The following is a 57086-nucleotide window of genomic DNA, read 5'->3' as shown; positions in this document are numbered from 1 at the left end:
GTGGATAAATTTTTAGATTTGATTATTAAAGACTATGAAACCTTTCACCAGGAGATAGAAGACTTACAGCAGGAAAACCTGCGACTGAAAAAGCAGGCAGAGGGTGCTCTGAAGCAACAGCGTTCAGCTGCTCCGCCTCAACAGACCGGAACCACGAATTTCGATATTTTAAAGCGTTTATCGAATTTAGAGAAACACGTATTTGGTAACAAATTATACGACTGATATTTCCAGTTGAATTATTGGGGGAAATACCGTATAATTAGGTATTGCTGATCCTTAATGGTGTTTGGGTAATCGCTGCAACGATTCGTTGTAGAGGAAAGTCCATGCTCGCACGGTGCTGAGATGCACGTAGTGTTCGTGCCTAGCCAATTCATAAGCTAGGGCAGTCCTACCCGGGCTGACGGCAGGGAAAACACCTACGTCCCTTACGGATATGGTGTGACTACTTTGAAAGTGCCACAGTGACGAAGTCCTGTTAGAAATGGCAGGAGTGGAACGAGGTAAACCCCACGAGCGAGAAACCCAAATTTGGTAGGGGAATCCTCTCAAAGGAATTGAACGAAGAGAGGGACAAAGGAATTTCCTTTGTAGATAGATGATTACCACCCGAGTACGAGACGAACAGTCGCCTGCAGTACAACGGAACAAAACATGGCTTACAGAACACTATTACGGGATAAGAGCAATATGGATTAAATAATGCAAGTGACTGATACATGCAGGTAATACACTGCTCTTTTGTATCAGTCCTTTTTATTTTACGGAAAACAGGACCATACTATTGATATAGGCATATTTATGAACGGGGTGACAAAGATGAGTACATATACATTGATCGCAACGGCAGCGATGGGCTTAGAATCCATTGTTGCCAAAGAAGTGAAGGATCTGGGGTATGAATGTCAGGTCGAAAATGGAAAGGTCATCTTCAAGGGAGATGAAACGGCCATTGCACGGGCCAATATGTGGCTTAGGACCGCTGACAGGATCAAAATCCTTGTTGGTGATTTCAAGGCTTATTCCTTCGATGAACTATTTGAAAATACAAAGAAGCTCCCTTGGGAGGACTTTCTCCCTGTAGACGCAGAGTTCCCTGTGCAGGGGAAATCCGTTAAATCAAAACTTTACAGTGTTCCAGACTGTCAGGCCATTGTGAAAAAAGCGATTGTAGAACGGCTCCGTACCGCTTACAAGCGAACGTCATGGCTGGACGAAACCGGTCCTCTATTCAAGATCGAGGTGGCCATCCACAAAGATGTGGCGAGCATCACCCTTGATACAAGTGGTCAAGGTCTCCATAAACGCGGGTATAGAATCGGACAAGGTGAAGCGCCTTTAAAGGAAACACTGGCAGCTGCCCTGATTCAATTAACGACCTGGAATCCTGACCGTCCCTTTGTGGATCCTTTCTGCGGGTCCGGGACGATTGCCATTGAAGCTGCATTGATCGGACAAAATATCGCTCCTGGCTTCAATCGTGAATTTCTGTCAGAGGAGTGGCCGTTGATGCCCGCCGGTGTGTGGGATAAAACGCGTCTGGAAGCCGAAGATTTGGCGAACTATGATCAGCCCCTTGAAATACTTGGTACGGACATCGATCATCGAATGATTGAAATATCCAAAGAGAATTCCCTTGAAGCCGGACTTGGCGACCTGGTGAAATTCAAGCAAATGCAAGTACGGGATTTCACTTCGGAATTAGAGTATGGCATCATCGTCGGAAATCCTCCATACGGAGAACGTTTGGGTGAACGTAAAGAAGTAGAGAAGATGTATCAAGAAATGGGAAGGGCCTTTGAAAATCTGGATACATGGTCTGTATACATGCTGACTTCCCATGAAAATTTTGAACAATGCTACGGAAAACAAGCTACAAAAAAACGTAAATTGTTCAATGGCTTCATCCGGACAGATTTTTATCAATTCTTCGGGCCACGCCCGCCAAGAAAGTGATATTCACCGGATTAATGGAAAAAGATGTTGAAGTTCAGAATAACCCTTTCACTTCCTGCGTATAATAGTTCTATCATTTTTAGAGGAGTGAAAGAGGATGGACCATTCTTTCATCGATTTCCACAAAATCTATCAGGCCTTACAAAGTTCTATTTCTTCCATTTCAGGTGAAGAAGCGGAGGACGTACATCTTAACCTTCATGAAGCCTCAAAAAACCTGGATCAGGCATTTCAATATGAATTATTGAAAAAAAAGAGAATATACGACTGAGTGCACTCTCAAAAAAGCTAGGGACATCCATACAACTGGTAGACTCACCCTTTGTATGGAGAGTCTCTTTTCTTTTGGTTGTAGATGCATGTAGAGCTCGTGAAAAAAATATCGAGTATCCCTTTTCAATCAGAAAGAATTCTAGTAAATTAGAAATATTGCGTTACGCAGGAGGTCCATATGAGAAGGAAATTACCATTTGAATTAACAAAGGAGCAATCCTTTTATGAAGCATTATCGGATTGGGTCGGGGATGTTTTTTATGATGTACTGCCAGATAAGGGCTTTGATCTGCGGGATGAACAGGTCTTCATGGCCTTTCAGCTCAATCAGGCATATAAGAATAAACAGGTCATGCTTGCAGAAGCGGGTGTTGGTACCGGGAAAACCCTTGTGTATCTTTTATATGCCCTTTCTTATGCAAGGTATACGGGAAAGCCTGCCATCATCGCTTGTGCGGATGAAACCCTCATCGAGCAGATCGTCAAAAAAGAAGGGGATATAGAGAAGCTTGAGAATGCCCTGGATTTAGACATAGATGTTCGTCTGGCAAAATCAAGGGAGCAATATCTGTGTATCAAGAAATTGGAAGAAAATGCGTCTCAAAATGAGATCTTCCAGGATATGTGGGAAGAATTGCCGGGCTTCGTCCATGATAATTCCTCCATGAGAAGCTTCAGTCATTACGGAGATCGTAAAGAATATGCCGGGTTGTCAGATGAAGAGTGGAATTCTGTAGGCTGGGACTCCCTTCAGGACTGCATGTCTTGCGCCTATCGTCATCGCTGCGGACTTACACTTCATCGCGAGCACTACCGGAATGCGGCTGACTTGATCATCTGTTCCCATGATTTTTATATGGAACATATCTGGACGAAAGACAGCAGAAAACGGGAAGGTCAGCTGCCGCTTCTTCCGGAAGCAAGCTCAGTCGTCTTTGACGAAGGCCACCTGTTGGAATTTGCCTCACAGAAAGCGATGACCTACCGGATGAGGATGGAGACACTTGAAGGACTGTTGGAAAAGCTGTCATCTTCTGATATGAGGGAGGAGACCCTTTATATCATTGAAGATATCATGCTCGACAATGAAAAGTGGTTCGAGCTTCTTGAGAAAGAATCCAAAGGGGAATCTGGATCCGATAGGCAGTACATCCTGCGTTCAGAAGCGATTTTGCAGCGGGCAAGGTCTCTTACGGAAAAAGTCGAGAACCTCCTGAATGAACTCGTTTTTGAAAGCGAAATGTATGTGATGGATGATTACCTGTTAAAAGTAGTCGAAGAATATCTGGAGCAGATTCAGTATTCATTGAAGCTGTTTTTAGATGATGAAAAAGGAATCTACTGGCTGGAAACATCAGAAGAAGAACACACCTTTGTGGTAATGCCGAGATTAGTGGAGGAAATTCTGAAAGAACATGTGTTCAGTCAAAATATTCCATTCATCTTCTCTTCTGCAACCCTTTCCTACAATGGCGACTTTTCTTATGTGTCACGATCGCTGGGGATTGAGAAATATGAAAAATTTTCAGTGGAATCTCCTTATGAATATGAAGAGATGATGAAAGCACATATTCACTCTTTGGATTCAGGTATCCATTCGAAAAATCAATATGCGTGGGATAAATTACAGAGTAATCAAGGGAAATCGTTGATTCTTTTCACATCCAAGGATGAGATGAACGCCTTTAGGTCGTATCAGGTTCAACAGGCGGATCAAAACTGGAATGTCATTTATGAAGGTGACCGTGAGATCAGTGATACGGTAGAACAGTTCCAGCAGGAAACATCTACGGTCCTTTGTTCCTATCACCTGTGGGAAGGATTGGACGTGCCAGGGGAGTCCCTTTCACAAGTGATCATTTACTCACTTCCATTCCCGCCAAAAGACCCCGTCTTTGATGCGAAGCGAAAGCATGCCACCAATTCCGGGGAAGAAGTGGATCTTCCTTACATGATCCTTCGCTTGAGGCAGGGAATCGGACGTCTGATTCGCACAAGTGAAGACAAGGGGAGCATCCACGTTCTATTGAACGATGTGGAGTCATCACATAGAGAATTGGTAGAGTCCGTTTTACCCGTTGGGATTGAAGTATTAAATGCATAGTCAATTGAAGTTGAAAACCGCCTTATTGGGCGGTTTTTTTGTAATATGATAAAATAGATTGAATGTTAAAAAAAAGGGGGCTTTTTATATGAAAGAATCAGTACTAGAGACAAAAGATCAATTTCATGAATATGTTAAAAAGATGTCTGCCTACAACGAAGCGCTAGGTTTGATGTTCTGGGATTTACGGACCGGCGCTCCAAAAAATGGCGCAGAACAACGGTCGGAAGTGATCGGGATGCTTTCGTCTGAACTGTTCGAGATGTCCACTTCCAATGAAATGGCCGCTTACTTAGCGAAACTATCTCCACAGATGGATCAATTGGATCCGATGACACAAAAACTAATAGAAGAGTGCCAAAAAGAGTATGATCGAAATAAAAAGATTCCCGCATCTGAATACCGGGAATATGTGGTATTACAGTCGAAAGCGGAAGGTAAATGGGAAGAAGCAAAAGAAAAAGCGGATTTCGATATGTTCCAGCCTTATTTAGAAAAGCTTGTGGCTTTCACAAAACGCTTCATTGATTATTGGGGATACGAAGGTAATAAGTACAATACATTACTGGATATGTATGAGCCGGGTGTGACAGTAGAGGTATTGGATAAGGTATTTGGGGATCTTCGTGATCAGATCGTCCCGCTCGTACATGAAATTTCCAAATCGGAAAATAAGCCAAAAACCGATTTCCTTTTTGAACATTTTCCAAAGGAACGTCAAAAGGATTTCAGTTTGAAAATCCTTGAACAAATGGGGTATGATTTCAATTCTGGAAGACTGGATGAAACAGTCCACCCGTTTGCGATTGGTTTGAACCCTGGTGATGTAAGGGTAACAACTAAATATGACGAAAAGGATTGGAGAACAGCCGTCTTCGGAACGATCCACGAGGGTGGACATGCCCTGTATGAACAGAACATTTCAAAGGATTTGATGGGCACACCCCTATGTACGGGCACATCCATGGGTATACATGAGTCTCAATCCCTTTTTTATGAAAATTTTGTGGGCAGGGACCATTCTTTCTGGAAGCAAAATTATGAGTTATTGAAGGATTATTCGACGGGACAGTTTGATTCTGTTGAATTGGACGATTTCTACAGAGCGATCAATGAATCGAAGCCTTCGTTGATCCGGATCGAAGCCGATGAATTAACATATGCCCTGCATATCATCATCCGCTATGAAATTGAAAAAGGATTGTTCAATGATGAGATTGAAGTAAAAAATCTCCCGGAAATCTGGAATCAGAAATATGAAGAATACTTGGGTATCCGCCCTTCCCATAATGGAGAAGGTGTCCTCCAGGATGTCCATTGGGCCGGTGGAAGCTTTGGTTACTTTCCGTCATACGCACTGGGTTATATGTATGCTGCACAGATAAAGCGTGCGATGTTAGAAGATATTCCTCATTATGAAGAGCTCCTGGAAAAAGGGGATCTTGCTCCCGTGAAAGAATGGTTGACTGAGCATGTTCACCAATGGGGAAAGATGAAAAAGCCGCTTGAAATCATCAGGGAAGTGACTGGAGAAGGGCTTAATGCCCAATACTTGGCCGATTACTTAACGGAGAAGTATTCAAAGGTATATTCCTTAAATTAAACAATGGAGGCAGAAATCATGGATATTAATGTAGCATCACTGGAGGACAAATTGCTTGTTGGGATAGGATGGACAGGTCCATATGGAAGAGGGTCCGAGATCCCGAGACTATTCACGAAATTTCAACAGATGATTCCCTCCATTCATCATATAAATGGAGATGAATGCATATACGCACCATTCCATGATAGGGCGACTGATTTTACGTACTATTGTACCGTTGAGGTTGATCGTGTCGAGAAGCTTCCACCGGGGTTAGTGGAACTGTCACTTCCTGCGGGGGAATACGCACACGCACTTTATGAAGGTCTGTCGACGGAAGTGGAACAAGCCTATTTTGCAATCTTTAATTGGATTAAAGAAAATGGGTATGAAAAAGACTACTCCAGACTGAGTGTCGAGAAGTACCTATCCCAGGACCGCGAAATCAACGAAACGGAAGATAGAAGGAAATTAGAGCTGTTTGTCCCAATTAAACAGCAATAGAAAGGAGGCTGCTTCATTTGAAGCAGCCTCTTCTTCTATTTTTGATCCAGCTCCAGGGGCTTGGGGCTCGGGGTCATAAGCCAAGTAACCCAAAAAGGCAAAGAACACCTTTCCGGGTTACTCGACTTATGCTTGTCGCCCCAGGGCGAGCCCCTTCCGCTTTTCTTGATCCAGCTCCGGCGGCTAGACCCTCGGGGTCATAAGTCAAACCAACCAAAAAGGCAAAGGGCGCCTTTTCCGGTTGGTTCGTCTTATGCTTGCCAGGCCTGAGCGAGCCGCCTCCGCTTTTCTTGATCCAGCTCCGGCGGCTAGGCCCTCGAGGTCATAAGTCAAACCAACCAAAAAGGCAAAGGGCGCCTTTTCCGGTTGGTTCGTCTTATGCTTGTCGGGCCTGAGCGAGCCGCCTCCGCTTTTCTTGATCCAGCTCCGGCGGCTAGGCCCTCGAGGTCATAAGTCAAACCAACCAAAAAGGCAAAGGGCGCCTTTTCCGGTTGGTTCGTCTTATGCTTGTCGGGCCTGAGCGAGCCGCCTCCGCTTTTCTTGTTGTTCAGCTCCAGGGGCTTGGGGCTCGGGGTCATAAGTCAAGTAACCCAAAAAGGCAAAGAACGCCTTTCCGGGTTACTCGTCTTATGCTTGTCGCCCCAGTGCTAGCCCCTTCCGCTTTTCTTGTTGTCCAGCTCCAGGGGCTTGGGGCTCGAGGTCATAAGCCAAGTAACCCAAAAAGGCAAAGAACGCCTTTCCGGGTTACTCGACTTATGCTTGTCGCCCCAGGGCGAGCCCCTTCCGCTTTTCTATTCACCACATTTTATATCCCTTGGATGCGGGTGGGGCGTTTTGGATCATGTCGATGAATGGGACGGTGTAGGCAACGAGAATGAGAGCGGCCAGGATGGTTAACCATATTCGCCAGTTCTCGAGAGCCATTGGGGTTCTCTCGGCTGTCTCAGCTGTTTCACCGACAGGAAATTCCTCATCTCCCTTGGGAGCGAAAAATGCCAGGTTGATAAAGATGTATAGAACGAGAATGATACCAATGAAAAGGATCGTGCCCCCAATCGCCTGTGCGATTTGGTATGGAATCCAATCGATTGCCTGTGGTGCATCCCCATAAGTGGAGTAGGAAGATCTTCTTGGTGCACCCAGTAACCCAACTGCATGCATGGCGCCGGACATGATGCTCATTCCGACCGCCCATACGATGGCCTGCACGATGGCCAATTTGTTCATCGCTTTCGTTAGGACACGCCCCGTCAGATGAGGGACAAGCCAATAAGCAATCCCGAAGAAGGTCAAGACGACAGATGTGGCCAGTGTTAAATGAAAGTGACCGGTGACCCAAATCGTGTTATGGACAACCTGATTCATTTGATTAGATGCATTGATCAATCCACCTGCTCCTGCAGGAATGAAAGCAACCATTCCGATGAACGGTACTGTAAAGCGTGCGTCCACCCATGGCAGCTTCTTGAACCATCCGAATAATCCCGTGGCTCCCTTGGATCTCCCGTACATTTCAAAAGTGGCAAACAAAGAGAATGCTGTCATCAGGGAAGGGATGACTACCATGAACGTCAGCGTCACCTGCAGGAACTTCCAATTCGCATCAATCCCGGGCTCCACTAACTGATGGTGAAAACCGACCGGTATCGAGAATAGAAGGAAAAGGATAAAGGATAGCCGGGCCAATGAATCTGAAAATATTTTCCCACCGATGATTTTAGGAATGATCACATACCATGCCATATAAGCCGGCAGCAGCCAGAAATAGACGAGTGGGTGGCCGAAATACCAGAATAAGGTACGACTGACAAGAACGTCGACCCTGTCCACCAGGCCTAGGGACCAGGGCAGGAGCTGAAATAGAACAGTTCCTGCAACGCCGATAGTGGCAACAATCCATAAGACGGTGTTGATGATGGACATGAAAGTTAACAAAGGACTCGGTTGTCCAGGATGTTCTTTTCTCCAGCTCATATATTTCATGATCATCCCTGAGCCGCCAAGCCAGCTGCCCACTACTACGAACGTCAATCCTAAATAGAAGATCCAATGGGCTTGCAGGGGAGCATAAAATGTATAGAGGACCGTAGCTTCATTTAATAGAATCATGACTGCTGCCATGATCGTTCCCAGAAGCATGACCCAGAACCCTAACCACCCCATAAACCGGGATTTTCCAGAATAAGCCCCTGAAGTCCGGGAAATGGCAGCATGCTGGAAGCCGAGTATGAAGAATGTCGTAAGTACCAATCCGAGTATGACCCCGTGAACAGTCAATACTTGATAATAACCGATCCCTGCAGGCAAAGTGAATCTGCCTGAGCGGACCAAGACCTGTAACAGGCCGGCGAGTCCCCCTAATGCAAGAGCGGCAAATCCTACGTAAATATGGGCCATGGCCAGTGCGGCATCCTTTTTATCAATTTTCACAAATGGTTTCATCTACTCCACCACCTTTAACATAGATTTCATCGTGTGATGACCGACACCGCAGTATTCATTACAGACAATAAGGAACTCTCCAGCCTTGTCGAGTGTGGTTGTATATTCACTGACATATCCAGGTTCAATCATCATATTGATATTGGTACCTGCGACTTCAAACCCATGAACAACATCCTTGGTTGTAGCGGTGATTTTCAGTGTCGAGCCTTTAGGGATTTCGATTTCCCCGGGGGTATAAAGAAAAGCCGAGGCTATAAATACCAACTCATAATCCCAAGCCTTTCCTTCCACTTTTTTAAGTCCTGGTTCGTTAAACGGAGCTATTTTGTCCACCTGCTCCGGATTGACGTATGCCTTTGCACTTGGAGGCTGATGCCCCTGGTGAAAAGCACTGATTCCCAATATGATTAAAAATAAGATAAGAGCCCCTGTTCCTAGCGTTAACCACCATTTCTCATAGCGATGCATATGCATATAATTCACTCCTTAAATTAAAAACGATTCAGAAATAGCAAGAATACCCCGATCCATGTAAGGACTAAAAAACCTCCTAAAAATAAAACTGAAGTAAATGTACCTTTTAATGAGGTGGATTCCTTTATTTTGACTTCCGTTTTTTGATGCAATTCCGGTTTCCCCATTCCTCTCATCCCTTTCATCAAGTATTCTCTGATTTGATACTTCAATCATAAGCGGGTGCACTACTTTGAATCTGTGATAAATGTCACACCTAGAGGGGTGATTTGTGAAAAAAATGTGAAGTGATTGAAAATAGGCAATCGGGTGTGTTCATCTGTGTGAACCTGGTGCATAGAGTGTAGGAATGAGGAAGAAGGTGACGATCAAATGGAAAAATATTATTGTAAACAGTGCTGTCAAATCTTCTCTGATAAAACAATGTGTCCTTTATGCCAGGTTCCAGTGGAAGCGAAAATACACATCGAGGTCCATCATCAGCAAGGGAAAAAGGATCATCGGTGAGACTTTGGAGACACGCTGTGCTAATATAAAGAAGATTCGAATAATAGAAAAGGCGGTGGGAATTTGTTTGTTCCTTCATTTTCATTGAAAGGTAAATTGGCCGTTGTAACGGGGGCAGGCCGGGGAATAGGACGGGCCCTCAGTATCGGGTTAGCGGAATGCGGATCCGATGTAGTCCTTTTGTCAAGGACGAAGGATGATTTAGAAGAAACGGCAGGTGTAATTGAGAAGCTTGGAAGGAAGGCTCATATCCTCCCGACAGATGTGACATCACGTGACGACATAAACAAGGTGATCACTTACATAGAAAATCATGGATTGTCCATTGATATTTTAATTAACAATGCAGGGATGAATATACGTTCAGCAGCGCTTTCGGTAACGGATGAAGAATGGCAGCAAATCATGGATACGAACTTGAAATCCGCCTTTATGATGAGCCAGGAAGTAGGAAGGCATATGAAAGAAAAGGGCCGGGGGAAAATCATTAACATTGCATCCGTAGCCGGCCATGTTGCCCTCAGGACCGGGGTCGTCTATGCTTCCACGAAAGCAGCCATGATTCAAATGACGAAGGTATTGGCCATGGAATGGGGAAAGTACAATATTAATGTGAACAGTATAGGACCATGGTATTTCAAGACAACTTTAACAAAGGAACTTCTGCAAAATGAAGAGTATGTGAACGATATACTGGCAGTGACTCCATTAAAAAGGATCGGTGAGCTCGAGGAGTTGGTGGGGCCGGCGGTCTTCCTTTCCTCGGATGCTTCAAACTATATTACTGGACAAACCCTATACGTAGACGGTGGGATGACAATCAACGGCTTTTGAATTCTTCCATGATAAAAGGCTAACCTCTCTCTGAAGGTTAGCCTTTTATCAATCTGCTATTCAATCATCAGGATCACTAAAAAATCGCCGACATTTTCAATGGAAATCGGTAGTTTCAAAGCTTTGTCAAAGCCATACATTTTCGATTGCCCCACAATGACGGTCGGCGGTGTAATGTCTAGTGAATGGCCGGCTTGTGCGAGGAGAGTAGCAAGATTCCCTGCAATCATGTTCCCAAGTTCTCCCGCGAAAGATTCAAGCATCTCTCCTTCCAGGGGCATTCCAAACATGGATGCTCCCAAACCTTGAAAGCTTTCTTCTTCTCCATCAATGATCATTCTTCCTCTTACATCACCCGTGAACCCGATGAGTACACCGATTTTATGCTGACTAAACGGCTCAGTCAGCAAAGAGGGCTTTAAAACACTTACACTCAAAGGGATGACCCCTTTAATGGATTCTACTGAACTATTAAGTATATCGGTGACACTTTTAGTTAAAATCATGTCGTATCCTCCAGTATTTTGTCACTATAATCATACCATATGAAATAGGGATAAAGGATGATATTTTCGTATATGATACATACTAAAGAACTATTTTTTCGGGACGGAATTTATGAATAAAACAAAAGCAACACTCTATACATGATTTTATGTGCTTGTGGAAAAGCTATCCTTATATGGAAGTGTAAGGAGTGGTCATGCATGCCGAAAATACTCTCAGTGGATACTGAAATCCCGCCTGTGAAAATCACGCAAAATGAAGCGGCAGAATTTGCGAAGCAACTGTTTTCTTCGAGTTTTAGAGATATAGGACGTCTCATTAATGTATTTCAAAACGGTGAAATAGAAAGTCGTTATTTTGTTAAGGATCTGGAGTGGTTTTCTAAGGACCATACCTTTAAGGAGAAGAACGATGAATTCATCCAACATGCCGTAGAATTGGGGAGTAAAGTGATCCATAAGAGTCTCTCCCGTCATGGGGTCACATTGGAAGGCATCGATGCCATCATTACCATATCAACATCGGGTCTTTCAACCCCGAGTCTGGAAGCTCGAATCATGAATAAGCTCCCATTTTCACCTCATATAAAACGAATCCCTATTTGGGGATTGGGTTGTGCAGGGGGAGCCAGTGGATTGTCACGGGCGTATGAGTACTGCTTAGCCTTTCCAAAAGCAAACGTTCTTGTTCTTTCCATCGAACTATGTTCATTGACCTTTCAACACGGGGATCGATCAAAGAGCAATTTGATCGGGACGTCCCTTTTCGCTGATGGTGTGGCATGCGCCTTTGTTTGCGGGGATGAAAGTCCTTTATTGGAGGGAGCCGTGCATCCATTACCAAAGATCTTTGCCACTCAGTCGACACTGTTGGAAGACTCATTGGATGTCATGGGATGGGAAGTAAAGGAAAATGGATTATATGTTGTATTTTCAAAGGACATCCCGACACTTGTGAAAAATTGGCTCCGCCCGAATGTAGAAGGATTCATTGAAGCGAACGGAGTGGAGCTCCGGGACATTAAGCATTTCGTGGCCCATCCGGGTGGAAAGAAAGTAATTGAAGCATACAGGGATGCGTTAGGGATGGATGAAAATATGACAACCGAATCGATGAGGGTATTAAAGGAGTATGGGAACATGTCCTCCGTCACGATACTTTATGTTCTCAAAGAATTTATGGAAAAAGGTTGTGAACGGGGGGATATCGGTCTCGGTACTGCTTTGGGACCGGGGTTCAGCTCGGAGCTTTTGTTGATGAGGTGGGAATGATGCTATATTTTGTATTGTTTTTCTTGGTGTTGATGATTCAAAGACTGGTTGAGCTGTATATAGCAAGATCAAATGAAAAGTGGATGAAGGAGCGTGGGGCAAAAGAATACGGACAGTCCCATTATAAGTTGATGGTCGTCATCCATATTGCATTTTTCATTTCCCTGCTCATTGAAGGAGGGGTCTTTCACACCGGCGTCCATCACTATTGGCCGTTATTGCTTGGTGGTTTTATCCTGACTCAGGTCGGGAGGATCTGGTCGATTGCTTCTCTCGGGAAGTATTGGAACACTAAAATCATCGTCCTCCCCGAGGCTCAAGTCGTAGCCAAAGGCCCATATAAATATCTGAAGCATCCGAACTATCTGATCGTAACGCTTGAGTTTCTGATTGTTCCAATTCTTTTTCATGCCTATTGGACCCTTATCATCTTTGCATTATTAAACCAATTCATTCTTTCTATCCGAATCCCACTCGAGGAACACGCCCTTAAAGAAGAGACGGAGTATGGAAAGGTCCACCTCAACACGAAGGGATGGATTCCCCTGTTCAAAAAAGAAAAGTGATTTTCTTATTGAAAATGATTATCAATTTTGATAAAATTCTAATTGAAGATGAAAATTATTCTCAAGTACGAGTATTATTACAAAAGGGTGGGGACAAGAATGGTATGGTTTTTGATATTGTTTACTGTAGTAGCGTATGGCTTCATGATGAAGTATGTTTTATCTAATGTAATGAAGAATCCGGCACAGCGGAAGAACATATCTTCATACCAGGCGAACTCTAAATCTTTTGTTCGATCAAACTTAATTGCAACCGAATCAACACGATAAACAGAGCCTCCTTCTTCGGAAGAGGCTTTTTTTCTTTGTTAGTGAAAATGACAGCAATATATATAGAAACATTTTTCTGAAATTGACAAGTCACGGTTTAGCTGGTGATCAATTGAATCATTATTGTCAAACATCTGAATTTCCGCATGTAATAAACAAATCAATTCCAAGACCTTTTTAGTATTTGTCTAATCTTATCTTTCAAATGTAGAAGCACAGAGTGGATTGGAACGGAAGGCACTTGACTTCCTCCCCGAGGAAAGCAAGTGCCTGAAGCGGAAAGAAACGGTCCAAGTATACTATCTCCCTCATTCAATCCTTCGCATACACTGTTATGATTCTCAAATCCGCCTTTCGGATAGATTTCATAGAGAATTTGATTCAAATACGATAAAATAAAAACGTTATCATTCTTCTTAAGTGCAGAAAGGAATTAGATTAGACCATGAGCCAGATTGAACATAAAAATACACACTTACATAATACGTTAAAACAGCTTACGGCTTACTACGACATTTTCCTCCAGAACGGGGATGGGGAGAGGGCTTCCAAGGTTGAACGGTTGGCTGAAAAGTTGAACAATCATGAATTGATCCTCGCCTTTTGCGGCCATTTTTCCGCTGGCAAGTCCACGATGATCAACGGGTTGATGGGTGAAGATATCCTGCCATCCAGTCCGATTCCAACCAGTGCGAATCTTGTGAAGGTGCATCATGCACAAACGGATTTCGCGAAGATTCATTATCATCAATCCAAGCCTTTATATTTTAAGGCACCGTATGATTTTGAGACTATTAAGGAATTTTGTAAAAACGGTGAAGATGTATACTCTGTCGAAATTGGACGGAAGAGAAGTGAAGTGCCTGAAGGGGTTTCTGTTTTGGATACCCCGGGAGTCGACAGTACGGACGATGCCCACAGGCTGTCTACGGAATCTGCGATCCACCTTGCTGACGCGGTCTTCTATGTAATGGATTATAACCATGTCCAATCACAGGTGAATTTTGAGTTCACCAAGGAAATGGTGCGTCATGGAGTCAGATTGTATCTTATTGTGAATCAGATTGATAAGCATCAGGAGGAAGAATTGTCTTTCTCCCAGTTCCAGGAAAGCGTCAAGAATTCATTCGCCTCTTGGGGAGTAGTCCCCGATGGTACGTTTTTTACAAGTTTGAAAAATCTCGACCATCCCTACAATGACCTTAAAAAATTGCAATCACTGATTGATAGCCAGGTTAAAAAGAAGGATGAACTGATCGAAGAATCGGCAATCTCCGCTATATCACAATTGCGCTCTGAACATGAGAGATGGTATGAAGAAGAGCTTGAAAAACTCGAGGAAAGAGCCATGGATATCTTTACAGACGAAGAATGGGAAAATAAAGACTCCATTCTTCAAAAAGAAAGAAAGCTCGTCGACACACTGGCTAAAAATAATGTGACATCCATAAAAAATCAATTCGAAGAAGAGCGAAGGGAAATCCTTAAAAATGCCTACTTAATGCCTTTTGAAACAAGAGAATTAGCGAAGGGATTTCTGGAAAGCAGACAACAGGACTTTAAAGTCGGCTTCCTGTTCTCCAAGCAAAAGACAGAAGAAGAAAAAGCAGTGAGACTTCAAAAATTCAATGACGATATCAATTCCCGTATCGAATCTCAACTCGAATGGCACTTAAAAACACTTGGGAAAAATACAGTGAAAGAATATATCCCATCATCAGATCAACGCGTGGAGTGGGATCGATTAAACCTTGAAGTAGACGAACATTTCCTTGTGAGTTTAATTAAACAGGGGGCCGGAGTCTCAAGTGATTATGTTCTTCAGTACTGTGATGATCTTTCAGAGGAGTTAAAAAGGAAGGCCCGAAATGAAACGAACGGGTTGATTGAGACACTGATAACCGAAATTGAACACACATCACCGGAAGAGCATGCCGGCATGGAGGAAGAACTGGAGGAGCTTCAGAAAAAAACAGGCATCATTTATCAATGGAATTCACTGGATGAAGAGAAGGACGTTCAAATCCAAAAATTGAACAAAGCTGAAGTTGAACCAAAACGTGCGGAGACGATTATTTCAGAATGGACCCTGAAATGGAAAGAGAGGGAAGAAAACTATACACTTGCGTCCGACGAGGTGCGGGATCGTAAAGAGGATACGGGTCGGGAACGTGACATAAACCCATCCCCTGACATCAGGGATCAGGACACGTCAATAGAAGAAGCGATTCAACGTTTAGAAACGATGGCGAATGTGTTCAGGAAGTACAAAGGGTTTACCAATATGGCTCATCTACTGGACGGGAAGAGGGAGCGCCTCTCGAATCAATCCTTTACAATTGCATTATTCGGTGCCTTTAGTGCCGGTAAATCCTCTTTTGCCAATGCCCTGATGGGAAGAAATGTCCTACCGGTGAGCCCGAATCCCACTACTGCGTCCATCAACAGGATCAATCCGGTATCGAAGGGGTGTGAGCACGAAACGGCCCATGTACAAATCAAATCCGATGAACAGCTATTGTCAGACATCAATCATTCCCTTTCGTTTTTTAATCGTACTGCATCTTCCCTGGACGAAGCCACTGGACTGATTCCTGATTTATCGACTGATGGGAGCGGGAAAGAAAATGTCCACCTCTCTTTCCTGCAAGCCTTTTTAACAGGGTATCCTTCATTCAAGGAAACCATCGGCAGGAGAAGGAAGGTCGACCTTGAAGAATATAGAGGATATGTAGCAGATGAGGCGAAAGCTTGCTTTGTGGAGTCGATCGATCTCTATTTCGATTGTGATATTACAAGACAGGGGATCACCCTCGTCGATACGCCGGGAGCTGATTCCATCAATGCCCGACATACCGGTGTTGCATTCGAATATATCAAGAATGCCGATGCGATTCTTTTTGTGACCTATTATAATCACGCATTTGCGAAGGCTGACAGGGAATTCCTTATTCAATTGGGTCGTGTGAAAGACACCTTCGAATTGGATAAAATGTTTTTTGTCGTCAACGCCATCGACCTTGCAAGTGATGAAAAGGAAAAAAACGAAGTCATTGAATATGTGGAAGATCAATTGATTCAATATGGTATCCGTTTTCCAAGGATTTTCGGAGTATCATCCCTGCAGGCGCTTAAAGAAACAAACTCTCAACTATCGGGAATGGATGTATTCAAGAAGGAATTCCAAACCTTCATACAGAATGAATTAGTGAGCATGAGTATCGAGTCCGCACTTGGTGAGTGGGAGAGAGGGTTGAGACGTTTTCAGCAATATCTCCACTCAGCTTCAAGTGAAAAGACGTATAAACAATCAAGGAAGCAGGAACTTTTGGAGCGGAAGTCCGAGGTTGTATCCCTAATTAATAACGTATCTCAGGAACCACTTACAGTGGAGATGATGCAGGAATCAAAGGAGCTCGTCCACTATGTGAAACAAAGAGTGTTTTTCAGGGTGTCGGACTTCTATAAGGAAGCATTTCATTCCGGATTATTTCTCCACTATTCTTCCCAATCCCAGGCAATCCGGGAAGGGTTAAAGGAATTCTTATCAAGTATCGGGTTTGATCTGGCTCAGGAAATGCGGGCTACCTCCCTTCGGATTCAGCAGTTCATCCAGAAGCAGCTCCGAGATCAATGGGGTGCCTTAGAAGAAAACATCCAGCGGGTTGAACGAGATCTGGTCCTATCCCCGATGGATTATAACAATGAAACGACCATCGAATTTGAGAACGCATTTAACCAAACGGAACTGCGACCATTCGAAGAAGCTTTTTCAACATTCAAGAATCCAAAGCAATTCTTTGAAAAAGGCGGAAAGAAAGAAGTTCAGGAAAAATTGGAAGCATTGCTCCAAGAACCTGCAGACAGTTATCTGACACAAGAACTGGCAAGGTTGGACACGTGGGGCCAAACCTATTTGGAAGAACAATTCAAGAGGCTTAAAGAAGAGATGCTGAGTCAGGTGATCGATCAGATTACATCCTATCTGGAAGCCCTCGAGACCTTACAGGACCTGGATCAGCTGAAGCGGGATTTAAAACAGCTCGAGCAGGTTTAAAGAAAAGAAGGAGGACATTCACTGTGAATCCTTATCATTGCTGCGCCACCTGTATTCATATTCAAGGAGTGAAGAGAGAGCAGAAGACCTCCTATCATTGTTCAAGACTTGGCTATGAGACCAAAACCACTTATCAGTTCTCCTGTTGGGAACCGAAGGATGAAGTGGTGAAATTGATGAAAAAGAGGGGGATGAAATCATGAGTGCGCTCGTAGATGCGGATTGGCTTAGTGAACACGTAGATGATGGGAATGTAAGAATCATCGATTGTCGTTTTTCTTTAGGGAATCCAGCAGAAGGCCGGGAAAGATACAATGAAAGCCATATTCCCGGTGCCGTCTTCTTCGACCTTGAAAAGGATTTATCCGGGTATGTGAAGAAGCACGGGGGGCGACACCCCCTCCCGAATATAAAGAATTTCCTGCGCAAAGTAGAGGATGCGGGGATCGATAATCATACAACCATCGTGATCTATGATGAAAAGGAAGGGGCTTTCGCGGGCAGGTGCTGGTGGTTGTTCCATTATATCGGTCATGAAAATGTCTATATTCTGAATGGTGGATTTGCTGCGTGGAAAAAGGGTTCCGGAAAGACGGATTCCACCGTTCCCCATTATCCGCCAACAAACTATCGTCCGAGCGTTAATGACGATATTTTGGCCACTTTGGATGAAATACGATGTATAGCAGACGGAGATAGGAACGTCCCGTTGGTTGATTCAAGGAGCAGGGAAAGGTTCTCTGGTAGGGAAGAACCGATCGACCGGATACCGGGACATATTCCTGGCGCGATCAACTTTCCTTGGACGGAAGGGATGAATGATGGGTATTTCCTTGGACCTGTTGAGCAGAAGGAACGTTTCTCGATGCTTAAAAAAGATGACCCCATCATTGTCTATTGTGGATCTGGTGTAACAGCAACCCCAAACTTCATTGCACTAAAAGAAGCTGGATTTACCGATGTGAAGCTGTACGTAGGAAGCTATAGTGATTGGGTTTCATACGAAGAACACAAAGTGGAAAAAGAATAATGCCGTGTAGCTAATTGGAAGTGGTTCATCACTTTTCCAATTAGCTATTTATGCTGGTATGTTATACTTTAAAAGGTATGTACGATACAACGTGTTTAGGAGTGGATGACTTGGAAAATAAAAATGAGCATTTATTATTAATAGATGGAATGGCATTATTATTTCGATCTTTCTTTGCAACGGCGGTAACGGGCCAATTCATGATGAACTCAAAAGGCCTCCCGACCAATGGGGTCCAGGGGTTCATGAAGCATCTCCTGATGGCAGCGGATCATGTGAAGCCTACACATATCATTGTGTGCTGGGATATGGGGAGCCAGACGTTCCGTAATGAAGTGTTCAACGACTATAAATCGAATCGGAATGCACCACCTGTTGAACTGATCCCTCAGTTCGACCTTGCAAAAGAAGTGGCCGAAGGATTTAATCTTTCCAATGTAGGTGTTGTGGGCTATGAAGCAGACGATTGTATTGGGACCTTGGCAAAGCTTCATCAATCCGAGCGCAAAGTGTCCGTTCTTAGCGGAGACCAGGATCTCCTGCAGCTTCTTGATGACAACATCGACATCATGCTGCTGAAAAAAGGCTTTGGAAATTATCAGACGTATACGAAAGACCTCTTTGTAGAAGAAAAAGGCATTACTCCGGAGCAATTCATCGATGTGAAAGCACTGATGGGGGATACAAGTGACGGATATCCCGGGGTAAAAGGGATCGGGGAGAAAACGGCCATGAAACTGATCCAACAATATCACGATATATCCGGTATACTGGCCAATCTGCATCAATTGACGCCTTCTCAACGTAAGAAAATTGAGGAAGATCTGAACATGCTGCATGTTTCAAGGAAACTGGCTGAAATTCATTGTGAAGTACCACTGTCTGTTTCGGTTGAAGAAGCCAGATGGGATAATGTATCTCATGATACACTTACGCTTGTGGACGAACTGGAGCTTAAAGTTCTTAGAAGGTTTTTAATAGGTTCGAATGTGTTAGCGGCTTCGAGCTGAACGTGATAGGAGTGTCAGGAACCCGGCCCTGACACTTTTTTGTTGTGGATTATTTTTTATTCGTTTTTTTAGCTGCATTTTCTAATTCGCTTTTCGGTTCGGTCGCGAATTCAGCATCCTGTGAAATTCCTTGAGGGTTTACGCTTTTGGCGCTTTTCCCTTTGTTTTTATTGTTACCTTTAGTCATACATAAGACCCTCCTTTAGTGTGATCTTTACTATTTTGTCTTTTGTTACATACAAATATCCCATGTACAGAGAATTTTAGGACACACTACGAATAAGGGAGGTGTTAGGGTGAATAAAGGAATCATTACCGCACTGATTAGTATTGCATTTGCCCAAGGGTTGAAAATTCCACTGCACTTTTTGAAAACGAAGGAGTGGAAGCCTGAACTGTTTTTTCAGACAGGGGGAATGCCGAGCTCACATAGTGCCGGAGTGGCATCTTTGACGACATTCATTGCGTTAAAGAGAGGGGTAAGAACGATTGATTTCGCTCTTTCATTCATCTTTGGTCTCATCGTTATGTATGATGCCCAGGGAATTCGCCGCCAAACCGGTGAATTGACCCTTAAAGTAAATAGTCTCGATGAGCTTGTCAGGAAGGCGCATGAAAAGGAAACCGTTGAATTCGAAGAGAAGAAACCTAAGAGACTGAAGGAAATGCTCGGACACCAGCCTCAGGAAGTGGTGGGCGGCGCATTGCTTGGTTCCCTTCTTGGCTTCATTGCCTTCTTGTTTTCCAAAAAGGATAGGCAAAAGAAAAAATTTTCTGTAAGATAAGAGGAGACAAAGTGGCGATAAGGTGAGGAGAAACGTGAAAAAGACAACAGAAGAATTTCTTATAGAACTTGAAAACAAAGGCTTCAAATTTCAGGAAGACGCAATTGGATTCATCTATTTCGGCAAAAAATACACAGACGCCCCGGATGAACTGGTCAATAGTGCCATTGAAATTACCTTGAAAGCACAGAAACAATTTGACAGCAGTTTCTATATGTCCATATTAGAAAGACTCCATTCCCAGAAAATCCCCTCTAGAAAAGAAGCATTAAGGTGGATGGAGAAACAGGGATTGGCATAAAACAGGGACCATCAGAAGGGCATTGTATCCTTTTTGATGGTCTTTTTTAGTAGTGTTTGTGGGGATGTCTAATTATCAGCAAAGCGTGCCAAACGCATCCATCCTTTAGTTCAGATGGATGGCTTTACGAGCCAGCTCATCAGCAGCTTTATTTTCCTTGCTTGGTATCCACTTGACAAAGAAAAGGTTGATTTGCTTCGTTAAGTTCAATATATCGCCAAGTAATAATTTATATTGTGCATTACGCACAAACCCTTTCTCAATCGCATGAACGACAGCTTGAGAATCACTCTTCATCCATACGGTATCTGTCTGCTTCTCCAAACAGATTTCAAGTGCTTTTTTGCAGGCGAGGAATTCAGCTTCATGATTGTCCATGATCCCTAAAGGAATCGAATGTTTTTCCACTTCACCGTTGTATTTGATGAAAATACCTGCTCCACTTGGTCCGGGGTTCCCGGCACTTGCACCATCAATATAAACTTCTAACAATCGTATTCACCTCATACACATTCAGAATATAAATATAGTAGCATATAAAGAGGGCCGAAGGAGATAGAATACTCGTTACTATACTTTTCACTAAGTTACTATCTATATACATAGCAAAAGCCGGGTGACATGCATACACCCGGCTTCGGTCATCCGATATTATTCGGAAATCGTTTCGCGATATAGCCAAACGGGGTATCCATAAGGGAAATCACCCATTTGAGAAGATAGGTTGTAATGAAAATCTCGAACCAAACGTGCATCGGATATTCTCCAAGAAAGGCAATGCTTGTGAAGACAAGCGTATCCAATAGTTGACTCACCATCGTGCTCCCGTTATTACGGATCCAAAATTGGGCATCTGTTGGGAATTTCCTCTTCAGATACGTAAAGATATACACGTCCGTAAATTGGCTTACAAGGTAAGCGGCAAGGCTGCCAAGTGCAATCCGCGGGATGATGCCAAAGATCGTCGCAAGGGAGTCCTGTGCGAAATCGTCAGGATGTGGTTGAAATAAGAGCGCCAGTTGCATAATAATAGTCATAACGATCAACGTGAAGAATCCAAGCCAAACCGCTTTCTGTGCATCTTTTTTACCATACTTTTCGTTCAGGATATCTGTCACCAGAAAAGCGGTACCATACATCGCATTCCCAAGCGTCGCCGTCAGACCAAAGATTTCAATGGTCTTGACGACCTGAAGGTTTGCAAGTATGGTCGAGATCCCTATCCAAACAAAGAGTCCGGTTCGTCCAAACATTCGATACATGACTAGTAAGGCTGAGAATGTAATGAGTACAAAAACAAGGCCAAACCATATATTAAACATAAAAAGTCCTCCAATCGTCCATAAGTGAATGAAACAATAGTCCTCATTATACAAATAAAAATGATTTTGAACAATAAAACGGATAAAAGGGAGTGAAAGAGGAATGAAAATGAAAATAAAATTTAAATATAAAAGTAAAACTGCTTCCGATATATGGTTTGAATCCGGTTTTTTCCACCGGAAAGAAACACTGATACATGTAGATGATTTAATGAAAACAGGAAGAGTCATTGATCTTGAAATCATTGATGAAATGGGGAACTCTTGGACAAGGAAAGAATACATCCGATTGAATCAGGAGTTAGATAAGGAACCCGAAAATATTGTTGTGTTCTTTGATGGCGGATTTGATAAGGAAACGAACTATGCGGGTGCCGGAATCGTCATCTACTACGATAAAGGCGGGGAATCATTTCGAATCAGAAAAAATGCCCTTCTCGAGGCAATCGAAAATAATAATGAAGCTGAATACGCTGCCTTACATATCGCAATCGGCTTGCTTGAAGAAATCGGGGTTAAAAATGTACCTTGTACGATTAAAGGCGATTCACAGGTGGCAATGAAACAGCTTGGGGGAGAGTGGCCCTGCTATGAAGAGGGATTAAAGAGATGGCTTGACCGGATTGAAGGATTGATACAAAAGCTTGGGCTGAAACCCGATCTCATCGTTCTGAACAGGAAAGACAACAAAGAAGCCGATAAGCTTGCCAACCAGGCATTGGAAGGCACAAAGGTGCACAGTAATAAACGATTAGAATAATTCTGCTGTGTATTATATACTCTAGTAATACAATGAAGATTTGCAGTGCGTGAAAAAATCTAGGAGTGATCTCATGAATCGAAAAGAAGTGGTGGATAAAGTGGATGAGCTTATAGACACCTACTGTAACGACTGCTTACTGAAAGCACACTTCCGCAAGGAGTATGGCAAAACATATGCTCACCGCTTTTGTATAGAACAATGCACCATCGGGGAACAAATCCGGCACTACGGGGAATGTTTGAACAAGAGCGATGCATATCAAAAATAAAGGGCAGCCATTTTAGGGGCTGCCCTTTATCATGTTGATCTATTGTTTTGTATGATTATAATTTAACTACGTTTGCAGCCTGTGGTCCGCGATTTCCTTCAACAACATCGAAAGAAACTTCTTGACCTTCTTCTAATGATTTGAATCCTTCACCTTGAATCGCTGAGAAGTGAACAAATACATCTTCTCCACCTTCAACTTCGATGAATCCAAAACCTTTTTCATTGTTGAACCATTTTACTTTACCATTTTGCATGTTAGAATCCTCCTAAATCGTTCAAGCACAAGTGTGCCTCTGGAAAATAGTTTTCATGAAATGAATGATCTTTTTAGCTTTTAGAATAAGCTTAATAATCGTTCACTTCAATGATGTCTTTACTATACAATATGACGTTTTTCGAGTCAACATTCGTCATATTTATTAAGGGGTTAGTCAACGGTGCAGTGATGTAGGTGAAGGAGGGAGTTGAGCGGCGTTCCGTGTCCGGGTTGTATTCATCCGGTAGTTATAGTAAACTTTTAATGATATTTATGGAAATTTGGAGGGTAAAAAATGCCTACACCAAGTATGGAAGATTATATAGAACAGATTTATATGTTAATTGAGAACAAAGGTTATGCCAGAGTATCGGATATTGCTGAAGCTTTATCTGTCCACCCCTCCTCAGTTACCAAAATGGTGCAGAAGTTAGATAAGGATGATTATCTCATTTATGAGAAATACCGCGGTCTTGTTCTGACTCCAAAGGGAAATAAAGTAGGAAAACGTTTAGTATATAGACATGAACTATTGGAACAATTCCTTCGTGTCATTGGAGTGAAAGAAGAACATATTTATGAAGATGTGGAAGGGATCGAACATCATTTAAGCTGGGATTCCATCGATCGCATTGGGGATCTCGTACAATTTTTCGAGGAAGAAAAGAGCAGGGTAGAAGGACTGCGAACGATTCAAAATCGCAGTGAATAATGATTTTATCCATTTACTGAAGCGGCGAAAAACATAAGACAAGAAAGGACTTTCATTTCAGATGAAAGTCCTTTTTGAATGGGCGGAACGGGAATTAAAAAATAGAAGGGTAGTCGTTAAATGTTCCATCCTCGACTGACAGACTGGATAACTCCGCTTCTCCCCATTCATTCTCATTGAGCGTGACGCCTTGAAGTAATCCCTCGGATGCTTCCAATACGGCTTTACGGTAGGAAATGATGCGGCCGGAAGAGGTTTGGAAGCTTATAATGTCACCATGATAATTTCGTTGCACCTTAGATATTTCTTCCATATTTATCACCTTTTCTGATCAGACTTTAACATTAGTATGAACAAATCAGAAAGAAAACATAATTCTAACTGTAGGATCATTTTAAGTTTACATAATAATATTATGTACATAAAAAGATTTCTTCCTCCTTTCATGCAGGATTTAAGACGATGGAGTAAGAATATAGAACAGTATAGAAAAAATATTGAGGTGTACATATGAAAAGTTCAGAATGGCATACAAGCGCCAAAAACCTTTGGGAAGATAATGCAGGTCATTGGCATTCAAAAAGCATCGAAATGTGGACCACTGGAAGCAGAAAGGCCGTCATCCCTTTCTTTCATAATCACGCAGGAAAAGCTAGAACCGTTGCAGATTTAGGGTGTGGCGATGGATATGGATCTTTTCTGTTGGTTGAAAAAGGATATGTGGTCACAGGGATGGACTTCTCCAGGAACATGGTTGAGATTGCAAAGAAGCAGGAAAGGGAAAACCTGTCATTCATTCAAGGGGATTTGCGTTCCCTTCCATTCAAAGACGGGCAATTCGATGCTGTAATGGCGATCAACTCAGTGGAGTGGACTGAAAACCCTTTACACACTTTGAATGAGATTGAACGGATAGTGGGGAAGGATGGATTTATTTGCATCGGCTTATTGGGACCGACTGCTCATCCAAGGGAAAATGCCTATCCCCGTCTTCAAGGTAAGGAGGTCATCTGTAACACCATGATGCCGTGGGAATTGGAGAAGCTTGCCCAAGACAAAGGATGGAAGAAGGTCGGTGAAGACTATATCTACAAAAAAGGCGTGAAATCTTCACACACGGACAATCTCTCAAATGAATTAAAGCAGGCCTTGACCTTCACGACATTATTTATGTTTCAAAAATAAAACATGATCGATTCTCATCCTTCTGAGAATCGATCATGTTTTGCTATTCCCCATCATTACCATCGTTTGGGGTGGATACGGAGGAGATAGGTCAGGAGAGAAGAGCAAAAGTATTCATTTATAGTGTAAAATAAAGATACAATAGAAAAAGGCAAGCTACTCTAAATTTGAAGCTAAGAGGGTGAACTTCCATGACTACAATAAAGAAAAAGGTATTATCAGATATTGAATTAGCTCAACAATCAACATTACTGCCGATCGTGGACATTGCTAAAAAAATCGGACTCACTGAAGATGACGTGGAGCTTTACGGCAAGTACAAAGGAAAGATATCCTTCGAAGCGATACATAAACTGAAAGACCATCCACAGGGGAAATTAATCCTGGTAACATCGATCAATCCAACGCCTGCAGGTGAAGGGAAGTCTACCGTAACAGTGGGGCTTGGGGATGCTTTGAACCGATTAAATAAAGACACCATCATTGCCATGAGGGAGCCTTCCCTGGGACCGACGATGGGAATCAAAGGGGGAGCAACAGGGGGCGGTTATTCACAAGTGCTTCCCATGGAGGACATTAACCTCCACTTCACTGGTGATATCCATGCCATTTCTACAGCCAATAATGCCCTGGCTGCCTTGGTGGATAATCATATCCATCAAGGTAATGAATTGAATATCGATCAAAGAAGAGTGGTATGGAAACGTTCGATTGATATGAATGATCGTTCCCTTCGCCAAATCATCATTGGATTGGGCGGACCCGTACAGGGGGTTCCACGGGAAGACGGATTTGATATCTCAGTAGCGTCTGAAATCATGGCTGTGCTCTGTCTATCTCAGAGTATCGGAGAATTAAGAAGTAGGCTCGGTCAGATGGTCGTCGCCTATAACAGGTTAAAACACCCGGTGACCGTCGATGATCTCGGTGTGGAAGGCGCACTGACGTTATTGTTGAAGGATGCACTCAAACCCAATCTCGTCCAGACGATCGAGCATTCGCCTGCTCTTATCCACGGAGGTCCGTTTGCCAATATAGCTCACGGCTGCAATAGTGTCATGGCGACGAAAACGGCTTTGAAGCTTGCAGATTATGTGGTGACAGAATCCGGGTTCGGGGCAGATTTAGGAGCGGAAAAATTCCTGAATATCAAGTCCCGTGCTGCAGGTAAATCTCCAGATGCCGTTGTTCTGGTTGCCACCATCCGTGCCTTGAAAATGCATGGAGGCCAGTCGAAAGACGACCTTCAAACAGAAAACCTTCCGGCCCTGGAAAAAGGATTATCCAATCTGAAGAAGCATATGGAGACCCTCGAGCACTTCAATGTTCCATATGTCATTGCCATCAACAGGTTCGCAACAGACAGTGACCATGAAATCGATGCCTTGATCAAGTGGTGTGAAAACCAGAATAAAAAGGTTTCATTAACCGATGTATGGGCTAAAGGCGGAGAAGGAGGAATCGATTTAGCAGAGAAGGTTTTAGATGAGATAGAAGGAAATAATAAGGAATTCTCCCCCCTTTATGAGCTGTCGGATTCCCTGCAATCGAAAATTGACACTATAGCCAAGAAAGTATATGGCGCAAGCGGGGTAGAGTACACGGTCAAAGCAAGAAGACAATTGGAAGAGTTTGAAACTCGTGGCTGGGGCGTTCTCCCGATCTGTATGGCCAAGACGCAATACTCCCTCTCTGATGACCCGGCAAAACTTGGCCGACCGGAGAATTTCACCATCACGATACGCGAACTGAAGCCTAAGATCGGAGCCGGCTTCATCGTTGCTTTGACGGGAGAAGTCATGACGATGCCCGGACTGCCGAAAAAACCGGCTGCGTTCGGTATGGATGTAGATGAAGAAGGCAGGGCAATCGGACTGTTTTAAAGATGAGTGATGGAAAGGAGGGGTGAAGATGTTTGACCCGACAGCATTTGATAATTTAAAGGTCATCTTTGAAGGAGCAGTCTACGATCTTGACTTGACAGGGGATATTCAGATACTTGATCGGAAGGATTTGTTTGATTTTGCTCATTATGAGCGCTGTTATCAAATTCATTATTGCCTCCCATATAAAAAATCACTTTCAATCGAGTTTCATCTGAAGGCGGATATGGGACATTTCCTGGCAGAAAGAAAGATGATGACTGAAAAGAATACGGCGGGAGCGGACATCCTCGTCGTCTATAAAGGCGATGAAAAACTTCAACGTCATATGGAGATCCTTGAAGAAGCCTGGGGGGAAGATAAACACTGGGAATGGAAAGAAGTGAAGTCCTCCGTTAAACCGACCTCATATGAGGGAATCTTATCCTTCAATCGGGTGATTACGGAGGAAATGGTCGATGATGTATTACAGATGATATCGTTCTCTGTAGACACATTGAAGCAACTGGATCAAAGGGACGTATAGTACCAAAGGGAGCTCATATAAATAGAAAAAAGGGGAATTTTTCATGAGAATAGCTTGGGTAACAGATAGTACTGCATATGTTCCAAATCAATCGGGTAATGGTGAAAATGACATCTATGTTGTTCCGATGAGCATCCTGTTCGGAGAGAAGGAGTATATGGACGGCGTCGACCTGTCACCTGAAGAATTATTCGCTAAATTAAGGAACGAAAAGGTGGAAGTGAAAACCTCCCAGCCTTCAATCGGCAAGTTTAAGGTATTATTCGAACAACTGTCAAGGGACTATGACTATATCTTCTCCATCCATGTTTCGTCTCATTTCAGCGGGACCTTTTCGTCTGCTTATCAGGCTGCGGAACTCCTGAAGGACACCATTCCGAATATTCGCTGCATTGATTCGAAGATCCTCTCCAATCCGCTGACAGAACTGATTCAGTACGGTCAACGTTTATCTGAGGAAGGAAAAGATCCGTGTCAGATAAAAGAAGCGATTGAAGAAAGAATCAACTCCTGTGAGACGTATGTCATGGTAGGGAGCCTGGAACAGCTACATAAAAGCGGGAGGATGGGCGGTCTATCCTTTTTTCTGGGAAGCGTCCTGAAGATAAAGCCCATGCTTTCCATTGAAGATGGTAAACTTAAAGTGGAGGACAAGGTAAGAAGCATAAAAAAAGGCTTCGTCAGCATGAGTCACCAGTTGGATCTCGCTCTCGCAAATAGGAACATAGGGAAAGTATCTGTATTACACGGATTAAATCGGGAGGATGCTTTGGAATGGATGGAACAGCTAAGACAAGCTTATCCTGAAATTGAATTTGGGGCATATCCCCTGGGGGCAGTGATCGGTGTACATGCTGGCGAAAACACAATCGGTATAAGCTGGTTTTCAGAAAGTAAATGAAAAAATCAAAAAGGAGTGATGTGTAGATTCAGGCATCCACTCCTTTTTATTCTGAAAGTAGAACATCATTTGGTACAATGGAAGAGAAGGTGGATATGTGGAGCGTAAAGAGCTGGACAGAGTAATAGACTATTTAAAACAAGAGTACATAGGTGAATCAACCGGACATGATTGGTATCATTTAGATCGAGTGAGGAAACAGGCTCTTAGAATCGCAGGAAGTGAGCAGATTTCCCGTACTTATATCATTGAGCTTGCGGCACTGCTTCACGATGTGCCGGACGAGAAATTCGTAAGCGAAGAAGAAGGAAAGAAAAAACTGGATCATATCCTAACGCATCTCACACTCAACGAAAATGAAAAGGCGTTACTGAAGGCGATCATCTATTCCATCTCGTATAAAGGTGGCCATGAAGCGGAATTGACTACGATAGAGGCGAAAATCGTCCGGGACGCCGATCGCCTTGATGCCATCGGGGCGATCGGCATCGCCAGGACATTTGCATATGGGGGCAGGAAAGGCAGAGCGATGTATGACCCTGATTTTCAAGTGAGGGAACACATGACCTTAGAGGAATACAGAAATGGGGATAGCTCCAGCATCCATCATTTTCACGAAAAATTACTGAAATTGAAAGATTTAATGTGCACGGAAACCGGCAGGATTTTGGCAGAAGAACGCCATGACTTCATGCTCCGGTTCCTAGAGCAATTCAATAAAGAATGGACTGGTCAAGAATGAGAATGTTAACAGCTGAGAATATTTCCAAAACCTATGGAGAGAAAACACTGTTTAAAGATATATCCTTTTCCATTACCGAGAAGGAGAGAGTCGGACTGATCGGAGTGAACGGTACAGGTAAATCAAGCCTGTTGAAACTGATTGCAGGAATGGAAGAATATGATACCGGTGAGCTTTCAAAACCGAACGACTATCATATTGCCTATCTCCAACAGGAACCCGCATTTGATGGGGAATTGAACGTGCTTCAACAAGTATTCCGCGGAGAAGCGAAGATCATCCAGGCGATGAGAAACTATGAAACGGTTCTCATGGAGATGGAGGAGAACCCGGAAAGTCCAAGGGTACAAGATGAATTATTTGAGGCCCAAAAGCAAATGGATCTTCTCAATGCCTGGGATGCAAGTGCAAATGCTAAAGCCATCTTAACAAAACTCGGCATCCACGATTTCGGGAAGAAGATGAATGAATTATCCGGTGGACAAAAGAAGAGAGTGGCACTGGCAGCGGTCCTCATTGAAACTCCGGACTTGCTTATTCTGGATGAACCGACCAACCATTTGGACTATCAGTCCATCAAGTGGCTGGAGGACTATTTGGGGAAATATAACGGATCAGTGTTACTCGTGACACATGACCGGTATTTCCTGGATAGAGTGACAAATCGCATCTTTGAATTGGATGGAGGCAGCCTGTATGCCTATAAAGGGAATTATGCTTCCTTTATTGAAGCCAAAGCTTCACGTGAAGAAGTGGAACGCCAATTATCCGAAAAACAGCAAAATCTCTACCGGAGAGAGCTTGCGTGGATGAGAAGGGGAGCAAAAGCACGGACTACTAAACAAAAGGCCCGTATCCAGCGATTCGAACACCTGGAAGATACTATGTCATCCGGCTCTTCCAATGGACAAGTAGATATGGCGATTGGAGGAAATCGCTTAGGCAAGCAGGTGTATGAGTTCAAGAGTGCGTCAAAACGATTTGAAGACAAGCAAATATTAAACGAATTCTCCTTTCTGATCAAGCCTAAAGACCGTATCGGAATAGTAGGGAAAAACGGTAGCGGAAAATCAACCTTCCTAAATCTCCTTGCAGGAACCGATGAGCTGACAAAAGGAGAATTGGTCAAGGGACAGACCGTCAAGATTGCCTACTATACCCAGGGTCATGAAGAACTGGATGAAAATATGAGAATGATTGAATATATAAGAGAAGCGGGAGAGTATATAACCACAGATAAGGGAGAACAAGTTTCTGTTACATCCATGCTCGAGAGATTCCTTTTTCCAATGAGCACCCACGGGACATTGATCCGAAAGCTTTCCGGCGGTGAAAAACGAAGGCTCTTCCTGCTGAAACTATTAATGTCAAAACCAAACGTCCTTCTGCTGGATGAGCCTACCAACGACTTAGACACAGAAACCTTGACAGTGCTTGAGGATTATATCAATGAATTTTCCGGTGTCGTGATCACTGTTTCCCATGACCGGTACTTTCTGGATAAAACGGCTGATCAGCTGTTAATATTCAATGGGGACGCTCAGATCGATTTCTATTACGGGGAATATACTGAGTATCTGGAGAAGAGTGAAGCTTTAAATAAGAAGCAGCTGACAGATTCAATGAAGGAACCAGTCCCTGTTAAAGAAGTGAAGGAGAAAGAGAAAAAAAGGCTCTCTTATATGGAAAAAAGAGAGTGGGATGAAATGGAAGATAAGATGGCAGGCATTGAAGCGAAAATAGAGGAGACGGATGCCGAGCTCCAAAAAGTCGGCAGCAACTTCGAACGGGCTCAAGAGTTGATGGAGGAAAGTGAAAAGCTTAACGAAGAACTGGAAAGGCTCATTGAGAGGTGGACCTATCTCTCTGAATATGCCGAATAAGTCTCTTTCTTTAAGGCAAAAGGGATACTGTGTTAAAATGGAAGGTAAATGAACTGTTTAGAGAAAGGGGTAACAATCTTGAGGATCGTATCAATTGAACCTACTCCAAGTCCGAATACGATGAAAGTTCTTCTCGATCAGGAAATGAAGGCCGGGAAGAGCAACAATTATAAAAAAGATGAAGCGGAGGGGGCTCCTCCCGTCATCAAAGAGATCTTGGCCATCGAAGGTGTTAAAGGGGTATACCATGTTGCCGACTTCCTTGCCGTCGAACGGAATGCTAAATTCGATTGGCAGGAGCTTCTGCCACAGGTGCGAAAAGCATTCGGTGAAGATACAGATAATGAAGAAACGGAATCCCCCATGGAGGAACATTTTGGTGAAGTGAATGTCAGTGTACAGATGTTCAAAGGAATTCCGATGCAAGTAAAGGTGACAGATGGGGAACAGGAAAAGCGTTTTTCCCTGTCTTCTTCATTCCTTGAAGCGGTTGGTCAGGCACAAAAAGAGGGCGATAATGTCGTCCTCCTTAGAAAGTGGAAAGATTATGGCATCCGGTACGGTGATCTGGATGAGATCGGAAGCGACGTGACGGAAGAATTAGTGGCAGCCTATCCTTCTGAAAGACTTTCAAAGCTTGTCGAAGAAGCACAGGGAACAACCGATGCCAAGGGACCACTCATTTATAAGAAAAAGCAAAAGGTGACCGCCGAAGACTTTGAAGCACCGGAATGGGAAACCAGGTATCAGAAACTGGATGCGATGGAGGATCCTACCTTGGCAGACTTACCTCTACTTCAGAAAGCGCTCGAGGACGAGAAAGTATCGATCCGCCGATTAGCCGTTGTGTACCTTGGAATGATTGAAGATGAAAGAGTCCTTCCTTTGTTGTACAAGGGACTGCATGATAGGTCCGTAACCGTGAGAAGGACGGCCGGTGACTGTCTTTCTGATCTGGGATTTGCAGGTGCCGTACCGGAAATGATTGATGCCTTAAAGGATAAGAGTAAACTGGTCAGATGGCGCGCGGCCATGTTCCTTTATGAAGTCGGTGATGAATCTGCCTTGCCAGGGTTAAAAGAGGCGGAAAATGACCCTGAATTCGAAGTGAAACTTCAGGTGAAAATGGCCATTGAGCGAATCGAAGGCGGCGAAGAAGCAAAAGGATCGGTATGGAAACAGATGACTGAAGCACGTCATCAATAAACAGGAAGGGATTGATTATGCATGTCTATGGCATATGAAGAATATATGAAACAGTTGGTTACACCGATGAGGCAAGAATTAACGCAAGCAGGGTTTAAAGAACTTGGTACAGAAGAGGAAGTCGAGAATTTCATGGAAAACACAGAAGGAACGGCCCTCGTTGTCGTTAACTCTGTTTGCGGATGTGCAGCAGGACTAGCACGTCCCGCTGCCACTCAATCCGTCATGAATAACGATAAGACCCCTGACCATCTTGTAACGGTTTTTGCAGGACAGGACAAAGAAGCGACTGCCAAGATGAGGGAATACTTCGACGGTTACGAGCCTTCTTCTCCATCCATGGCTTTGCTTAAAGGAAACAAGGTCGTTCACTTTATCCCCAGGGAAGAAATTGAAGATCACGACATTTCTTCCATTATTTCAAATCTGGTGACGGCATTTAATGAAAACTGCTAACAGTCCATCAAAAAAGAGCGGATGACAGAGTCATCCGCTCTTTTTTTGTGGTAGGATAATGAAAAGATGATAGAAAACGAATATCCAAAGGAGAATCACTAACGTGTTTGTCACCACTTGTGGAAGAACCAATCAGAACGTAATAGATAAAGCGCATGAGGCAGCCAATCGCCTTTCTATACCATATATCCCAAGGGAAAAAAGATCGATACGTCACCATATGGAAAAAGCGGATGGGGACTGCCTCGTCATCGGGAAAGAACGCCTGGAACTTCATACGCGGGATGGGAGGGGGGAGCCATTCTTTTTCCATCCGAATTCCGCATCCTTTCGAATCAAGAGGCTTATGAGGGGAGAGAAAGATCCACTCATAGAAGCGGCAGACCTTAAGGAAGGCATGAGCTTTCTGGACTGCACCCTTGGACTTGCTTCAGACAGTATCATTGCGAGTCATATCGTAGGGGAGGCAGGGTCGGTAACAGGGATCGAAGCAAATAAATTCATTGCCCATATCGTTCTTCATGGACTACAGGAATGGAATTCCCCGCTTCCTGCGTTAAATCGGGCCATGAAGCGTATAAACGTCCTCAATGGACATTTTGTCGAAGAACTAAAGAAATTCAGGAATGATGCAGTCGACGTCGTTTACATTGATCCCATGTTTGAAGAAGCATTGACCGACTCACATGGAATCAATCCCATCAGACAATGGGCAAGCTATACCGGCGTTACAAAAGAAGGAATAGAAGAAGCGAAAAGAGTGGCCAAAAAGCGGGTCGTATTAAAAGAACACTATCAATCACCCCTATTCGAAGAAATGGGCTTTGAAGTGTTGAAACGGCCGTCAGCCAAGTTTCACTTTGGAGTGATCCGGTTATAAATGGCTTTGTTGGCATAGATTGTTGTGATTTTTACACAGACTATGATTTGTAAATGCTCTGTCATTGAATGTGTGCGGGAGGGTGAAGGGAACTGCTCCGCTTTCCACGGACGTTCGGCCAAGCCTCCTCAGCACAGTTCGCTTCCGGGGTCTCGGCACGCCCGTTTTCCGTAGGAGTCTACGCAGTTCCCTTCACCCTCTGAAGAAGTATATTTTGACAGAGCTAAATGGTACATAAAACAGTATAGATAAAGAGCATTAGTTTATAAGCTATAATCAGTCAGTACAACCACTAGATAATGATTTGGTTGTAAAGAACCCTGCCACACCGTTTTAGTAAAATACTTAAGCTTGGACAGTTGATTCTCGCTGCAGGTGCTCGACTCCTGCGGGAAACGTGGGAAAGCCAGAAAAGCGGAGGTGGCTTGCTCAGCCCCGACAAGCATAAGATGAATGGGCTTAGAAGGCGTTCTTTTGCCTTCTTGGACCATTTAGCTTATGACCTCGAGGGGCTAGCCACCGTAGCTGGATCTTGAGACCCCGCAGGGAAAAGCCCGAGGAGGCTCAACTCACGCCACGCGGAAAGCGAGCACCTGGAGTGGAAATCAACCACTGCTCGCTCCATCAAAATGCTACCATGTTTACATAAACAATCAATAAAATAGACAGGCATCCATCGCCTGTCTAATCCCATACATATTAATCAGTGAATCCCAGTACAATAAAATAACCTAACAGAAGTATGTATCCGATATTGATCATAATTCCAGTATCCATCTAGTTATCCTCCTTACAAAGTATCCTCATTAATATACTACCACATAAAGATTTTTATATCCTACAAAAAAATGAAACCTTTTTCACTTTTTAAACGTAAGAAGTAGTATAATAATAGACGTAATACATAGGAAAGGACGTTATCTATGTCGATCTGGCTCAAGAAATCGTTTTTTATCATACTATCCATCCTGACATTTGGACTTGTTTCACCCTCACAAGCCTTTCTGAATGAAGAAAATCATGCCCTTGCCAAGAATAATGGCAAGCCTTCCACCGTGGAATCGACTCCAGAGGAAACAAGAGAAGAAGAGCCTGCGCTAACCCATGATGTATTTATAGAATCCATGCTGGTACAAGCAGAAAAATCTGCTTATGAAAAATTCGGGACCAAGATCAAGCCTGTCATAGAGGATGAATTCAGATCGTTAATCCTTCCAAACATTGAAAAAGCGATAGCGGATACAGCAGCTCAATTTCCGGAAGAAGATTTAACGTCCCTAACCATTTCAGAAGTACCTCAATATGCTAAAACAGAAAAGATCTTTCACATTTATGACGAGCGTTCGGGTGAAGATATCATTCGATTTCATGTAAGAAAAGACCATCCACCAAAAGATGGCTATTATTTCAATTTTCACTACCATACGGTACATGACCAATTCCAGGCACACCATGAACTCGGAAGCATTTTCTGGGATAAAAACACTCCTCCTCAATGGATGAGCGTGTCCTAATCTATCATATACTAAAAAGAATCAAAGCAAGCACGTGGATGAGCGTGCTTGCTTTTTTTGCTCATTTTATTAAAAATGGAAATAATACTCTCTGAAGTAGTGTCTATCATTATGGTAAAATAGTAATAAGTGTATCATAGGTGCATCATAAGAAAAGGGGGGATTAAAGTGAGACGAACTTTCATCATCCTTCTGATTACAGTAACTCTTGTGATTCTCTGGACCCACACAAATGCTAATTACGATGGTATCCTCTTAAAACAATCGCCCCTTAAAACGCATGTAAACCTTCAATCCAGTAAGCAGCTGGAAAATATGATCCTCTTACCAGAATCAACGTTTGATCAAGAAGAGGCAGGTGAAATGATCAAAAGACTGGATCATATTCCGACATCATTGTTGGAGTCCGCCGAATCGCATGATATCAAAATTCGATTATTCCAAAATAAATTAACCGATTTTTCTACGACAAGTCACTTGAAAGGAGTCACCCCGAGAGGGTACACTAATAAAAGTATTACGTGGGATGATGTCCCTGGAATAGGTGGTTCCAAACTTGTATTAGTAAAGATCGGTCATAGTGGGAAAGGGAAAGGGCACAACTCATACAATCTGGAACTACATGAGTTCGCCCACAGCATTGATCGGTACGTCTTGACGGATCTGTATTATGAGCTGAAATTCTTACCCCTGTGGAAAAGGGAAGCACCACGGGTTTTCCCGGATGAAGAGTATTACCTTCAATATAAAGAAGAATATTTTGCTGAAACATTTGCTATGTACTATTTGAATCCCGAAACTAGGAATCTACTTAAGCAAAAGGCACCCGCAACATATCGATTTTTCAAAGAACTATAAACTTATAGAAGGTGTGGTCAAGGTGAAGCAGTATTTAGACTTGTGCAAACATGTACTGGAAAATGGTACAAAGAAAGAGGACCGGACGGGAACGGGTACGATCAGTACGTTCGGTTATCAGATGCGTTTTGATTTACAGGAAGGATTTCCTCTCGTTACAACGAAAAAACTGCATGTGAAATCGATCATTCATGAACTCCTATGGTTCTTAAAAGGAGATACGAATGTAGCTTATCTTCAGGAGAACGGTGTACGCATCTGGAATGAGTGGGCTGATGAAAACGGTGAATTGGGACCTGTATACGGGCATCAATGGCGATCATGGTCCGGTGCAAATGGTGAAACCATCGACCAGATCTCGAACCTTATCGACACGATCAAGAATAATCCAGATTCAAGACGAATGATCGTGAGCGCTTGGAATGTAGCTGATGTGGATCACATGGCTTTGCCTCCTTGTCATTGCCTGTTCCAATTCTATGTTTCTGACGGGAAGTTGTCTTGTCAATTGTATCAACGCTCAGCGGATGTTTTCCTTGGGGTGCCCTTTAATATTGCTTCGTATGCTCTATTAACGATGATGGTGGCTCAGGCTTGCGATTTAGAGGCAGGGGAGTTTGTTCATACATTCGGCGACGTGCATATCTATCAAAATCACCTTGATCAAGTAAAGTTACAACTATCAAGGGATCCGAAACCACTGCCGACGCTATCGATCAATCCTGAAGTGAAGGACATCTTCGGTTTCAGCTTCGAAGACTTCAAACTAGAAGGATACGATCCTCACCCTCACATCAAAGGGGTCGTAAGCGTATGATATCATTTATATGGGCAATGGATCAGAATCAGCTGATCGGGAAAGATAATGGACTGCCTTGGAGACTGCCTGAGGATCTGAAATTCTTCAAAAAGACGACGAACGGACATGCAATCGTAATGGGGAGAAAGACATTCGATTCCATCGGTAAGCCCCTTCCAAATCGTGAGAATGTCATTTTGACAAGAAACACACATTTCGAGCGGGAAGACTGCCTCGTACTACATTCTGTTGACGAAGTTGTGAGATGGTCAGAAGAAAGAGATGGAGAAATCTTTATCATGGGTGGCAGAGAAATATACAAACAGTTCATTCCCCATGTAGAGAGACTCTATGTCACTGAAATCCATCATGAATTTGAAGGGGACACGACCATGCCTTCAATTCCATGGGAAAAATTCACCTGTATCTCCTCGGAAAAGGGTGTCAAGGACGAGAAGAACCCTTACGACTATGAATTCAGGATCTATGAAAGAAAAAAATAAGGATACATGGTGGAGCCTAGATCATAATCGGCTTCACCTTCTTTGCGGCAAAGATGTGGAAATCATCATAATAAAAAAGGTCCAGCCGTTAGCGCTGGACCTTTTACACATTTGAATGACATATTTACACATAGAACAAGATACAGAAATACATAAAGCCGCTGCCGGCCAGGACGAACAGGTGCCAGATGGCGTGATTATAAGGAAGTTTATTCCACACATAGAAGATGGCACCGACTGAGTACATGATTCCTCCTGTGAAGAGAAGCCCGAATCCCGCCCCCGTCAAACTCGCGTATAATGGTTTAATCGCAATGATCACGAGCCAGCCCATCACAAGATAGAATAGGGTGGATACCACCTGATAGCGTTGAACAAAATAACACTTGAACACAATCCCCACTATGGCAAGTCCCCACACAATCCCAAATAAAGTCCATCCCAATGCACCTCTCACACTGACAAGCATAAATGGCGTATACGTTCCAGCGATCAGGACATAAATGGCTGAATGATCCAAGATCGCAAATAGATTTTTAACCTTAGAGGGCTTAAAGCTGTGCAAGAGTGTCGAAAATAAGTAAAGAAGAATCATGGAAGCTCCGTATATCGAGAAGCTGACAATGTGCCAGGCAGATCCTTCATGAACCGCAAAAATGATTAACATCACTAATGCCGGGATGCTGAGGATCAATCCGATCCCATGGGTGATGGCGTTCGCAACTTCTTCTTTCCAATTGGAAAAATCGAAATCATAGGTCAAAGTGGTTTCATCCTTTCTGCGATCATCTGATTGATCGCTTAACGATTCGCATATATTCATGATAATCCTCTTTAAGCTATTGTGCAATCATCAACATAGTAAAGGAGTAAAGTGTAACGGTTGGATTCGAGTGTGGAATGATGTATATTCCTAAGTAAAGAAATGATGATGAGGTGGCAAATATGTGCGGAAGATTTTCTTTGACGACCCCTTTAGAAGAATTGGTAAAACACTATTTGATTGATGAATACCTTGAAGATTGGCAGCCGAGATACAATATCGCTCCATCTCAGAATATCCTTTCCCTTATTTCTCACAAGGGGAAGCGGAGAGCGGGTGAAATCACCTGGGGACTTGTTCCCCACTGGGCTAACCCCACAAAGTGGAAGCCATTGATCAATGCCCGTAGTGAAACGCTCCTGGATAAACCCAGTTTTAAATCCCTCGTGCATTCAAGACGGATGGTGATCTTTGCCGATGGTTTTTATGAATGGAAGAAGGGTGAATCAGGGAAGATTCCAGTAAGGTTCCAATTGAATGAAGAAAAGCCTTTCGTATTTGCAGGGTTATGGGACAGGAATGGAGAGGTCACCACCTCGACCATTCTGACTACCAAAGCGAATTCCCTGGTGGCAGATGTTCATGAAAGAATGCCAGTGATGCTCACAAACAGCGAGGACATCGAGAAATGGCTCAATACAGAGGAATACTCCTTTGATCAGGCTGCTTCCGTTTTAAAGCCACTCCCTGATGAATGGATGAAAGGGTACCAGGTATCCAGTGTCGTGAACTCTCCCAAACATGATACTGCAGAATGTTTAGTCCCGGTTTCAACAGGAGTATAAAAATTTTGGCACTTTCGCATGATTAGACATTTTATGCGGTTATAAATAGGGTATAATAGAAGAATAAACGGGCGAAAAAGAGGATTGATACTTTGCTGACAAAAACCATCGAGTTCAAATCTAAGTATGGACGGAAGGTCAAAATCTCAGAAGTTCCTGTATTGAAGAAAGACAGCCCTCTCTACCTGAGGGTTAATCTTAGGCTGCATCAATTTATTACTAAAGTGATGAATCATAATGAGCCTAAGACAATCTTCAGCTTTAGAGAACATTTAAAGAGAACGACGAAATGGTCAGAGTACGAAGAAATTTATCAATCAGAAGAGTTAAAGAATAATGCATAAGTTTTACTTGGTTCTGATCCTCAGGCATAGAGATTGCTGAGGGTCAGACCTTTTTGTATGACTTCCATTCTGTTTCGGGGTATATCATGGCATTTATTCGTCGATACAGGCCATTGAGTTAAATGCTTACTATCTATTTAAATCCTCAGCGATTAACGATATAATACTTATGATATGGGAGATAGGATGTGGCAAAATTGACCAAAATTAAGATTGTAACAGATTCGACAGTTGATTTATCTGATGAAGTCGTAAAAGAATTGAATATTCATGTGGTTCCTCTGTCCATTTCAATTGATGGAGAAACATACTTAGATAGAGTGGATCTTTCACCGTTAAGCTTCTTAGAAAAAATGAAGGCTTCGAAAGAATTGCCAAAAAGTTCTCAACCCCCTGCAGGGTCATTTGTTGAACTGTATGATGAATTAGGTATCGATGGATCACGCGTTTTATCCATACATATGACCGGTAATATGAGTGGGACCGTTCGATCGGCAGAGTCTGCTGCAGATATGTCTTCAGCAGATGTAACAGTTGTAGATTCACGATTTATTTCAAAAGGACTGGCTTTCCAGGTGATTGAAGCGGCAAAGCTTGCTGAAGAAGGAAAGTCCATGGAAGAAATCCTTGCGGCCATCGAGGAGATCCGATCCAAGACCAAATTGTTTGTCGTGGTGGACACCCTTGAAAATCTGGTGAAAGGTGGGAGGATCGGTAAAGGGCGTGCCATGATCGGTTCCCTGCTCAATATTAAGCCGATCGCATCACTTGAAGGGGCTGAGTATACTCCCGTTGCAAAAGTCCGAAGTCATTCACAGGTAGTGAAGTACTTAACGACACAATTTGTAGATGACGTGAAAGGAAAGACCATACGGGGAGTTGGACTCGTCCATGCGGATGGAATGAATCTGGCTCAAAACCTGAAAGCCAAGATCATAGAGAAAACAGGATACGATCAAATCGATATCGTTCCGACAACACCTATCATCAGCACACATACAGGTATCGGGGCCATCGGTTTCATGTATTATACGGACTAATGAAAAAAGACGAAGGGGAATCAATCCTTTCGTCTTTTTTCTGGATGAAAATCTGCCCTTTATCATGAAGGCATCGGAGTAGGGGTGGGTTTTGCGTATCCTTCTTTATATTGTTCGTCTATATAGGTTCTGATTTGTTTGATGGAATCGCCATTCTTATATTTTACGATGGATTCAGCAGCGATTTTCAAGCAAAGCTCACATCGGGTACCGTGGTCGTCCCACACCACTTTGTCCCCTTCCGTTTTATAAACAAAGCAATTCAGGTTGCTCTCGTGCCCTGCTGAATCCCCGCATCCGCAATAACAAGGAATATATTTTAGAAGCTCAGGGTTTTTAGCTGCGGAGGAATAGATGAGTTTCATATTGTCATCCTTATTGTCAAGAAAAGAGGGAAGGGTCTCGACAGAAGCGGTTTCTTCCCTAATGTCCCCGTTAGCCGCAGTATGATCCTTGTGCGAATCTTCATTCTGATCACTGGAGCAGCCGGCAAGGAACCCTAATAAACCAATCAAACATGTGAAATACAAAAAGATATTTTTCTTCATTCCAATCACCTTTCATTTTAGGTTTATCCGTATTGTACCATGTTCATTATAATGGGTTCGTCCCTGTTATGGCTTATTTTATGAATATTATTGCCACCTCATAACTACATCCAACATATCATAGAAATAAAATAGGCAAGAAAGGCTCAAAATTGAATTGGGAACTACAGCATTTCCTCCTTAATATAGAGGATGTTCGATGAAGGGAAGTGTATGTGCTTGTCGGATAAAAAAAAGGTATTGGTGATTTCGGATTTTGGAATCGATGATATCGTCGCAGTGCTGTATGCTTACTATAGCGATACGATTGAAGTCGTTGGGATTGTTTCTGACTATGGGAATGTTTCCAGGGAATCTGCATTGAAAAATGTAAAATACCTGCAAAACATAACGGGGATTACAGATATCCCGGTTATTGGTGGTGCGGTCTCTGCCTTGACGGGTAACCGGCCGAAGTTCTATCCGGAAGTCCATGGTGTGGCTGGACTCGGGCCGATCATACCTGATGAAAGTGAATTCAACCCTTCGGACATAAGTGAAAATTTCTATCAAATCAAGGAACTCATTAATCAATATTCAGGGGAACTTTATATTTTTAGTGCTGGACGGTTAACCTCATTGGCCACTGCCTTTATTTTATACCCAGAAACGATGAAGAAAGTGAAAGAATTTTATGTGATGGGAGGGGCATTCAATGTTCCTGGAAATGTTACTCCGACGGCTGAAGCCAATTTCTATGGAGATCCTTATGCTGCGAATATCCTGATTCAGCTTGCCCCGAAGAAAATTCACCTCATTCCATTGGATGTTACAATGTATGCACTCATAACCCCCCTCATGATCGATCAACTCCATGAATTTTATCTGAAATCAAATGATAAGGTTGGTCAGATCATTAAACCAATGGTTGATTATTATTACGGGTTTTATAAGAAGACCTATCCAGATATTACAGGAAGCCCCCTCCATGATTTAGTGGCTATGTGGGCACTTGCGGATGGTGGGAAAATGGTATTCGAGGAAGTCCCGATACGGGTTGCTGTCAATACGGGCTGTACGTTTGGCCAAAGTATCGGTGATTTCAGGAAGTCAACGGATAAAGAACCATGGAGAATCCATAAAATCGCAAAACAATTCCATTACGGACAATTTATTAAGGAAGTGTTTTCCACATTGCAATCAGGACCGAGCCGTAAGGAATGGGGATGACAGATTGATGAGTGTAATTATGTTTTATAGCCTAAGAACCGTGATATAATAATTATAAGAATAAGCGAGGTGACACATATGAAAAAAATGTCCATTCTCATGCTCGCTTTTGTTTTTTTCCTGACAGGGTGTTCGCTAGAAGATGCTGCTGATCACATTACAAGGGAAGTATCCAACTGGGATAAAGAAAGTCCCAATGAAACATTTATACCGAAGAACTTGAAGGTGGTTTCAATAGGAGATTCATTGACTCAAGGTGTCGGTGACAGTACGAAAAAGGGTGGGTATGTTCCTTATTTGGAAAAGAGCCTCGAATCATTGGATGGTGTAAAGGATGCCCAGTTTCATAACTACGGAGTCAGGGGGAACCGTACCGATCAATTATTGAAAAGACTGAAGAAGGAAGATGTGAAATCTTCCATTGAAGAGTCTGATTTAGTGATGATCACCATCGGCGGAAACGATGTTATGAAAATTTTTCGTGAAAATTTGTCACACTTGAAGTTAGAGGTATTCCAGGAGGAGAAACGACAATATCAACTCCGGTTAAAAGAGATCATTGAAACGATCAGAAGTTATAACCCCGATGCAGGCATTGTCCTGGTCGGCCTATATAATCCTTTTAATACTTGGTTCTCTGATATTGATGAAGTAAATCAAGTGATTCATAATTGGAATGAAGCAAGCATACAGGTACTGACGGGTTATGATAAGACGTTATTCGTGAAAATCGAGGACTTATTTATCGATGCAGGAGATACTTTGTTGTATGAAGACTACTTTCATCCGAATGATGAAGGGTATAAATTGATCGCAGACCGAATGTTTACGGATCTTGCAAAAGGGGAAACATTAGCTACATTGACAGATAGAAAAGATTCTGTTGAGGAAGAGGAGCAGCCGTCATGAAGAACAAATGGAAGGTAGGCTTCTTTGTCCTTTTAGGTATGATCATTCTGGGATTCGTCATCATTGTGTCCATGATCTTTATGCCTGTAAAGGACGATGCCCTGCCCGACGACAATAAAAATACAGATCAACAAGTAGGATTTAATGTAGAGACCAACAAGAAAGACTTAAATCTTATCATTGAACATTATATTGAAGAAGAAGGGATGAAAGGGCCGGTGGATTACGATGTTCAGCTCAAGGATGATGTTGAACTACTGGGGTCCGTCCCTGTATTTACTTCAGATCTGGACTTTAAATTGAGTTTCGAACCGAAGGCGTTGGATAATGGGGATATTCTGTTAAAACAAAAATCCATTTCAGTAGGTTCACTGAATCTTCCGGTCAACTATGTATTGAAAGTGATCAGAGATTCTTATAATTTCCCGGACTGGGTAAAGATTCAACCCAATGATGAATTGATTTATGTCTCACTGCAAGATATGAAACTGAAGAGTGATGTGAAAGTACGGGCAAACGAATTTGATTTGAAAGAGGATAATATTTCATTCAGACTTCTCGTCCCTGTCGACCGTGCACAATAAGAAAAAGGTGGCTTCCTGCTGGAGTCACCTTTTTTTGTGTTGTAACCTTTTATGCTGGGATTTTATCCTTTCAACAGGAGAGCTTCCAGTTCCGGGGTTCCATTGGCTAATCCGACTGCAACGATCGTGTATGCCTGATTCGGGCTCAGCTTTACCTTCGGAACACTCAGTACACTGTTTTCACTTCCGGCGACCCTTGCCTCTAGATTGACGGTCATGGGAGTCAACCCAAGATAATCGCTCGCTTGTTTAAAGGATATATCCGGGAATATGACATCCCCGCCTTTTACAGCTATATCAACAGCTGGGGCATCAGGGGAAAGATGAATGAACTTTACCTTTGTTTCTCCATTTGGTACTGTTGGATCATCTAAATAAGGAAGTAATTGCATTTTATTAAGTGTTCCGACAGCTGCAAGAGTGTAAATTTTTCCTGGATCGATTTTTACTTTTTTACTAATGACTGTTGTCACACTTGTACCTGCAGGATATACATCAATATGATATTTACCGGCTGGCAATGTTAAATAATCGCTTACGTCTTTAAAGGCTACATTCCGTAATACCCGCTTTCCGTTTACGTATACATCTACATTCGGTGCATCGGGGACGGCATGTAACACACGGACGTACGAAGGCTGAGTAGAGGTTGTCATGTCAGCTCGTTGCGCCTGCATGGCAAGCCTCATATATTTAAGATGTTTCTGGTAGTAATGAACGTGCATGGACGGATCAGAATATTTATAATACCCGGATAACAAGTCATACATTGCAGCTTTCGTCAGATAATCATGTTGGCTCATCCGTATCTCTCCCTTAACAGTATTAACACAATAGAATATGCCGGTGAGAAAAAATGGTGAAAATACCTATTTTTATAAAAATCAGAAATATAGCTTGCAATCCGGATGAAAATATTGGATAATGAAAGTACTAATTGAGAAAGTGGGTGATGTCATATGAACCTATCATTAATTGAGCAAAAGGCTAATGTAAATACGTATTATATCGGTTCTGCACGTCAACTCACTTTAAACGGGATTCTTTGATTTATTCATTTCTTCTATCGTGAAAAATCCGTTGACGTGTCGAACCACGCAACGGATTTTTTATTTTGGGAGGAAACAAGTTGAATACTAAAGAAACAGTTTTTGAAATGATGAACCACCTGACAGAAGAAGGCTTTATATTGGGAAGGGTTGTGACCGAACAAAGGGGTGCCTTTATGGTCATGACAAGAACAGGGGAAGTGTTAAGCAAAATTTCAGGGAAACTCAGGTTTGACACCGTTCAGCGCGAAGATCTACCCGCCGTAGGTGACTGGGTACTTCTAAGCAAGGAAGGGGCGGTCATTGAAAAGGTACTGCCACGGACTAGTAAATTCTCGAGGAAAAAAGCAGGAAATGAAGCAGAAGAACAAATCATTGCTACAAATATCAATACTGTCTTCATCCTATCTTCATTAAATGACGATCTCAATAGCAAGCGGATGGAGCGCTATTTACTTCTATGCTGGGAAAGCGGTGCAAACCCTGTCATCGTCCTCACAAAATCGGATACGTGTTCCGATATAGAAGAAAAGAAAAGAGAAGTGGAGAATACTTTGCTTGGTGTGAAAGTCGTTACCATAAGTGCCATCAGTCGGGAAGGGATAGAGGACCTGATTCCTTATTTAGCTAAAGGGCAAACCGTCGCCCTCGTTGGTTCTTCAGGAGTGGGAAAATCCACACTGACCAATCTGCTTGTAGGATATGACGTCCAGAAGACAAAGGAAATAAGGGAATCCGATGATAAGGGCCGTCATACAACGACTCATCGGGAACTGTTCATGTTAGAAAATGGTGCTGCGATCATTGATACACCCGGGATGAGAGAAATTCAATTATGGCAGGGGCAGGAAGGATTGTCCACACAATATAATGACATTGAGGAATTAGCCCTTCACTGCCGATTCAATGACTGCCAACATGAGGAAGAACCAGGCTGCGGGATTCGTATGGCCATTGAAGAAGGAAGCCTTTCAGAGGAGAGGCTCGAACACTATCAGAAACTGCAAAGGGAAATCGCGTATATGGAAAGACGGGGAAATAAGCGGTTAGAATCTTTGGAGCGAAAGAAGTGGAAAAATATTGGTAAGCAGAGAAAGCTTAAATAAATGATGAAAAGAGTGACCCTTTGGTGGGCGCTCTTTTTTTAGTCATGGTGAGGATCGATTCAAGCTAATTGCTTTCCCTTTTTAACAGTAATGCGTTAAAATCGCATACAAAGGGAATAGTGTAAGAGAATGTTATGGAAAGGATGATGAGAATGTCAGAAGCTGCAACGTATCAAAAGGCCACGTTTGCCGGAGGGTGTTTCTGGTGCATGGTAAAACCTTTTGATGAAGAGCCCGGAATTGGCAGTGTGACCTCCGGATACACAGGGGGACACGTTCCAAATCCATCTTATAAAGAAGTATGTTCAGAAACGACGGGTCATTATGAGGCCGTTCAAATCGAATATGATCCGGGAGTTTTTTCTTACGAGAAGTTATTGGAGCTGTACTGGCAGCAAATCGACCCAACGGATCCCGGCGGTCAGTTTTTTGACAGGGGCCATTCGTATAAGACGGTCATTTTTTACCATGATGAAGAGCAGAAAATGCTCGCCGAGAAATCGAAGGAAAGGCTGGGGCAGTCAGGGATCTTCTCTAAGCCCATCGCCACAGAGATTTTACCTGCCAAGGAATTTTATCCTGCAGAAGAATACCATCAGGATTATTACAAAAAAAACCCGGGTCATTATCAACGATACAGCAGGGGATCTGGAAGAGTTGCATTTATTGAAAATCATTGGAGGGATAAGAATGAGTAAAGATGATTTAAAGAAAAAGCTGACACCCGAGCAATATGATGTCACTCAAAACAATGGAACGGAGCCGCCGTTTAGAAATGAGTATTGGAATACGTTTGAAGAGGGCATCTACGTCGATGTCGTCTCGGGGAAACCACTTTTCAGCTCGAAGGACAAGTATGATGCCGGTTGCGGATGGCCAAGTTTCACCAAACCGATCGATGTTGAGGAAGTTTCTGAAAAGGAAGATAGAAGTCACTTTATGGTGCGGACAGAAGTAAGAAGCAAGGAAGCCGATTCTCATCTGGGTCACGTGTTCAACGATGGACCCGGTCCGACGAAACTCCGGTATTGTATCAATTCGGCAGCACTCAGATTTGTCCCCGTCGAGAAATTGGAAGATGAAGGCTATGGAGCATACAAGAAATTATTCTAATCTATTGAATTGCTGTGAAAAAATTCACATATGTGCTAAAATAGATTTTTCATGTTTACGTTGAGTTACATATGTGTATATAAAAATATGAAGAGGAAGGTGAATGTTGATGCTTAAAAAGCTTTTTGGTAAAAAAGAAGAAGCTCCTAAAACGGTCAATGCTGTAGCACCTTTAACAGGAGCCGTAAAGTCACTTGAAGAAGTGCCGGACCCTGTATTTTCACAAAAAATGATGGGGGATGGAATTGCCATCGATCCGACAATAGGGAAAGTCGTTTCACCTGTAGACGGTGAAGTCATGCAGCTTTTCCCGACAAAACACGCAGTTGGTATCAAAGCGAAAAACGGTGCTGAAATCCTGATTCATATCGGACTTGAAACGGTTTCAATGAACGGTGAAGGGTTTGAGGCACATATTTCAGAAGGTTCAAAAGTGAGTATTGGAGATCCACTGATAACGTATGACCTGGAACTTGTAAAAGAAAAAGCGAAAAGCACCATTACACCCATCATCATCACAAACGGCGACGACATGGGTGATCTTGTGAAAAAAGACGTGACAACCGTGACAGCAGGACAGGAAGAAGTGTTGGAGATCTCTTCTAAGTAATGAAGAGAGGAAAGACCGGCGAAGATGCCGGTCTTTTTTTATTGTGTTAGAGAAGATGTAAAATTCACCCTGCAATTTCACTTACACTCCCTCAAATTCAATGCGTAAAAAGGTACCTTCAAATAAAATGGGCGAATGCACAAACACTTTCTAGGTGAATGACATAGAGTATAAGGTAAATAAATAAATTATTGAGGAGTGATAGGTATGAACTATGGATATGGTTGTGATCCGTGTTATCAAGGCGGGTATGCTTATCCGGCTGCCGGTTGTGGCGGGAATGGTTTTGCGTTGATCGTTGTATTATTCATCCTGTTGATTATTATTGGAGCCGTTTGTTACTGCGGACATTAATCCGTTTCTGTGATATTTGAAAATAATGATGAAAAAAAGAGCTGTCCCTAAGCCAGCTCTTTTTGGATTATATTTTAAAGCTCGAAATTAACTCTTTCAGTTTTTCAGCTTGCTGTGAAAGTTCGGATGCACTTGCCGTGACTTGTTCCATGGCAGCAGATCCTTCCTCTGACGCAGCGGCAGTGGTTTCGGTGTTGGAAGCGGTCGTTTCTGCAATTTCATTTACTTGGGCAAATGAAGTGGCCACCTCTTGACTGAGATTCAGTGTATTTTGAATATAGTCGACCATTTCATCCACGACAACCGTTGTTTTCGTCGTTTGACTCAGGATATCTTCAAGGGATGCATTGGTTTCATTGGTGATTTCAACACCTGCAATAACTTCCTTCACCCCATCAGAATTTTGCTTTATGATGATATTGACTTCTTCCTGAATGCTGTGGACAATCTCCGTTACCCCCTTGGCAGCCTGTCGGGATTGTTCAGCGAGCTTTCTGACTTCATCTGCTACGACTGCAAATCCCCTGCCGTGTTCCCCGGCCCTGGCTGCTTCGATGGCAGCATTCAGTGCGAGAAGGTTGGTTTGTTCGGCAATGTCAGTGATAGTGCCAATAATAGTGGTGATTTGCGTTGAACGTTGCCCCAAGGCTTCGACGGTTTCACTAGTATTGGACATGGTTTCTTCAATGCTCATCATTTTAGTTGAAGAGGCGTGGACGGTTTTACCACCTTTTTCAGCAACGGCCCTCATATCCCGGGCGGTTTGTCTTACAAGTTCTGCCTGGTTGAATAAGAAGCGTGCTGCCTCCTCCAGGCTGTTCATTTTTTCTAAAGAAGAGGACATTCGATGTGTCGTCTGGTCACTTCCAGCTGCAATTTCACTCGATGTTTCCGCAATGGACGTAATCGTGCGCGATGTTTCCTCTGCAGATGCGAGAAGTTCCTGGCTGCTTGCCGATACGTTTTCTGCCATCTCAGAAACCTGCTTTACAAGGATGGCAATCCCTGCGATAAGCTGATTCGTATCAGAGGCCAGGTCAGCTAACTCATCTTTTGATTTTACATGGATTCGTTTCGTTAAATCTCCACCTGCATTGGCGATCTCTAAAATAGATGTACTGATTTTCTTTGTATTGGTTTTAATCGTATGAGATAAAATGATTCCAAAGAATACCGCTAACAGAACCGCGAATGCCGATAAGCCGATGGTGACGATTTGCGATAGCTGAACTTGTCGGGTCAGTGAGTCGATACGATCATCCAGGTCTTTTTGCTGGTCCACGATGATCATATCTACATATGAACGAATGCCGTCCAGATATTTTTTACCCACTCCTGTTTCGACGAGGTTTGCAGCTTTTTCGAGACCCTTATCTTTCCTGGTCTCGATCACCCGATCGACAAATTGCATCCAGAATCCGTATTGGGCTTCAATTTTCCCCATCTTTTCAATCTGCTCGGGGTCATCTTTCAAGAGCGAATTTAAGTCTTTGATTTGACCTTCCACTTCTTTTTTTCCATTTTGATAGGGTGCCAGAAAGCCTGTCGCACCTGTAATAACAAAGCCTTGCTCCCCGATTTCGATATCATTTAAGACTTTTGAAAGATCCTTTAATTTGGTATCGACTTTCATATCGTATGTGATCAATGTGTCGATCTCTTTCTTGAGCTTCATCATATTGAAGTAAGAAGTAGACGCAAGGACCAACAGGACAATGGTCAAAAGACCGAATGACAGGACGACTTTTCCTCTTATTGTACGAAAATAAGAGAACATACCAAAGGTCTTCTTAGAACTTTCTGTTTTTACTTTCTTTCTTTTTGGCGCTTTTAGTTTTTTTTCTCTAATCTTTTTCACCGTTTCCCCCTCCTGAAGATAAGCAAAAAGTAGCATCAAAGGATGAACTTACCATTATTTTATACATATCGACCTAATATATCTAGTCCATTCGGAGAAATTTTGTCGAATTTTTGAGAATTTTAGTATATTTCAATCAGAGAAAAAAGTAAACTCTCTTTCTATCGTTGCCTGTTTTCAGAGGAAATCCAAAGATAAGATGATTTTTTAATAAAAAATGAAAGATTCGGCTTTTCACACATATGAATAATGTATGGGAAATCTTGATGAGCATCCAGATGAGCGAATCGAAAGAGAGTACGAATCTGATTCTTTCAGGAGGGGGAACAATGCCTCATTCGCATTTAATAAAACCGTTGATTGGGGAGCAATATCCAACGATTGATTATGGAAAGGGTGTTTATTTGTATGACACCGATGGCCATGAATATGTAGATGCCTGTTCTGGAGCGGTGACGGCAAATTTGGGACATGGTATGGAAGAAATTCTTCAATCCATCGTGAATCAAGGAAACAAAGTGGCGTTTGTGTATCGATCACAGTTCAGCAATCAGCCGGCAGAGGAGTTAGCCTCCTTTTTGAATGAGAAAACAGGTTATCCCTGGACGTTCTTTGTAAATAGTGGCTCAGAGGCAGTGGAAACAGCCATTAAGATCGCCATTCAACATTGGCAGGAGAAAGGGAAGCCGTTGAAGAGGAAAATATTATCACGGTGGCTCAGTTATCACGGAATCACCTTTGGTGCCTTATCAGCTTCAGGTCATCCATCAAGAAGGGAACGGTTTGATTCGTTTTTAGGGGACTGGCCAACCATTGAACCGCCTTATTGTGCACACTGTCCATTTGGGAAGACTTACCCTTCATGCGGGTTGGCATGTGCGTCCCAACTGGATACCATGATAAGCAGAATAGGAGCTGCAAACATAGCTGCGTTTATCGCAGAACCAATCATTGGAGCGGCAGGGGGAGCAATCACCCCTCCCAAGGGATATTACGGACGGATTAAGGAAATCTGTGAAGCCCATGACATTTTGTTCATTTCCGACGAGGTGATGACCGGATGCGGAAGGACGGGAACCTTCTTAGCGTTAGAACAATGGGGGGTTAAGGCAGATATCGTCGCAGTTGGCAAGGGCCTGAGTGCCGGATATGCCCCGATCGCTGCAACCCTCATTTCAGAGAAGATCATGGAACCGATCGTACATGGAAGTAAAGTAATCATGAGCGGTCATACCTTCAGTGGGAATCCCATGTCTGCGACTGCTGCATTGGCCGTTCTTAAGCTGATAGATTCAGAAAGAATCATTGAAGGGGTCGATCAGAAAGGGACCTATTTAAAGAATCTCCTGGAAAAATGCAGAACGGAATTTTCCTTTATTCAGGACATCAGGGGAAGGGGCCTCATGTGGGGGATTGAATTTGATGAACGCGGAACAGGATTTACGTCTTTCATCGTTCAGAATGGAGTGGAAAACGGAATATTATTATACCCTGCGTCAGCTGGAATAGATGGTAGGAAGGGCTCTGCCATAATGGTTGCACCACCATTGAACAGTACGAAAAGAGAGCTCGAGGAGATTGTTAAAAGGTTGAGAAGGACTTTTCAAATGGCAGCAGAGAATTGGAAGGTGACTTAGATGTCAACACATCACAACAAAATGAGGCATTATGGTGAAATCCGCCCCTATTTTCATGATGAAATGACGTTGATGTTTGGTGGGTTTGGAGGGGTTGGCTCACCGCCTACCATGATAAACCATCTTCTGAAATGGGGTGTGAAAGATCTTACCATCATCGGAAACGACACAGGTTTCCCCCACATCGGCATCGGTCAATTGGTCGCAGAGAATCGAGTGCGGAAAGTGATTGCTTCACATATAGGCTCTAATCCGATTGCAGGAAGGTTAATGAGTGAAGGGGAGCTTGAAGTTGAATTCTCTCCGCAAGGTATTTTAGCTGAAAGAATCAGGGCAGGCGGAGTGGGATTAAAAGGAATCATAAGCGACATAGGGGTGGGTGACCCATATTTGAACAAAGGAAAGACTTTCGTTGAAGTAAAAGGTGATCGCTTTGTATTCGAGACGGCATTGGTTGCTGAAGTGGGTATAGTCTTTGCAAAAAAAGCCGATACATTCGGAAATCTCGTCTATGACAAGAGCGCAAGGAACACGAATCCCCTTGTCGCGATGGCCTCGGATATTACGATCGTCGAAACGGAGGAAGTGGTCGCTTACGGAGAGCTGGACCCCGAGGAAATTGTCACTTCTGGGGTATTTGTGGATCATATTGTCATGTCTAAAGGAGTAGATTGGAAATGGGCCTGGGAAACGAATTGAAGGGAAAGATGGCAAAACGGGCAGCGCATGAGGTGAAAGAAAATATGATTGTCAATTTGGGGATCGGGATTCCTTCCCTCGTTCCAAATCATCTTCCTAAAGGATTTCCGGTCATATTTCAATCTGAAAATGGAATCATTGGTATCGGTCCTGCACCAGTGGAAGGCAATGAAGATGAAAATTTGTGTAATGCCGGAGGGTTCCCGGTTTCGTTGATGGGTGGGGGATGTTATACAGATAGCTCCATCGCTTTCGCCATGATCCGCCGGGGGAAAATCGATTTAACGATACTTGGATCCTTGCAGGTCAGTGAAACAGGTGATCTTGCCAATTGGATCATCCCGGGCATAAAGGTCCCGGGGATGGGAGGAGCAACCGAACTTGCCTCTAAAGCAAAGAAAGTCATAGTACTTATGACCCACTTAGACAAGAACGGCGGAAGCAAAATCGTGAGGGAATGTACCCTTCCATTAACGGCGGGCCGCTGTGTTTCGATGATCATCACCGACCGAGCAGTATTCTCAATTGAAGATGATCAACTAATCCTGCGTGAAATATTCCATCCTTATACATTGAAGGATATAGAGGAGACGACAGAAGCCCGCTACATCTTAAGCCCTGATATCAAGTTTATAGGATAGGGGGAGGAATTCAGATGGACACTCATCGCCTCATAAAAACTATCATAGAAGGAAAAAAGAAACGAACGATCAAGCTTCTGCAAAGGTTGGTCCAAGAGGATAGTGTCAGGGGAAACGAATCAAAGGCACAGGCGATCATGATAGAAAAATGCAGAAAGCTCGGCTTAGAGCTAGACATTTGGGAAATAAACGAGAGTGATTTAAAGCATCATCCTTTTTATAAGTGTGACCGGAATAACTTTAAAGGTAATCCCAATGTAGTAGGGGTATTGAAAGGCAGAGGCGGGGGAAAAAGCCTTCTCTTAAATGGGCATATTGATGTTGTACCGGAAGGGGATCGAAAAGATTGGATCAATGATCCCTATAGCGGACTCATCAAAGACGGAAAGCTTTACGGGCGGGGAGCAACGGATATGAAGGGCGGTTCGGTTGCTTTGCTTCTCGCCATTGAAGTGATAAAGGAGTTGAATATTCCTTTAAAAGGGGATGTCATCTTTCAGAGTGTTATTGAAGAGGAAAGCGGGGGGACGGGTACCTTAGCCGCCTTAATTAGAGGCTATAAAGCGGATGCTGTCATCATTCCTGAGCCGACCAATATGAAGATATTCCCTAAACAGCAAGGGTCCATGTGGTTTCGTCTAAAGGTAAAGGGGAAATCTGCCCATGGGGGAACCAGGTATGAAGGGGTAAATGCAATAGAGAAAGCGTATAAGGTCGTTCAAGTTCTACAGCAATTGGAGAATGCACGTAATGAGAGGGTGGATGATCCTTTATATAGAAATATTCCGATTCCATTACCGGTTAATATCGGAAGAATCGAAAGTGGAAAATGGCCATCTTCCGTTCCTGATATGGCTGTCATAGAAGGAAGGATAGGGGTAGGACCATGGGAGACCCTCGAGGAAGTTGAACTGGAATTTTCAACCGAAATTTCCAAGCTGAAATCAATCGATTCATGGTTTGATGAACACCCGGTTGAGGTGGAATGGTTTGGCGGGCGCTGGCAGCCTGGCAACCTACCAAGTGACCATGAATTAATACACACCCTTTCCCTGCATGCTAAACAAGTAATGAAGTCAGATCCAATCATTGAAGCCTCACCTTGGGGAACGGATGGAGGGATCCTGTCTCAAGGAGGCAATATGCCTGTGGTGATTTTTGGACCGGGAACAACTGAAGTGGCCCATGATGCAAATGAATACATTGAATTAGAGAGGGTTTACCAGTCGGCTGAAATTATTTCTCTCTTCATGGTCGATTGGTGTAATAAACCCTCATGATTTTTATCTAAACGGGGCAGAAGGTAATAAGAGGCAAACCCACGCGACGAGAGAGGATGGTCATGACCAGGGCATTCCCCGAAAAAAATGATCATCCCTTTCATCACCTTTAGACAGGAACAACTCACTTGATTCACGTATGAGGTTGTTCCCTTTTTATGGTGGTTTGTTTCATATCTTATCTCCTGCCTTCATATGTTTGTTAAAAAGGGGCTTAAAAGAATGCAAACATATGAATATATACAACAACCAAAACTGGAAGCAACCATTTATAAAGATGACTATAATCGTAGACTCCGGGTGGATGAATTCAGGGGGAACGCAGGAAGTCTATTGGAATACATGGAAGATACGGCTGAAAGCCATCGGTTCGAAAAGATCATTGTGAAGGCAAAGTCAAATCAGGTTCCCCACTTTGTAGAAAAGGGGTTCATTGTGGAGGGGGGAGTAAACGGTTACTTTAGGGGAGACAGGGCTTTCTTTATGAGTAAATTTCTGACGGATGATAGAAGGAATAGTTCTTATTGGAGAAAAGAGGATGACATTCTCCAAGCGGTTCAACAGCTTGATAAACAAACCATGGAAGGTTCAGGGTTAATTTCTGTAGCCAACAGGGAGCATGCAGAGAAATTAGCAGATCTGTATCAAGAAGTGTTCACGCTTTATCCTGTACCATTACAAAATCCCGATTATATAAGAGAATCCATGAAAAATGGGACAATCTTTGTGTACATCGAGGAGGATGGAAGGATAATCAGTGCCGCTTCGGCAGAAATATCTTTTTCCAATAAGAATGCTGAACTAACGGATTGTGCTACGAGATCTTCTCATCGTAAAGGCGGGTATATGAAACATCTGCTAAGGAAATTGGAAGATGAATTGGTGAGACAGAATATTTTTTGCGCTTATACGATTGCCAGGGCTCTTTCATTCGGGATGAATGCGGCATTCCATCAGCTTGGATACAAGTATGGTGGGAGACTCGCGAATAACTGCATCATCTTTGACAAAATGGAAGATATGAACATTTGGGAAAAGGATTTAAGCGAGAGGTAGAAGAAATCATATTTGCGGTAAGAGAGTCTTTTTTGGAACGAAAACTTTTTGGAAAGTTGGTGGAGTAGATGAAAATGAATCTCTATAAACCAAAAAGGGATTGGAAGGATATTGAGCTTTGGAAAGATGTCACGGATGAACAATGGAATAACTGGTTATGGCAGCTGACAAACACAATCAGAACCCTTGATGACTTGAAGAAAGTGGTGAACTTGACGCCGGAGGAAGAAGAAGGGGTCAAAATTTCAACTAAGACCATCCCGTTAAATATTACTCCGTACTATGCATGGCTGATGAATGAGGAGGATCCCCGCTGCCCGATACGGATGCAGTCCGTACCGATTGGACAGGAAATCCATAAAACAAAGTATGACCTGGAAGATCCTTTACATGAAGATGAGGATTCACCGGTCCCGGGGTTAACGCACCGATACCCTGACAGGGTGCTATTTCTCGTCACCAATCAGTGTTCCATGTACTGCAGATACTGTACGAGAAGGAGGTTTTCAGGACAAATAGGAATGGGTGTTCCGAAGAAGCAGCTTGATGCGGCTATTGAATATATAAGGGATACGCCGAGCGTAAGGGACGTACTGCTTTCCGGCGGGGATGGTCTCTTGATCAATGATCAAATACTCGAGTATATATTAAAGAACCTGAGGGACATACCGCATGTCGAGATCATCCGGATTGGAACGAGGGCACCTGTCGTGTTTCCACAACGGATAACTGAGAACCTTTGTGATATATTGAAGAAATACCATCCGGTTTGGTTAAATACACATTTCAATACATCCATTGAAATAACAGAAGAGTCCAAGAAGGCATGTGAGATGCTTGTAGATGCGGGGGTTCCTGTAGGAAATCAAGCTGTGATCCTGGCTGGGATCAATGACAGCGTCCCGATCATGAAGAAGCTTATGCACGATCTTGTTAAAATTCGCGTTCGTCCGTATTATATTTATCAATGTGACTTATCGGAAGGGATCGGCCATTTCAGGGCACCTGTCAGCAAAGGACTTGAGATCATTGAAGGATTGAGGGGGCACACATCCGGTTATGCCGTCCCGACCTTCGTGCTGGACGCTCCTGGAGGCGGGGGGAAAATATCCCTGCAACCGAATTACCTGATATCCCAAAGTGCTTCGAAAGTGGTCGTAAGGAATTTCGAAGGCGTCATCTCCACCTATCCGGAACCGGAGGAATACGTAGCAGGAAGGGCAGATGAATACTTTAAAGAGGTTTATCATGATGAAGAAATCAAGGAACCTACCATTGGTATCGCCGGATTGATGAATCAAACCCATTCTTCCCTTACGCCCGCTGGTCTCAATCGCTTGGAGCGTCGCAAGGAATATCAGGAGAACCCGGATCACAATTCTCTCAAGGACTTCAGGGGGAAAAGGGATCAGCTTAAGGAAAAGAAGCATAAAGCGATGCTTTCAAAAATGAATCAGGAAAAAAATGATGATAAGGAAGGAACCATCAATGGCTAAAAATTCGGCGAAGGTGTGCGAATGGTGTGAAGAGAACACGGCTCATGCTCATCAATCAAGTGTGTATTGGGAGCTGCCTGATGGCTCACGGGCGATTCAGATTGCGAATGTCCCGAGCCTCTGCTGCAGTCATTGCGGAATGGACTACCAGGAGGAATCCATCATCAATGAGATTGAAGACCAACTGATGCTGATCGATACGAGGTTAATTGATAAAGTGATTCCTTATAAAGACTTAATGGCGCTTCCACGCTTACTTAAGAAGAACTATTTTCGATTTTAGCAGGTGGAGGCTACGATTTGCTCTCATTCGAAGCAAACACTTTACGAATTCATCTTCTTCCGCTATCCTTTTAGAAAAGAAAGAACAAGGGCAGGTGGAAGAGATGAGAAAATCCTTTTATCATTACTTAATGAAATACAGGCAACCTACTGCCAAGGATGATATAACCCGATTTGCGAATGCAGCATATGATGATCACAGCTTTCCGAAACAGTCCGGGCAATACCATGAAATCAGCTCCTATCTCGAAATGAATGGGCACTATCTTGAAAGCATGTCCATCTTCGACACGGCCTGGGATCATTACCAATTAGAAGAAAAAAATTAACGATACATCCAAGCCAACGGACTGACATTTGTTTCCCGCAAACGTCGGTCCTTTTTAAAAAACCAAAGCCGCGGAAAGCGAGCGCCTGCAGTGGAAATCAACCAGCAGTTTCCCTTTAATAGAAAAACATTATTAAAGTTCACCTTAAGTTATTTGATTCGTTTTTTGGTCATCTCATGAAAATTTTCTTACC

63 protein-coding genes and 1 other RNA gene (1 of these 64 cut by a window edge) are annotated in these 57086 nt (G+C 43.1%); 51 read left to right on the top strand and 13 right to left on the bottom strand.

Going from position 1 to position 57086, the window contains the following annotated elements:
• The 7 genes from gpsB to NQ095_RS00600 form a co-directional block, all read left to right on the top strand.
• A protein-coding gene (gene gpsB / locus NQ095_RS00630) for a cell division regulator GpsB (RefSeq protein WP_034758475.1) crosses the window boundary here: on the top strand, nt 1-225 show its 3' portion. 87 nt of this gene lie to the left of the window's left edge; only the last 225 of its 312 coding nucleotides appear in the window; the start codon falls outside the window, past its left edge; its stop codon occupies nt 223-225.
• A gap of 60 nt (nt 226-285) precedes the next feature.
• Nucleotides 286-670: RNase P RNA component class B (gene rnpB, locus NQ095_RS00625), an RNA gene on the top strand.
• Nucleotides 671-822: 152 nt separating this feature from the next.
• Nucleotides 823-1959 carry a THUMP domain-containing class I SAM-dependent RNA methyltransferase gene (locus tag NQ095_RS00620; protein ID WP_258261595.1) on the top strand — a complete coding sequence of 379 codons (1137 nt, stop codon included), beginning with the start codon at nt 823-825 and terminating at the stop codon, nt 1957-1959.
• 97 nt (nt 1960-2056) lie between these two features.
• Nucleotides 2057-2230, top strand: a complete 174-nt coding sequence (locus NQ095_RS00615; RefSeq protein ID WP_258261594.1) for a hypothetical protein — start codon at nt 2057-2059, stop codon at nt 2228-2230.
• A gap of 180 nt (nt 2231-2410) precedes the next feature.
• Entirely contained in the window at nt 2411-4336 is a 1926-nt protein-coding gene (locus NQ095_RS00610; protein ID WP_258261593.1) for an ATP-dependent DNA helicase, read from the top strand.
• 88 nt (nt 4337-4424) lie between these two features.
• A complete protein-coding gene (locus NQ095_RS00605; RefSeq protein ID WP_258261592.1) occupies nt 4425-5939 on the top strand; it encodes a carboxypeptidase M32 in 1515 nt (504 codons plus the stop codon).
• 18 nt (nt 5940-5957) lie between these two features.
• Complete coding sequence (locus NQ095_RS00600; RefSeq protein WP_258261591.1) at nt 5958-6425, top strand: GyrI-like domain-containing protein; 468 nt, start codon at nt 5958-5960, stop codon at nt 6423-6425.
• Nucleotides 6426-7220: 795 nt separating this feature from the next.
• Here NQ095_RS00600 and NQ095_RS00595 read toward each other — a convergent pair.
• The 3 genes from NQ095_RS00595 to NQ095_RS00585 are packed head-to-tail and all read right to left on the bottom strand — an operon-like array spanning nt 7221 to nt 9560.
• Nucleotides 7221-8867: a b(o/a)3-type cytochrome-c oxidase subunit 1 gene (locus tag NQ095_RS00595; RefSeq protein ID WP_258261590.1), complete on the bottom strand. Its 1647-nt coding sequence runs from the start codon at nt 8865-8867 to the stop codon at nt 7221-7223.
• Nucleotides 8868-9344 (bottom strand): cytochrome c oxidase subunit II, encoded by a 477-nt coding sequence (locus NQ095_RS00590; protein ID WP_258261589.1) that lies wholly within the window; start codon nt 9342-9344, stop codon nt 8868-8870.
• A gap of 12 nt (nt 9345-9356) precedes the next feature.
• Complete coding sequence (locus NQ095_RS00585; protein ID WP_309137591.1) at nt 9357-9560, bottom strand: hypothetical protein; 204 nt, start codon at nt 9558-9560, stop codon at nt 9357-9359.
• Nucleotides 9561-9914: 354 nt separating this feature from the next.
• Between NQ095_RS00585 and NQ095_RS00580 the strand changes: the two genes are divergently transcribed.
• Entirely contained in the window at nt 9915-10685 is a 771-nt protein-coding gene (locus NQ095_RS00580) for an SDR family NAD(P)-dependent oxidoreductase (RefSeq protein WP_258261587.1), read from the top strand.
• 56 nt (nt 10686-10741) lie between these two features.
• On the opposite strand, the gene NQ095_RS00575 is transcribed toward NQ095_RS00580, so the two are convergent.
• On the bottom strand, nt 10742-11191 hold the full coding sequence (locus NQ095_RS00575) for a chemotaxis protein CheX (protein WP_258261586.1): 450 nt from the start codon (nt 11189-11191) through the stop codon (nt 10742-10744).
• Between the two features lie 201 nt (nt 11192-11392).
• Here NQ095_RS00575 and NQ095_RS00570 point away from each other — a divergent pair, with 201 nt between their 5' ends.
• From NQ095_RS00570 to NQ095_RS00545, 6 genes are all read left to right on the top strand, one after another.
• Nucleotides 11393-12463 (top strand): type III polyketide synthase, encoded by a 1071-nt coding sequence (locus tag NQ095_RS00570; RefSeq protein ID WP_258261585.1) that lies wholly within the window; start codon nt 11393-11395, stop codon nt 12461-12463.
• Nucleotides 12460-13029 (top strand): isoprenylcysteine carboxyl methyltransferase family protein, encoded by a 570-nt coding sequence (locus tag NQ095_RS00565; RefSeq protein WP_258261584.1) that lies wholly within the window; start codon nt 12460-12462, stop codon nt 13027-13029. Before NQ095_RS00570 ends, NQ095_RS00565 begins: the two co-directional genes overlap by 4 nt.
• Before the next feature lie 715 nt (nt 13030-13744).
• Nucleotides 13745-17356 carry a dynamin family protein gene (locus NQ095_RS00560; protein ID WP_258261583.1) on the top strand — a complete coding sequence of 1204 codons (3612 nt, stop codon included), beginning with the start codon at nt 13745-13747 and terminating at the stop codon, nt 17354-17356.
• A 23-nt stretch (nt 17357-17379) separates the two neighbouring features.
• The gene (locus NQ095_RS00555; protein WP_258261582.1) at nt 17380-17559 is read left to right on the top strand and encodes a hypothetical protein; all 180 of its coding nucleotides are present in this window, start codon (nt 17380-17382) and stop codon (nt 17557-17559) included.
• On the top strand, nt 17556-18386 hold the full coding sequence (locus tag NQ095_RS00550) for a sulfurtransferase (RefSeq protein ID WP_258261581.1): 831 nt from the start codon (nt 17556-17558) through the stop codon (nt 18384-18386). The genes NQ095_RS00555 and NQ095_RS00550 overlap by 4 nt, the downstream gene beginning before the upstream one ends.
• A 110-nt stretch (nt 18387-18496) precedes the next feature.
• Nucleotides 18497-19396, top strand: coding sequence for a 5'-3' exonuclease (locus NQ095_RS00545; protein ID WP_258261580.1), 900 nt, complete (start codon nt 18497-18499; stop codon nt 19394-19396).
• 49 nt (nt 19397-19445) lie between these two features.
• Here NQ095_RS00545 and sspL read toward each other — a convergent pair whose 3' ends face one another.
• The gene (gene sspL, locus NQ095_RS00540; protein ID WP_258261579.1) at nt 19446-19583 is read right to left on the bottom strand and encodes a small, acid-soluble spore protein L; all 138 of its coding nucleotides are present in this window, start codon (nt 19581-19583) and stop codon (nt 19446-19448) included.
• A gap of 109 nt (nt 19584-19692) precedes the next feature.
• On the opposite strand from sspL, the gene NQ095_RS00535 reads away from it, so the two are divergent.
• Both NQ095_RS00535 and NQ095_RS00530 read left to right on the top strand, forming a co-directional pair.
• Nucleotides 19693-20181: a divergent PAP2 family protein gene (locus NQ095_RS00535; RefSeq protein ID WP_258261578.1), complete on the top strand. Its 489-nt coding sequence runs from the start codon at nt 19693-19695 to the stop codon at nt 20179-20181.
• A 34-nt stretch (nt 20182-20215) separates the two neighbouring features.
• The gene (locus tag NQ095_RS00530; protein WP_258261577.1) at nt 20216-20482 is read left to right on the top strand and encodes a DUF6123 family protein; all 267 of its coding nucleotides are present in this window, start codon (nt 20216-20218) and stop codon (nt 20480-20482) included.
• 105 nt (nt 20483-20587) lie between these two features.
• On the opposite strand, the gene NQ095_RS00525 is transcribed toward NQ095_RS00530, so the two are convergent.
• Together NQ095_RS00525 and NQ095_RS00520 are read right to left on the bottom strand one after the other, a co-directional pair.
• Nucleotides 20588-20974 carry a reverse transcriptase-like protein gene (locus NQ095_RS00525; protein ID WP_258261576.1) on the bottom strand — a complete coding sequence of 129 codons (387 nt, stop codon included), beginning with the start codon at nt 20972-20974 and terminating at the stop codon, nt 20588-20590.
• Nucleotides 20975-21123: 149 nt separating this feature from the next.
• Nucleotides 21124-21804, bottom strand: coding sequence for a queuosine precursor transporter (locus NQ095_RS00520; RefSeq protein ID WP_258261575.1), 681 nt, complete (start codon nt 21802-21804; stop codon nt 21124-21126).
• Between the two features lie 109 nt (nt 21805-21913).
• Here NQ095_RS00520 and NQ095_RS00515 point away from each other — a divergent pair, with 109 nt between their 5' ends.
• Both NQ095_RS00515 and NQ095_RS00510 read left to right on the top strand, forming a co-directional pair.
• The gene (locus NQ095_RS00515; RefSeq protein WP_309137590.1) at nt 21914-22564 is read left to right on the top strand and encodes a reverse transcriptase-like protein; all 651 of its coding nucleotides are present in this window, start codon (nt 21914-21916) and stop codon (nt 22562-22564) included.
• 73 nt (nt 22565-22637) lie between these two features.
• On the top strand, nt 22638-22835 hold the full coding sequence (locus tag NQ095_RS00510) for a zinc-finger domain-containing protein (protein ID WP_258261573.1): 198 nt from the start codon (nt 22638-22640) through the stop codon (nt 22833-22835).
• A gap of 55 nt (nt 22836-22890) precedes the next feature.
• Here NQ095_RS00510 and cspD read toward each other — a convergent pair whose 3' ends face one another.
• Entirely contained in the window at nt 22891-23091 is a 201-nt protein-coding gene (gene cspD, locus NQ095_RS00505) for a cold-shock protein CspD (RefSeq protein ID WP_201713251.1), read from the bottom strand.
• A gap of 297 nt (nt 23092-23388) precedes the next feature.
• Here cspD and mntR point away from each other — a divergent pair, with 297 nt between their 5' ends.
• Nucleotides 23389-23805: a transcriptional regulator MntR gene (gene mntR, locus NQ095_RS00500; RefSeq protein ID WP_034758545.1), complete on the top strand. Its 417-nt coding sequence runs from the start codon at nt 23389-23391 to the stop codon at nt 23803-23805.
• Between the two features lie 94 nt (nt 23806-23899).
• Here mntR and NQ095_RS00495 read toward each other — a convergent pair whose 3' ends face one another.
• Complete coding sequence (locus NQ095_RS00495; RefSeq protein ID WP_258261572.1) at nt 23900-24118, bottom strand: DUF3892 domain-containing protein; 219 nt, start codon at nt 24116-24118, stop codon at nt 23900-23902.
• A gap of 197 nt (nt 24119-24315) precedes the next feature.
• Here NQ095_RS00495 and NQ095_RS00490 point away from each other — a divergent pair, with 197 nt between their 5' ends.
• The 13 genes from NQ095_RS00490 to NQ095_RS00430 all read left to right on the top strand — a co-directional run bounded on the left by NQ095_RS00490 (nt 24316) and on the right by NQ095_RS00430 (nt 37141).
• Nucleotides 24316-24990: a class I SAM-dependent methyltransferase gene (locus NQ095_RS00490; protein WP_258261571.1), complete on the top strand. Its 675-nt coding sequence runs from the start codon at nt 24316-24318 to the stop codon at nt 24988-24990.
• A 191-nt stretch (nt 24991-25181) separates the two neighbouring features.
• Nucleotides 25182-26873: a formate--tetrahydrofolate ligase gene (locus tag NQ095_RS00485; RefSeq protein WP_258261570.1), complete on the top strand. Its 1692-nt coding sequence runs from the start codon at nt 25182-25184 to the stop codon at nt 26871-26873.
• Between the two features lie 28 nt (nt 26874-26901).
• Complete coding sequence (locus NQ095_RS00480; RefSeq protein ID WP_258261569.1) at nt 26902-27399, top strand: hypothetical protein; 498 nt, start codon at nt 26902-26904, stop codon at nt 27397-27399.
• A gap of 43 nt (nt 27400-27442) precedes the next feature.
• Nucleotides 27443-28300, top strand: coding sequence for a DegV family protein (locus NQ095_RS00475; protein WP_258261568.1), 858 nt, complete (start codon nt 27443-27445; stop codon nt 28298-28300).
• 97 nt (nt 28301-28397) lie between these two features.
• On the top strand, nt 28398-29042 hold the full coding sequence (locus NQ095_RS00470) for an HD domain-containing protein (protein ID WP_258261567.1): 645 nt from the start codon (nt 28398-28400) through the stop codon (nt 29040-29042).
• Nucleotides 29039-30925, top strand: coding sequence for an ABC-F family ATP-binding cassette domain-containing protein (locus NQ095_RS00465; protein ID WP_258261566.1), 1887 nt, complete (start codon nt 29039-29041; stop codon nt 30923-30925). Before NQ095_RS00470 ends, NQ095_RS00465 begins: the two co-directional genes overlap by 4 nt.
• Nucleotides 30926-31003: 78 nt before the next feature.
• On the top strand, nt 31004-32131 hold the full coding sequence (locus NQ095_RS00460) for a conserved virulence factor C family protein (RefSeq protein WP_258261565.1): 1128 nt from the start codon (nt 31004-31006) through the stop codon (nt 32129-32131).
• A gap of 21 nt (nt 32132-32152) precedes the next feature.
• Nucleotides 32153-32587, top strand: coding sequence for a BrxA/BrxB family bacilliredoxin (locus tag NQ095_RS00455; protein ID WP_258261564.1), 435 nt, complete (start codon nt 32153-32155; stop codon nt 32585-32587).
• Between the two features lie 103 nt (nt 32588-32690).
• The gene (locus tag NQ095_RS00450; protein WP_258261563.1) at nt 32691-33467 is read left to right on the top strand and encodes a class I SAM-dependent methyltransferase; all 777 of its coding nucleotides are present in this window, start codon (nt 32691-32693) and stop codon (nt 33465-33467) included.
• Between the two features lie 923 nt (nt 33468-34390).
• Nucleotides 34391-34981, top strand: a complete 591-nt coding sequence (locus NQ095_RS00445) for a YpjP family protein (protein ID WP_258261562.1) — start codon at nt 34391-34393, stop codon at nt 34979-34981.
• A gap of 168 nt (nt 34982-35149) precedes the next feature.
• On the top strand, nt 35150-35839 hold the full coding sequence (locus NQ095_RS00440) for an anthrax toxin lethal factor-related metalloendopeptidase (RefSeq protein WP_258261561.1): 690 nt from the start codon (nt 35150-35152) through the stop codon (nt 35837-35839).
• 22 nt (nt 35840-35861) lie between these two features.
• Entirely contained in the window at nt 35862-36656 is a 795-nt protein-coding gene (locus tag NQ095_RS00435; RefSeq protein ID WP_258261560.1) for a thymidylate synthase, read from the top strand.
• Complete coding sequence (locus tag NQ095_RS00430; protein ID WP_258261559.1) at nt 36653-37141, top strand: dihydrofolate reductase; 489 nt, start codon at nt 36653-36655, stop codon at nt 37139-37141. Before NQ095_RS00435 ends, NQ095_RS00430 begins: the two co-directional genes overlap by 4 nt.
• Nucleotides 37142-37265: 124 nt before the next feature.
• On the opposite strand, the gene trhA is transcribed toward NQ095_RS00430, so the two are convergent.
• Nucleotides 37266-37964, bottom strand: a complete 699-nt coding sequence (gene trhA / locus NQ095_RS00425) for a PAQR family membrane homeostasis protein TrhA (RefSeq protein ID WP_258261558.1) — start codon at nt 37962-37964, stop codon at nt 37266-37268.
• A 122-nt stretch (nt 37965-38086) separates the two neighbouring features.
• Between trhA and NQ095_RS00420 the strand changes: the two genes are divergently transcribed.
• The 3 genes from NQ095_RS00420 (at nt 38087) to NQ095_RS00410 (ending at nt 40133) form a co-directional block, all read left to right on the top strand.
• Entirely contained in the window at nt 38087-38749 is a 663-nt protein-coding gene (locus NQ095_RS00420) for an SOS response-associated peptidase (RefSeq protein WP_258261557.1), read from the top strand.
• Nucleotides 38750-38841: 92 nt separating this feature from the next.
• A complete protein-coding gene (locus NQ095_RS00415) occupies nt 38842-39093 on the top strand; it encodes a DUF2535 family protein (RefSeq protein WP_060672414.1) in 252 nt (83 codons plus the stop codon).
• Nucleotides 39094-39290: 197 nt separating this feature from the next.
• Nucleotides 39291-40133, top strand: coding sequence for a DegV family protein (locus NQ095_RS00410; RefSeq protein ID WP_258261556.1), 843 nt, complete (start codon nt 39291-39293; stop codon nt 40131-40133).
• A gap of 62 nt (nt 40134-40195) precedes the next feature.
• On the opposite strand, the gene NQ095_RS00405 is transcribed toward NQ095_RS00410, so the two are convergent.
• Nucleotides 40196-40681 (bottom strand): PCYCGC domain-containing protein, encoded by a 486-nt coding sequence (locus NQ095_RS00405; RefSeq protein WP_258261555.1) that lies wholly within the window; start codon nt 40679-40681, stop codon nt 40196-40198.
• A 219-nt stretch (nt 40682-40900) separates the two neighbouring features.
• Here NQ095_RS00405 and NQ095_RS00400 point away from each other — a divergent pair, with 219 nt between their 5' ends.
• The 3 genes from NQ095_RS00400 (at nt 40901) to NQ095_RS00390 (ending at nt 43383) form a co-directional block, all read left to right on the top strand.
• Nucleotides 40901-41890, top strand: coding sequence for a nucleoside hydrolase (locus NQ095_RS00400; protein ID WP_258261554.1), 990 nt, complete (start codon nt 40901-40903; stop codon nt 41888-41890).
• Nucleotides 41891-41968: 78 nt separating this feature from the next.
• Nucleotides 41969-42799 carry an SGNH/GDSL hydrolase family protein gene (locus NQ095_RS00395; RefSeq protein ID WP_258261553.1) on the top strand — a complete coding sequence of 277 codons (831 nt, stop codon included), beginning with the start codon at nt 41969-41971 and terminating at the stop codon, nt 42797-42799.
• Nucleotides 42796-43383, top strand: coding sequence for a YpmS family protein (locus NQ095_RS00390; RefSeq protein ID WP_258261552.1), 588 nt, complete (start codon nt 42796-42798; stop codon nt 43381-43383). The genes NQ095_RS00395 and NQ095_RS00390 overlap by 4 nt, the downstream gene beginning before the upstream one ends.
• Nucleotides 43384-43445: 62 nt before the next feature.
• On the opposite strand, the gene NQ095_RS00385 is transcribed toward NQ095_RS00390, so the two are convergent.
• The gene (locus tag NQ095_RS00385) at nt 43446-44186 is read right to left on the bottom strand and encodes a DUF4397 domain-containing protein (RefSeq protein WP_258261551.1); all 741 of its coding nucleotides are present in this window, start codon (nt 44184-44186) and stop codon (nt 43446-43448) included.
• A 326-nt stretch (nt 44187-44512) separates the two neighbouring features.
• Between NQ095_RS00385 and rsgA the strand changes: the two genes are divergently transcribed.
• From rsgA to NQ095_RS00360, 5 genes are all read left to right on the top strand, one after another.
• Nucleotides 44513-45538: a ribosome small subunit-dependent GTPase A gene (rsgA, locus tag NQ095_RS00380; protein ID WP_258261550.1), complete on the top strand. Its 1026-nt coding sequence runs from the start codon at nt 44513-44515 to the stop codon at nt 45536-45538.
• Between the two features lie 152 nt (nt 45539-45690).
• Entirely contained in the window at nt 45691-46236 is a 546-nt protein-coding gene (gene msrA / locus NQ095_RS00375) for a peptide-methionine (S)-S-oxide reductase MsrA (RefSeq protein WP_258261549.1), read from the top strand.
• The gene (gene msrB, locus NQ095_RS00370) at nt 46229-46651 is read left to right on the top strand and encodes a peptide-methionine (R)-S-oxide reductase MsrB (protein ID WP_258261548.1); all 423 of its coding nucleotides are present in this window, start codon (nt 46229-46231) and stop codon (nt 46649-46651) included. Before msrA ends, msrB begins: the two co-directional genes overlap by 8 nt.
• 109 nt (nt 46652-46760) lie before the next feature.
• The gene (locus NQ095_RS00365; protein WP_258261836.1) at nt 46761-47261 is read left to right on the top strand and encodes a PTS sugar transporter subunit IIA; all 501 of its coding nucleotides are present in this window, start codon (nt 46761-46763) and stop codon (nt 47259-47261) included.
• A 207-nt stretch (nt 47262-47468) separates the two neighbouring features.
• On the top strand, nt 47469-47615 hold the full coding sequence (locus tag NQ095_RS00360; protein WP_258261547.1) for a YjcZ family sporulation protein: 147 nt from the start codon (nt 47469-47471) through the stop codon (nt 47613-47615).
• Between the two features lie 67 nt (nt 47616-47682).
• Here NQ095_RS00360 and NQ095_RS00355 read toward each other — a convergent pair whose 3' ends face one another.
• Complete coding sequence (locus NQ095_RS00355) at nt 47683-49473, bottom strand: methyl-accepting chemotaxis protein (protein ID WP_258261546.1); 1791 nt, start codon at nt 49471-49473, stop codon at nt 47683-47685.
• A gap of 329 nt (nt 49474-49802) precedes the next feature.
• Here NQ095_RS00355 and NQ095_RS00350 point away from each other — a divergent pair, with 329 nt between their 5' ends.
• From NQ095_RS00350 to NQ095_RS00315, 8 genes are all read left to right on the top strand, one after another.
• On the top strand, nt 49803-51110 hold the full coding sequence (locus tag NQ095_RS00350) for an aspartate aminotransferase family protein (protein ID WP_258261835.1): 1308 nt from the start codon (nt 49803-49805) through the stop codon (nt 51108-51110).
• Nucleotides 51111-51809, top strand: coding sequence for a CoA transferase subunit A (locus tag NQ095_RS00345; protein ID WP_258261545.1), 699 nt, complete (start codon nt 51111-51113; stop codon nt 51807-51809).
• On the top strand, nt 51788-52450 hold the full coding sequence (locus NQ095_RS00340) for a 3-oxoacid CoA-transferase subunit B (protein WP_258261544.1): 663 nt from the start codon (nt 51788-51790) through the stop codon (nt 52448-52450). The genes NQ095_RS00345 and NQ095_RS00340 overlap by 22 nt, the downstream gene beginning before the upstream one ends.
• A gap of 14 nt (nt 52451-52464) precedes the next feature.
• Nucleotides 52465-53730 (top strand): peptidase, encoded by a 1266-nt coding sequence (locus NQ095_RS00335; protein ID WP_258261543.1) that lies wholly within the window; start codon nt 52465-52467, stop codon nt 53728-53730.
• 222 nt (nt 53731-53952) lie between these two features.
• Nucleotides 53953-54786: a putative beta-lysine N-acetyltransferase gene (gene ablB, locus NQ095_RS00330; protein WP_258261542.1), complete on the top strand. Its 834-nt coding sequence runs from the start codon at nt 53953-53955 to the stop codon at nt 54784-54786.
• A gap of 68 nt (nt 54787-54854) precedes the next feature.
• Nucleotides 54855-56282 carry a lysine 2,3-aminomutase gene (kamA, locus tag NQ095_RS00325; protein WP_258261541.1) on the top strand — a complete coding sequence of 476 codons (1428 nt, stop codon included), beginning with the start codon at nt 54855-54857 and terminating at the stop codon, nt 56280-56282.
• Nucleotides 56275-56565 carry a YokU family protein gene (locus tag NQ095_RS00320; RefSeq protein ID WP_258261540.1) on the top strand — a complete coding sequence of 97 codons (291 nt, stop codon included), beginning with the start codon at nt 56275-56277 and terminating at the stop codon, nt 56563-56565. The genes kamA and NQ095_RS00320 overlap by 8 nt, the downstream gene beginning before the upstream one ends.
• 103 nt (nt 56566-56668) lie before the next feature.
• Complete coding sequence (locus NQ095_RS00315) at nt 56669-56893, top strand: YozE family protein (protein ID WP_258261834.1); 225 nt, start codon at nt 56669-56671, stop codon at nt 56891-56893.
• Nucleotides 56894-57086 lie beyond the last annotated feature (193 nt).

It is taken from the genome of Rossellomorea sp. SC111 (assembly GCF_024733565.1).
Lineage (GTDB): Bacteria > Bacillota > Bacilli > Bacillales > Bacillaceae_B > Rossellomorea.
This window is presented reverse-complemented; position numbering and strand designations above follow the sequence as displayed.

Excerpts from the sequence above, each read along its gene's own strand:
- NQ095_RS00620 (WP_258261595.1), top strand. The coding sequence starts at position 823 with ATGAGTACATATACATTGATCGCAACGGCAGCGATGGGCTTAGAATCC.
- NQ095_RS00615 (WP_258261594.1), top strand. The coding sequence starts at position 2,057 with ATGGACCATTCTTTCATCGATTTCCACAAAATCTATCAGGCCTTACAA.
- NQ095_RS00610 (WP_258261593.1), top strand. The coding sequence starts at position 2,411 with ATGAGAAGGAAATTACCATTTGAATTAACAAAGGAGCAATCCTTTTAT.
- NQ095_RS00605 (WP_258261592.1), top strand. The coding sequence starts at position 4,425 with ATGAAAGAATCAGTACTAGAGACAAAAGATCAATTTCATGAATATGTT.
- NQ095_RS00600 (WP_258261591.1), top strand. The coding sequence starts at position 5,958 with ATGGATATTAATGTAGCATCACTGGAGGACAAATTGCTTGTTGGGATA.
- NQ095_RS00595 (WP_258261590.1), bottom strand. The coding sequence starts at position 8,867 with ATGAAACCATTTGTGAAAATTGATAAAAAGGATGCCGCACTGGCCATG.
- NQ095_RS00590 (WP_258261589.1), bottom strand. The coding sequence starts at position 9,344 with ATGCATATGCATCGCTATGAGAAATGGTGGTTAACGCTAGGAACAGGG.
- NQ095_RS00585 (WP_309137591.1), bottom strand. The coding sequence starts at position 9,560 with ATGATTGAAGTATCAAATCAGAGAATACTTGATGAAAGGGATGAGAGG.
- NQ095_RS00575 (WP_258261586.1), bottom strand. The coding sequence starts at position 11,191 with ATGATTTTAACTAAAAGTGTCACCGATATACTTAATAGTTCAGTAGAA.
- NQ095_RS00570 (WP_258261585.1), top strand. The coding sequence starts at position 11,393 with ATGCCGAAAATACTCTCAGTGGATACTGAAATCCCGCCTGTGAAAATC.
- NQ095_RS00565 (WP_258261584.1), top strand. The coding sequence starts at position 12,460 with ATGATGCTATATTTTGTATTGTTTTTCTTGGTGTTGATGATTCAAAGA.
- NQ095_RS00560 (WP_258261583.1), top strand. The coding sequence starts at position 13,745 with ATGAGCCAGATTGAACATAAAAATACACACTTACATAATACGTTAAAA.
- NQ095_RS00550 (WP_258261581.1), top strand. The coding sequence starts at position 17,556 with ATGAGTGCGCTCGTAGATGCGGATTGGCTTAGTGAACACGTAGATGAT.
- sspL (WP_258261579.1), bottom strand. The coding sequence starts at position 19,583 with ATGACTAAAGGTAACAATAAAAACAAAGGGAAAAGCGCCAAAAGCGTA.
- NQ095_RS00520 (WP_258261575.1), bottom strand. The coding sequence starts at position 21,804 with ATGTTTAATATATGGTTTGGCCTTGTTTTTGTACTCATTACATTCTCA.
- NQ095_RS00515 (WP_309137590.1), top strand. The coding sequence starts at position 21,914 with ATGAAAATAAAATTTAAATATAAAAGTAAAACTGCTTCCGATATATGG.
- NQ095_RS00510 (WP_258261573.1), top strand. The coding sequence starts at position 22,638 with ATGAATCGAAAAGAAGTGGTGGATAAAGTGGATGAGCTTATAGACACC.
- cspD (WP_201713251.1), bottom strand. The coding sequence starts at position 23,091 with ATGCAAAATGGTAAAGTAAAATGGTTCAACAATGAAAAAGGTTTTGGA.
- mntR (WP_034758545.1), top strand. The coding sequence starts at position 23,389 with ATGCCTACACCAAGTATGGAAGATTATATAGAACAGATTTATATGTTA.
- NQ095_RS00495 (WP_258261572.1), bottom strand. The coding sequence starts at position 24,118 with ATGGAAGAAATATCTAAGGTGCAACGAAATTATCATGGTGACATTATA.
- NQ095_RS00490 (WP_258261571.1), top strand. The coding sequence starts at position 24,316 with ATGAAAAGTTCAGAATGGCATACAAGCGCCAAAAACCTTTGGGAAGAT.
- NQ095_RS00485 (WP_258261570.1), top strand. The coding sequence starts at position 25,182 with ATGACTACAATAAAGAAAAAGGTATTATCAGATATTGAATTAGCTCAA.
- NQ095_RS00480 (WP_258261569.1), top strand. The coding sequence starts at position 26,902 with ATGTTTGACCCGACAGCATTTGATAATTTAAAGGTCATCTTTGAAGGA.
- NQ095_RS00475 (WP_258261568.1), top strand. The coding sequence starts at position 27,443 with ATGAGAATAGCTTGGGTAACAGATAGTACTGCATATGTTCCAAATCAA.
- NQ095_RS00465 (WP_258261566.1), top strand. The coding sequence starts at position 29,039 with ATGAGAATGTTAACAGCTGAGAATATTTCCAAAACCTATGGAGAGAAA.
- NQ095_RS00455 (WP_258261564.1), top strand. The coding sequence starts at position 32,153 with ATGTCTATGGCATATGAAGAATATATGAAACAGTTGGTTACACCGATG.
- NQ095_RS00445 (WP_258261562.1), top strand. The coding sequence starts at position 34,391 with ATGTCGATCTGGCTCAAGAAATCGTTTTTTATCATACTATCCATCCTG.
- NQ095_RS00430 (WP_258261559.1), top strand. The coding sequence starts at position 36,653 with ATGATATCATTTATATGGGCAATGGATCAGAATCAGCTGATCGGGAAA.
- trhA (WP_258261558.1), bottom strand. The coding sequence starts at position 37,964 with ATGAATATATGCGAATCGTTAAGCGATCAATCAGATGATCGCAGAAAG.
- NQ095_RS00420 (WP_258261557.1), top strand. The coding sequence starts at position 38,087 with ATGTGCGGAAGATTTTCTTTGACGACCCCTTTAGAAGAATTGGTAAAA.
- NQ095_RS00405 (WP_258261555.1), bottom strand. The coding sequence starts at position 40,681 with ATGAAGAAAAATATCTTTTTGTATTTCACATGTTTGATTGGTTTATTA.
- NQ095_RS00395 (WP_258261553.1), top strand. The coding sequence starts at position 41,969 with ATGAAAAAAATGTCCATTCTCATGCTCGCTTTTGTTTTTTTCCTGACA.
- NQ095_RS00390 (WP_258261552.1), top strand. The coding sequence starts at position 42,796 with ATGAAGAACAAATGGAAGGTAGGCTTCTTTGTCCTTTTAGGTATGATC.
- NQ095_RS00385 (WP_258261551.1), bottom strand. The coding sequence starts at position 44,186 with ATGAGCCAACATGATTATCTGACGAAAGCTGCAATGTATGACTTGTTA.
- msrA (WP_258261549.1), top strand. The coding sequence starts at position 45,691 with ATGTCAGAAGCTGCAACGTATCAAAAGGCCACGTTTGCCGGAGGGTGT.
- msrB (WP_258261548.1), top strand. The coding sequence starts at position 46,229 with ATGAGTAAAGATGATTTAAAGAAAAAGCTGACACCCGAGCAATATGAT.
- NQ095_RS00365 (WP_258261836.1), top strand. The coding sequence starts at position 46,761 with ATGCTTAAAAAGCTTTTTGGTAAAAAAGAAGAAGCTCCTAAAACGGTC.
- NQ095_RS00360 (WP_258261547.1), top strand. The coding sequence starts at position 47,469 with ATGAACTATGGATATGGTTGTGATCCGTGTTATCAAGGCGGGTATGCT.
- NQ095_RS00350 (WP_258261835.1), top strand. The coding sequence starts at position 49,803 with ATGCCTCATTCGCATTTAATAAAACCGTTGATTGGGGAGCAATATCCA.
- NQ095_RS00345 (WP_258261545.1), top strand. The coding sequence starts at position 51,111 with ATGTCAACACATCACAACAAAATGAGGCATTATGGTGAAATCCGCCCC.
- NQ095_RS00340 (WP_258261544.1), top strand. The coding sequence starts at position 51,788 with ATGGGCCTGGGAAACGAATTGAAGGGAAAGATGGCAAAACGGGCAGCG.
- NQ095_RS00335 (WP_258261543.1), top strand. The coding sequence starts at position 52,465 with ATGGACACTCATCGCCTCATAAAAACTATCATAGAAGGAAAAAAGAAA.
- ablB (WP_258261542.1), top strand. The coding sequence starts at position 53,953 with ATGCAAACATATGAATATATACAACAACCAAAACTGGAAGCAACCATT.
- kamA (WP_258261541.1), top strand. The coding sequence starts at position 54,855 with ATGAAAATGAATCTCTATAAACCAAAAAGGGATTGGAAGGATATTGAG.
- NQ095_RS00320 (WP_258261540.1), top strand. The coding sequence starts at position 56,275 with ATGGCTAAAAATTCGGCGAAGGTGTGCGAATGGTGTGAAGAGAACACG.
- NQ095_RS00315 (WP_258261834.1), top strand. The coding sequence starts at position 56,669 with ATGAGAAAATCCTTTTATCATTACTTAATGAAATACAGGCAACCTACT.